The organism is Streptomyces capoamus, assembly GCF_014654935.1.
Lineage (GTDB): Bacteria > Actinomycetota > Actinomycetes > Streptomycetales > Streptomycetaceae > Streptomyces > Streptomyces capoamus.
This window is the reverse complement of record NZ_BNBF01000003.1, coordinates 183,384-234,085: the sequence shown is the minus strand read 5'-3', so window position 1 is coordinate 234,085 and position 50,702 is coordinate 183,384. Positions and strand designations below refer to the sequence as shown.

Genomic DNA, 50,702 nt, shown 5'->3' with positions numbered 1-50,702 from the left:
TCACCGGTCTGACCATCGCCGGCTACACCTACGGCGCCCTGCTCGGCGCGTTCCTGCTGGGCCGGACCGTGCGGCGCGCCAACGAGGCCGACTCCGTCGTGGCCTTCCTGGTGACCGTCGCGGTGATGACGTACGTCGTGCGCGCGGTGCGGATCGACGTCACCACGGCCGGCGCGACCGTCCCGACGGCGATCGCCGCCCAGTGGCTGGTCCCGATCGGGGTGGCCGTCACCCTCGCCGTCGGCGGCCTGTCGAGCCTGCTGCACCGCGCACCCGAGGCGGCCGAGGTCCGCACGGGAGCGAACGGTCCCGACTCCGGGGAGGGCCGGGTCACGGCGGCCACCCGCCCCGACTGACCGCGCCGGCGCCACCCGCCCGACCGGCCGCGCCGACGCCACGGGCCACGACCGACCCCGCCGACGCCACGGGCCACGACGGTCCACGTCGGTAGGACCCGACCCCGAGGAGGCACCATGTCCCGGCCGCAGCCGTCCGCGCCCGCCGAACGGGCGGCGCCATGCGGGTGATCGGCCTCATGTCGGGCACGTCCCACGACGCGATCGAATCGGCAGCCGCGGATCTGGTCCTGGACGGCGATGCCCTGCTCCTGCGGCCCCTCGGACACCTGGCCGTGCCCTACCCTGACGAGCTGCGCGCCCGCGTGGCCGCCTGCTTGCCGCCCGCGGTCACGACCACGCAGGCGGTCTGTGCACTGGACAGCGGTATCGGGCAGGCCTTCGCCGGTGCGGCCGCGCGCGCCCTGCGGGAGCTGTGCGGGGGCGTCGCGGACCTGGTGGTCTCGCACGGGCAGACGGTCCACCACTGGGTGGAGGACGGCATCGTCCGTGGCACGCTGCAGCTCGGGCAGCCGGCCTGGATCGCCGAGGCCACCGGGCTGCCGGTCGTCTCCGACCTGCGCAGCCGGGACGTAGCGGCCGGCGGTCAGGGTGCCCCGCTCGTCGGGATGACCGACACCCTGCTGCTGCGCGGTCTGCCCGGCACCCCCGCGGCCCTGAACCTCGGCGGCATCGCCAACGTCACCGTCCTGGCGCCCGGCGCCGATCCGCTGGCCTTCGACACCGGTCCGGCCAATGCCCTGCTCGACGCGGCCGTCCACCATTTCACCGGGGGCGCAGCGGCCTACGACGCGGACGGGCGGCGGGCCGCCGCCGGCCGGGTGCGCCCCGAGCTGCTCCGTGTCCTCCTGGACGACCCGTACTACCGCAGGGCCGCCCCGAAGACCACCGGCAAGGAACACTTCCACCTGCCCTACCTGGAGCGGGCCCTCGACGCCGTACCCACGCCCACGCCCGCGCCCGACGACGTGCTGGCCACGCTCACCCGGCTGACCGCCGTCACGGTGGCCGACGCCTGCCGTACCCATGGGGTCACCCGTCTCGTCGCCTCCGGCGGCGGCACCCGCAACCCCGTGCTCATGCGCATGATCACCGAGGAACTGCCCGGGGTACCGGTGCGCCCCAGTGACGAGTTGGGCCTGCCCTCCGACGCCAAGGAGGCCCTCGCGTTCGCCGTCCTGGGTTTCCTGACGGTGCACGGTCTGCCCGGCACCCACCCCAGCGCCACCGGCGCCCGCCGAGCCACCCTGCTCGGCAGCATCACCCCCGGCCTGGAGCCCTTGCGCCTGCCCGAGCCCGTGACACAGCCGCCGCGCCGGCTGCGGATCGTCCACTGACCGCAGCAAGTCGTTCCCGACATCGAAACATTCGGAAATTCAGATCCCTCTCCATGGGCCTCACTCGATGAGCTCGGCGGAAGCCTCAGGACTTCGGCTTCGCGTAGAAGTGCCCTGAGCAGCTAGACCTGGCACGTGGCCGACGAGTGGGCTGCGGCTAATGTTTCGGAATTCCTGTCGAAATCGTTGACAGTCCATCAGGGCCGTCCAACACTGTCGCCGACAAGGGGGGCCACCGTGCGAGGAGGAGGAAGCATGAAGGACGCGCTCTTACGCCCGGCGCGCCGACGGGCCGGCCGGCCAGGCGTGTTCGGCCGTTTCAGGCTGTTCGTCAGCAGCGCCTGCACCATGCTGCTGGTCGGCGTGGCCGCGCTGACGCTGCCCGGCACCGCCCAGGCCGACACGGTCATCACCAGCAACCAGACCGGGACGAACAACGGCTACTACTACTCGTTCTGGACGGACTCCCCGGGAACGGTCTCGATGAACCTGGGCTCCGGGGGCAACTACAGCACGTCCTGGCGGAACACCGGCAACTTCGTCGCCGGCAAGGGCTGGAGCAACGGCGGCCGCAGGGCGGTGACCTACTCGGGCACCTTCAACCCGTCCGGCAACGCCTACCTCTCGCTCTACGGATGGACCTCGAACCCACTGGTGGAGTACTACATCGTCGACAACTGGGGCACCTACCGGCCGACCGGCACCTACAAGGGCACGGTCACCAGTGACGGCGGCACGTACGACATCTACCAGACGACCCGCTACAACGCGCCCTCCGTGGAAGGCAACAAGACCTTCAACCAGTACTGGAGCGTCCGGCAGACCAGGCGGACCGGCGGCACCATCACCACCGGCAACCACTTCGACGCCTGGGCCCGCGCCGGCATGCCCCTGGGCAGCTTCAACTACTACATGATCCTCGCCACCGAGGGGTACCAGAGCAGCGGCAGCTCCAACATCACGGTGGACGGCGCCGGTTCGGGCGGTGGCGGAGGCGGTGGCAGCGGCTGCTCCGCGACGCTGTCGGCCGGCCAGCAGTGGGGCGACCGGTACAACCTCAACGTCGCCGTCTCCGGCTCCAGCAACTGGACGGTGACGATGAACGTGCCGTCCCCGGCCAAGGTCCTCTCCACCTGGAACGTCAGCGCCGGCTATCCCAGCAGCCAGGTACTGGTCGCCAAACCCAACGGCAACGGCGACAACTGGGGCGTCACCATTCAGCCCAACGGCAACTGGACCTGGCCCACGGTCTCCTGCAGCACCGGCTGACAGGCGGCCCGGATCGCCAGTGGCGGGGAGGCCGTCCAGGAGGTGCGGGGGCCGCGGCCGCGCTGCCGCAGGTGCCGGTACCGGCCGACAGGGCGACCTCCTCGCGGCACGGCCCGGCGCCCGGTGGCGAGGGGAGGGAGGAATGCCTCCCCGGGACGTTTCGCTCCCCGGATGGATTCCTCCGCTTTTCGGGCAGGCGCCGCGGTGTGAGGCTCGACCGTGAGCAGCCGTCCGTGACCCGGGGCTGCGGCACGAGACCCTCGTACCGAAGGAAGACCCACCATGCGCGGAGCAGTCATCCACGCGCCCGGCGACGTGCGCTTCGAGAACCTGGACGACCCGAGGATCAGCCGGCCGACCGATGCGATCATCCGCACGGTGGCCACCTGCGTGTGCGGCTCGGACCTGTGGCCGTACCGCGGCGCGGAGCCCATCGGCGACCCCCACCCGATGGGTCACGAGTACGTCGGCATCGTCGAGGAGGTCGGCAGCGAGGTCACTCACGTCACGCCGGGGCAGTTCGTGGTCGGCTCCTTCGCCACCTCGGACAACACCTGCGCGAACTGCCGCAACGGCTGGCAGTCCAGCTGTCTGAACCGCGAGTTCATGAGCACCTGCCAGGCCGACTACGTCCGCATCCCCAACGCCCACGGCACCCTGGTCGCCACGGACGAGCACCCGGCCGGCGACCTCGTGCCCAGCCTGCTCGCCGTCTCGGACGTGATGGGCACCGGCTGGTACGCCGCCCTGGCCGCCGAGGTGAGGCCCGGCTCCACGGCCGTCGTGGTCGGCGACGGAGCGGTCGGCCTGTGCGGGGTCATCGCCGCCAGGGAACAGGGCGCCGAGCGGATCATCGCCATGAGCCGGCACGAGTCCCGGCAGAGGCTCGCCCGCGAGTTCGGGGCCACCGACGTCATCAGCGAACGCGGCGATGAAGGCGTCGCCCGCGTCAAGGACCTCACGGACGGCATCGGCGCCGATTCGGTGCTGGAATGCGTGGGCACGCCCGAGGCCATGCGGCAGGCCCTGCACTCCGCGCGGCCCGGCGGCAACGTCGGCTTCGTCGGCGTCCCGCACGAGGTGGCCGTGGACGGCCAGGAGCTGTTCTTCTCCCAGGTCGGGCTGCGCGGCGGTCCCGCACCCGTCCGCCGCTACCTGCCCGACCTGATCGACCGCGTCCTGTCCGGCCGGATCGACCCGGGCAAGGTCTTCGACCTGACCCTCCCCCTGGACCAGGTCGCCGAGGGGTACAAGGCGATGGACGAGCGCCGGGCCATCAAGACCCTGCTCAAGCCCTGACCACCGCTCGGGCGTGACACGGCGCACGCGCCGGCCGACGGCGGCCACGGCGTGATCGTCCACGTCCGCGACCGCTGCCGTCTCACGGGCGCCGACGCCACCGACCGGTGGAAGGAGGTCGTCCCCGCCGTCAGGGGGCCTGGAGGACGAGGACGGCGTTCTGGCCGCCGAAGCCGAACGAGGTGCTCAGGACCGCGTCGACCCGGCAGGCACGAGCGGCCTTGGTGACGACGTCGAGGTCGATGCCGGGTTCGGGCGTGCCGAGGTTGGCGGTCGGGTGGATGGTCTGGTGGTGCAGGGTCAGCACGCACACCGCGGCCTCGACGGCGCCCGCGGCCCCCAGGGAGTGTCCCAGGACGCTCTTGGTGGCGGTGACGGGCGGCGGCCGGCGGAAGACCCGGCGCAGGACCGCGGCCTCCACGCGGTCGTTCAACGGCGTCGACGTGGCATGCGCGTTGACGTGGTCGATGTCGCCGGGCGCCAGGCCGGCCTCGGCCAACGCTGCCCGCACCGCGCGTTCGGCGCCCCCGCCCTCGGGGGGCGGGCTGGTCGGGTGGTGGGCGTCGCTGGTGGCGCCGAACCCGGACAGGACGGCTTTCCCCGGGGCGCCGCGGGCACGTGCGTGTTCCGCACGCTCCAGCACGAGTACGGCGGCCCCCTCGCCGAGGACGAAGCCGTCCCGCTCGGCATCGAAGGGCCGCGAGGCACCCTGCGGGTCGTGGCAGCGGGTGGACAGTGCGCCCAGCCGCCAGAACCCCACGCTGGACAGCGGCCCGCAGGCGCTCTCCGCCCCGCCGACCAGCGCGATGTCGCACATGCCGGCGGCCAGCAGCTGCCGGCCGATGCCGATGGCGGTGGCGCCGGACGCGCAGGCGGTACTGACGCCGAAACCGGCTCCTCTCGCGCCCAGGTCGGCGGCGACCTCACCGGCGGCCATGTTGGGCAGGGCCCGCGGCACCGTGGTCGGTGAGATCTTCTGGTACGCGCCGGACGTCAGGCAGCGCAGGACGTGCACGTCGGTGTCGTGGCTACTGCTGCCCACCCCGATGACCACGGCGACCCGGTCGGCGTCCCACTCCCCCGGTCGCAGACCGGCGTCCCGGACGGCTTCGCGCGCCGCGACGAGGGCCAGGTGGATGAAACGGTCGGTGCGCCAGCGCAGCCCGCGTCCGAGCGCGGCGGCGAGTTCCCCGTCGTCGACCCGGCAGCCGAAGTCCACGGGCAGGCCGGCGAGTCCGGGGTCGGTGGACGCCGTCGGTGCCCCCGCACACAGCCGCCGCCAGGTCGGGCCGGCGCCGACCCCTGCCGGGGTGACCAGACCGACGCCCGTGACGACGGCCTGGGACCTGTTCATGCGTCCACGTCCGCCGGCGCGGCGGCCAGGGCGTGCAGAACGGCGCGGGTGGAGTCGTCGGCGAACCGGGCCACGTAGTCGGCCACCGCACCGAGGGTGACCTCGGGCCCCGCCGGCATGGCCTCGTCGGTGAGGGGGACGTCGATGCCGGTCTCCTCCTCCACCACGACGAGCAGTTCCGCCAGGGCGATCGAGTCGAGCCCGAGGTGTTGCAGGTTGCTGTCGGCACTCAATTGCGCCGGGTCCATTTCGAAGTGCGAGACGATGAGACGGACAAGCGTGTCGACGATCAGCTGGTCGGCCAAGAATTCTCCCCGGGAAGAAAAGTTCGAATAGGCGGACCGCCAGCAAAGCGCACCCGGGACGGGCCCGCCGGGTAAGCGGCGGCGCGTGTCGGAGAACAATGACCGGAGTGGTCTACGCGGCACCACTGCGCGCCGCGCGCCTGTCCGGGGGAGGCCCAGCGGGGACCGCGGGGAGGCGGGGCAGCCCCCGCCAGACGGCCGCCGCACCGGCCACGGCGACCAGCGCCGCCACCCCCGCGCTGCGGCTGAGGCCGGCGACGAACGCGTCCGTCGCGGCGGACAGCAGCTGGTGCCGCACGGCGGGCGCGGCCTGCCGGCCCGCCCGCACGGCCGTGACGACGCTGTCCCGGCCGGCGGGCGCCAGGCCACCCAGCCCCGCACGGGCGAGCGCGTCGCCGACCCGGTCCCGGTAGACGGTGGCCAGGACGGACCCCTGGACGGCGACGCCGAGGGTGGCGCCGACCTGGCGGCCGGCGTCGTTGACGGCGGAGCCGACACCGGCGTACGACTCCCCCACGCTCTCCATCACCGCGGCGGTGCCGGCCGCGGCCGTCAGCCCCGCCCCGAGGCCCGCGAGGACCTGTACGACGGCCAGGTGCGGGTAACCGGACTCCGTCGTCGTCCGGGACAGCAGCACGAAGGAACCGGCGGTCACCAGGAGGCCGCCCGCCATGACGGACCGGTGGGTCAGCCGCATTGTGAGCAGCGCGGCCAGCCCCGCACCGACGATCAGGGACCCCGGCAACGGCAGCGTGCGCACCCCGGCCTCCCACGGTGTGCACCCGAGCACGCCCTGGAGGTAGAGGGAGATGACGAACAGGGCACCGAACATCGCGAACGACATCATGGCCAGGGCAGCGGCCGGGACGGTGACCTCCCGGCGCATCACGTGCCGCGGCAGCATGGCTGCCGGCGCCCGCCGCAGCCACACCCCGAAGGCCGCCAGCAGCCCGGCGCCCAACGCGGACACGGCGAGGACCGGCGCACTCGTCCACCCCCGGGCGGGCCCTTCGATGATCGCCCAGACCAGTGCCAGCAGCCCGGTCGCGGACAGGACGGTTCCCGGCAGGTCGACGGGCTCGCTGCGGGCGGGCGGCAGTGCCGGGACCACGAGGAGCGTGAGGGCGACGACGGCCGCGGCACAGGGGACGTTCAGCCAGAAGACCGCACGCCAGGAGTGGTGACTGACCAGCCAGCCCCCGATCACCGGCCCGAGGGCACCGCCCACCCCGCCCACGGCGGCCCACAGGGCGATGGCCCGGCGCCGCGGCTCCCGCTCCGGGAAGAAGGCGGTGAGCAGCGAAAGCGTCGCGGGCATGATCAGTGACGCGCCCGCGCCCATGGCACCACGGGCGAGGACCAGCTGCCACGGCACGGCGGCCAGCGCACCGGCCACGGAGGCGAACCCGCAGGTGACCAGGCCGGTGAGAAAGGCTCGTCGGCGCCCGATCCGGTCGGTGACGCCCCCTGCCGTCAGCACCAGGCCGCCCAGCACGAGCGCGTAGGCGTCGACGATCCACTGGGTCTGCCCCGTGGACGAACCGAAGGCGGTCTGCAGTTCGGGGATCGCCACGTTGAGGACGGTGAGATCCATACCCAGCAGAAAGAGCCCCGAGCAGACCACTCCGGCGCTCACCCGACGTCTTCGCGTACTTGGTGTCGTCCGCCTTCTCGGCGTTCTTCGGGTTCTTCGCGTTCTTCGCGCAGCCGCGTGAAAAGCCGCGTCATCCGTTCCGCGTTCTGCCGTCATGTGCACTCTTTATCAGAATGCGTGGGCCGGAATGCGTGCCCGCCGCTACGGCAAGGGGACCGGGGCCGAATGGAAGCATCCGATACGTTCATCGACTGTCTGGCCGGGCAATTGCCCTTCGATATCGGCACGGAGGAATTCGTGCGGGATCCGTACCGCTTCTACGAAGAGGTACGCCGTTCCAGTGGTCCGGTGCACCGCGCGGACTCGGGTGCCGTCGTCGTACTGGGTCACGCCGAGGCGAAGGCCGTCCTGGGCGACCCGCGCTTCGGCCACGGCGCCCAGACGGCCCAGGACCGGACCGGCTACGGCGTGCCGGCCCGCACCTTCCTGCTGACCGACCCCCCGGGCCACACCCGGCAGCGCGAACGCGTACGGCGCGCCTTCACCGCGCGCGAGATCCTCGTCCTGCGCCGTGAGGTCGACGAGAGGGCGGCGCGTCTCGTCGGGGAGGCGGCACGGTCCGGTACGACGGACGTCGTCGCGGACGTCGCACGGCCCCTGTCCGCGGGGGTGGTCGCGGATCTCATCGGCGTGCCGGAGGACCTGCGCCCGCGGTTCACGCAGGCGGCCGAGCTGCTGGTGCGCGGCATGGATCCGCCCGGTCTGATCGACCCCGGCACACGGGAGCGGATCGCGCGGGCGCGGGTCCGGCTGGCGGGGGACATCGGCGCGGCCCTGCGCCGGCCGTCCGGCTCGGGAATCCTGCGCACCCTCGCCCAGGACGCCGACGGCCGGCCGGCCCGGGCGGAGACCGTGGCCACGTGCGCGCAGCTCGTCGCGGCCGGCTACGAGACGACCGTGGGCCTGATCGCCAACGGTACGTACGCCCTGCTCCGGCATCCCGACCAGCTGGCGTGGCTCGCGGCCGCCGGCCACTCGGAGCAGGCGTGCGCCGTGGCCGTGGAGGAACTGCTGCGCTTCGACCCGCCGATCCAGCTGGCACCCCGCTGTGCCCTGTCCGACGCCGAGATCGCGGGGACGTCCGTACCGCGCGGCACGCTGGTCCTCGTCCTGCTCGGCGCGGCCAATCGTGATCCGCGTGTCTTCCCCGACCCGCACCGGCTGCGGCTCGACCGGCAGCCACGGCACCTGGCCTTCGGGCTGGGCGGTCACTACTGCCTCGGTGCCGCACTGGCCCGTCTGGAGGCGACCGCGGTACTCAGGCACCTGCTCCCCCGCCGGCCCCGCCGGACCGGCCACCCGGTGTCGTACAGCCCCGCCCGGGTCGCCCGCAGCGTGCAGAGCCTGCGTGTCCGGCTCGACCCGGACGGGCGCGGTCCGGACGCGGCCCGGCTGGCGGGGATGACATCACCGGCCTGACCATGGGTACCCCCCGCACAGGAGGTTGTGATGTTCGAAGCATCCGATATCCGCGAATGGCGAGAGCACGACGTCGTCGACGCGGACGGACACAAGATCGGCACGCTGGAGGCCGTCTATGTGGACACCAGCACCGACCAGCCCTTCTTCGCCACCGTGACCGTGGGTCTGCCGACCCGCCGCCGGCTGGCGTTCGTGCCCCTCACCGGTGCGACCGTCGGTCCGGGCTATCTGAAGGTCGCCCACGGCAAGGACCGGGTCAAGAAAGCCCCGTCGATCGACATCGACGGGGAGCTTCCCGCCGCCGACGAACCGGCGGTGTTCGCCCACTACGAGCTGACCTACACGCCGGGCGCCGACGGCGAGCGACGCCTGGGCCGCCGTTGACCTGCTGAATCCGACGGGAGATCCGATGAGCCTGTTCCTGTTGCTGATCCTCGTGGCCGTCGCCCTGGGCATCATCGGCGTCGCCGTCCACGGCCTGTTCTACCTGCTGGTCATCGGCGTCGTCGTGCTCGTTCTCGATCTCGTCTACGTGGCCGTGCGCTTCCGCCGAGGGGGCAGGAGGCACCGCGTGGTCCGCTGACGGCGGCCCGCCCCGCGCTCTCGCGGGACAGATGGGGTTCCGGTGGTGGAACCGCCGAACGGATGTGCTCCCGGGCGGGCCGCCGCCCCGGCGCATGGCGGGCCGCCAGCCGGTGAGACATCGCATATGGACGAATCGACATCCCCCGGCGCGGTGCCGCATCCGCGTGTCCCTCCCCCTGAGCCCGGCGTGGTGTTCACGGCGGACTTCGCCTCCGAGACCCAGTGGGTCGCGGGACGCTCGTGGGCCTACCCGGGCGGCGGGCCGGTCAACCCGGGTGACAACAAACTCGACTACCTGGTGTCCGACGCCGCCTACAGCCGCTCGGGCGTGTTCCGGGCCACCCGGCGGCCGGACGGGCTGTGGAACACGGGACTGCTGACCACCGAGGGCAGCCCGGACGGGTTCATGGTGCGGTCGGGGGACGTACTGGAGGCGCGCGTACGACTGCCCGAGCAGACCGGTGCCTGGCCGGCCATCTGGACCTGGCGGGACGGCGACCAGGAGGTCGACGTCTTCGAGTACCACCCGGACAACCCGGACCTGCTGGAGTTCACCAACCACGTCCGCGGCGGCAGCCTCTACCTGACCGACGACGCAGTCGCCCCCGGGGCCTGGGTGGACCTGCGCACCGATTTCGGGGCGCGGTCGGTGGTCTGGTGGCTGAACGGCGCGCGGGTCTTCGCGGACGGGCGGGGCGTGGGGCGCTCCTGGCGGGCCTACCTGATCGTGAACCTCTCGGTCAGCGCCGGCCGCTACCACCCGTCACCCGACCCGGGGGCGACCGAGATGTCGTTCGAGGTGGCCAGCCTGGTGGTACGGCGTCCGTCCGCGACCCGTGCGCCGCGCGGCGGCACGGGCGGCACAGGCGGTAGGGCAACGGCATCCGCGGCCGGGCATGGAGAGCCGTCCGAGGCGCCGTCCGAGGCGGGGGGCGCAGAGTCGTCTTCCTGAACCGTCCACGCGTCCACGCGTCCGGCCGGTGACTACCCGCCGGAGCCCGTGTCCTCGCCGCCTCGCCGCCCTTCATCCTCCTGGTCCTCCATGCCCACGCCGCGCAGCGGCTCGCCGGCCACGGTGCCGGCCTCGGGCTGGTAGCCCTCTTTGGCGCTCGCCGTGCCCGGAACCGTCCGTTCGCGGGCCTGGCTCTCGCTGCCCGAATGTGCTCCGGGCTCCTCCTCGTCACGGGCCCGCGCGTACCGGTCGGCGGGTTCCCCGGTGTGTTCCGTCATGGCCGTCCTCCGCTCCGCTCGGTCGCCCCGTCCGGGTTCCCGGGGGCCGTGCACGGAAACGGCCGGCACCATGTGTGCCCGCGCCGGGCGGGGGGAACTTGGTTCGACCGGGTGACGGGGGTCCGGCGAGAGGAGTCCACGTGGCAGCGTCGGCAGCGGACGGCCGGGACCCAGGTGCCCCGGAGGCCGGGCACACGCCCGATCCGCAGCGGTGGCGCGCCCTGTGGGTCACGCTGGTCGCCGGTTTCATGAGTCTGCTCGACGTGACCATCGTGGCGGTCGCGCTGCCCACCATCCAGCGCTCCCTGCACGCCTCCGCCGCCCAGGTGCAGTGGGTCGTCTCCGGGTACGCCCTGACGTTCGCGCTCGCCCTGGTCACCGCCGGCCGTCTCGGTGACGCCCTGGACCGGCGCCGTATCTTCCTGCTGGCGCTGAGCGGCTTCGTGCTCTGCAGCGCGGCCTGCGGAGCGGCCCCCGGCATCACGCTGCTGGTGGTGGCCCGGCTCGCCCAGGGCCTGGCGGCGGGCTTCATGGCGCCCCAGAATTCCGCGCTGATCCAGCAGATGTTCCGCGGGGCCGAGCGCGGTCGGGCCTTCGGCTTCTTCGGCGCCACCGTCGGCATCTCCTCCGCCGCCGGCCCGATCACGGGCGGTGCCCTCCTCGCCCTCGCCTCCGGCCCGCAGGGCTGGCGGTGGATCTTCTACGTGAACGTCCCCATCGGCATCCTGGCCGTCCTGCTCGGCCGCCGGCTGCTGCCCCGGACCCGGCGCTCCGAGCGTGGCCGGGTCGACGCGACCGGTGTGCTGCTGCTCGGCCTGGGTGTCCTGGCCCTCATGTATCCGCTGGTCCAGGCGGACTCCGGCGGGCTCGACCAACTGTGGTGGCTGTTCCCGGTGGGGGCGGCGATCCTCGCCGTGTTCACCTGGTGGCAGCACCGCCTCGTCGCCCGGGGTACGCAGCCCTTGCTCGACCCGCGGCTGTTCAGCACCGTGCGCGGCTACGCCGTCGGCGCCGGCATCGGCACGCTGTACTTCGTCGGCTTCAGCGGCGTCTGGCTGGTCTTCGCCCTCTTCTACCAGCGCGGTCTCGGTTTCTCCCCGCTGTGGTCCGGCCTGGCCGTCACCCCCTTCGCGCTGGGCTCTGCGAGCGCGGCCGTGGTCTCCGGTCGGCTGGTGGAGCGGTTCGGGCGCCTGCTCACCGTGTGCGGTCTCGCGGGGGTGATCGCCGGTCTGGGCGGCACCGCGCTGCTGCTCCGGTTCGCGCCGCTGCACACGGCGCCCTGGCTCGCCGCCCCGGTCCTCTTCCTCGGCGGTGTCGGCAGCGGTTTGGTGGTCTCCCCCAACATCACCATGACCCTGCGGGACGTACCCGTGCGCATGGCGGGCGCGGCGGGCGGTGCGCTGCAGACCGGGCAGCGGCTGGGCGCCGCGCTGGGGACCGCGGCCCTGCCCGGCCTCTTCTACCTGGTGCTCGGCAGGAGCCACGACTATCGCGGCGCTCTCGTCACCGCGCTGGGCGCCGCCCTGGTGGGCATGGCGGCGTCCCTCGCGCTCGCGACGGCCGACTGGCGGCGCGACCGGCACACGCACCGGCCCCGCCGCACGTGCCCTGAGGAGGTGGCCAACGACCCGGTGCACGCCCGGCACACCTGACGGCGGACCCGTGCGCGCCGCGCTGCCTCCCCAGGTCCATCAGGGTGGTCGGGTGCCGTGTCGGACCGCGGACGCGGGCGCCGTTGGCCATGCTGGGCCGGGAGCGGCACCGCGAGCGGCGACAAGGAGCACTGCATGCCGAAGGATTCCCTCGAGCGATTCCTGGCGGCGCTGGACCCCGGTCACCGGGAGGCCGTCGGCGCGAAGCCGCGTGAGGAACAGGAGCAGCTCGCCGCGGCCTGGGAGCGGGAACTGGAAGCGGACGACGAACTCGACACCCTCGACGAGTTGTCCCCGCAGGCGGCGGAGGCGGAGGCGGCCCGCCGGGTCCTGGACCGCGAGGCCGGCTGACACGGCGTCCGGACGGTGATCGGGGTTAAAGTCGACCCCGTGACACTCTCCTTACATGAACGCGAGCAGTTCCTGGCGGAGCCTCACATAGGCGCCCTGTCGGTCGTCGAACGACCGGACCGCGCGCCGCTGACGGTTCCCATCTGGTACCAGTACACGCCGGGCGGTGAGGTGTGGGTGCGGACCGGGCGCGATTCACGCAAGGCCCGGGCGATCCTCTCCGCGGGGCGCTTCAGTCTGATGGCGCAGCGCACGCAGCCCTCCGTGCGCTACGTGTGGGGGAGATGGCCGCGCGCTACCTCCCGGAGGACAAGGTCGCCGCCTTCGTGGAGTACGACCGGGCGAACCTCGGCGAGCACTTCCTCATCTACATGCGGCCCGAGCACTGGGTCGCGGCGGACCTGGGCGCGTTCTGAGGTTCGCCGGCCCTCCTCCCGGTGCCGGCCCAGGCCGGCCCGGGGGGCGGGTGCCGTCGCCGAGTCGCCGGTACGGCTGGGGGATCCCGTAGGCGGCGAGATCGTGGGCCAGGTGCAGCGGGTGCGCCGAAGCCGTCCATGGCCTGCCCGCCCGGACGGGCGGACGGACGGACAGGCCACCGGGGTCGGCCGGAGCCGCGTTACAGCGCGCGTTCCAGACGGTCCGCCATCAGCTTGACGAACCGGGCCGGTTCCTTCGGCTGGCCGCCCTCCGCGAGCACGGCCAGGCCGTGCAGGAGTTCGGCGGTCTCGGCCAGCTCCGAGCGGTCCTCGCGCTCCTTGTACGCCTGGTTGAGACCCTTCACCAGCTGGTGGTGCGGGTTCAGCTCCAGGATCCGCTTGGCGCGCGGCACCTCCTGGCCCATGGCGCGGTACATGTTCTCCAGGGCCGGGGTCAGGTCGTGCGCGTCGGAGACGACGCAGGCCGGGGACACGGTGAGGCGGGAGGACAGGCGCACCTCCTTGATGTCCTCATCCAGCTGCTCCTTCATCCAGCCGAGCAGCCCGGCGTACTCCTCGGTCTGCTTCTCCCGCTCGGCGTCCGGGGTGTCCTCGTCCTTGGCGTCGAGGTCGATCTGTCCCTTGGCGACGGACCGCAGCTTCTTGCCCTCGTACTCGCCGACGGCGTCCGCCCACACCTCGTCGACCGGGTCGGTAAGCAGCAGCACCTCGATGCCCCGCTCCCGGAAGGCCTCCATGTGCGGGGAGTTCTCGATGCTCTGCCGGGACTCTCCGGTCAGGTAGTAGATGTCCTCCTGGCCGTCCTGCATCCGCTCCGCGTAGCTCTTGAGCGTGGTCGGTTCGGACTCGTGGTGCGTGCTGGCGAACGACGCGACGGCGAGGATGGCGTCGCGGTTCTCCGTGTCGGTGACCAGCCCTTCCTTCAGGACCGTGCCGAACTCCCGCCAGAACGTGTCGTAGCGCTCACGGTCCTTGGTCATCATCTCCTTGACCGTGGACAGGACCTTCTTCGTCAGCCGTCGCCGCATCATCTCGATGTGGCGGTCCTGCTGGAGGATCTCGCGGGACACGTTGAGCGAGAGGTCGGCCGCGTCGACGACGCCCTTGACGAAGCGCAGGTACGGCGGCAGCAGCGCCTCGCAGTCGTCCATGATGAACACGCGCTTGACGTAGAGCTGCACGCCGCGCCTGAAGTCGCGCGTGAACAGGTCGTGGGGCGCGTGCGCGGGGAGGAAGAGGAGGGCCTGGTACTCGAAGGTGCCCTCCGCCTGGAGCCTGATCGTCTCCAGCGGGTCCCGCCAGTCGTGGCCGATGTGCTTGTACAGCTCGTGGTACTCGTCGTCGGAGACCTCGTCGCGGGACCGCGCCCACAGGGCCTTCATGGAGTTGAGGGTCTCGGGTGCGGGCGCCTCGTCGCTCCCGTCGGCGGGGCCCTCGGGCACCATGCGGATGGGCCAGGTGATGAAGTCCGAGTACCGCTTGATGATCTCCTTGATCTTCCACGGCGAGGTGTAGTCGTGCAGCTGGTTCTCGGGGTCGGCCGGTTTGAGGTGGAGCGTGACCGAGGTGCCCTGCGGCGCGTCGTCGACCGTCTCCAGCGTGTACGTGCCCTCACCGCGCGACGACCAGCGGGTGCCCTGGCTCTCCCCGGCGCGCCGGGTCAGCAGGGTCATCTCGTCGGCCACCATGAAGCCGGAGTAGAAACCGACGCCGAACTGGCCGATGAGTCCCTCCTCACCGGCCTTGTCCTGGGCCTCCCGCAGCTCCCGCAGGAACTTCGCGGTGCCCGAGTTGGCGATGGTGCCGATCAGCTGCCCGACCTCGTCGTACGACATCCCGATGCCGTTGTCCCGCACGGTGAGCGTGCGGGCGTCCTTGTCGATGTCGATCTGGATGTGCAGGTCGGACACGTCGGCGTCGAGCGAGTCGTCCCACAGCTTCTCCAGACGCAGCTTGTCCAGCGCGTCCGACGCGTTGGACACGAGCTCCCGCAGGAAGACGTCCTTGTTCGAGTAGACCGAGTGGATCATCAGCTGGAGCAGCTGACGAGCCTCTACCTGAAACTCGAAGGTCTCAGTCGGCATGTTCGCGAATACCTCACAGGTCCTGTCGCCGGGACTGGTGCTGCCACTGTAAAACACCACGTCAGCGCGGTGGGCGGAATGGGGGCAACGACGGGGCGGAGCGGGCCGCGCAGCGGCCGATGCGAACCGTGTACGCCCCCTCACGCTTCTCGTTCCGGTTTCGGTGCCCATGACCTCCGCTTCCCCGGGTACTCGGCCGGTGCAGCCAAGGAGTGACAACGGAGGTACGGAGATGAGCACGGTCCGGGAAGCGGTCGAGGTAGAGGTTCCGCTCCACACCGCCTACAACCAGTGGACGCAGTTCGAGGAGTTCCCGAACTTCATGGAGGGCGTCGAGGAGGTCAGGCAGCTGGACGACCGGCACAATCACTGGACCACGAAGATCGGCGGGGTACGGCGGGAGTTCGACACGGAGATCGTCGACCAGCTGCCCGACGAGCGCATCACCTGGCGCACCACCAGCGGCGACACCAGCCAGCGGGGCTCGGTACGCTTCGAACGTGTGGACGAGAGCCACACCCGGGTGGAGCTGGTGATGGACGTGGAGCCCAGCGGAGCCGCGGAGAAGGTCGCGGACCTGATCGGCACCATCGACCGCCGCGTCAAGGGTGACATGAAGCGGTTCAAGGAGTACATCGAGGAGCGCGGCGGCGAGACCGGCGCGTGGCGAGGCCGGGTCCGCCCCGGTGACACGGGTCCGTCGGCGCTCTGACGTCCCCCACAGGTCTCATACGACACAGGGCCCGGGCTCCCAGCCCGGGCCCTGTGTCGTGTGCCCTCGCACGCCGACGTGGGCCCCGGCCAGGCGGGTACCGGTCTCGTTTCCGGACTCGTGCCGCTCGGCCGGGCGTTGTCAGTGGTGTCCGGCACCATCGGGGGCATGACGGACATCGACTACTGGCGGACGTTCCTGACGCGCTGGAGCCACGAGTGGGCGGACGCGCAGGATCCCGACGCGCCCGAGGACGAGCGGCTCGCGGGACACGAGGAGGTGCTGCGCACGCGGTGGCTGGGCTTACCGCCCGCCCCGGAGGAGCGGATCCTCGCTCTGGAGGGCCGGCTCGGACACCGGCTGCCTCCCTCGTACCGGTCGTTCCTGAGGGTGAGTGACGGGTGGCGGCACGCGGGCGGCTTCGTGTGGCTGCTCGCCGGTACCGCGCAGGTGCGGTGGCACCAGGACGCGGCGGGACTGTCCGAGTGGTATCCCGGGGAGCCGGACGACGAGCCCGGTGCCGAGCACGCGGTGCCGGCCGGGATGTGGGACCGGGCCCTGCAACTGGACGTGGAGTCGGACGCCGTCCACCTGCTGATGGATCCCGGGGACGTGGACGCCGGCGGCGAGTGGGCCGTGTACTCCTGGGCGTCCTGGCGAGCGAGCCCGCCGGAACGGTACGCATCCTTCCGCGCGTTCATGGAGGACATGTACCGGGAGTTCCACACCCTCGAGGCGGACCGGGCGGGCAGGACCGGGCGTGCGTTCGTCAACGACACGACGCGGGCGCTGGACGCGTCCGTGGAGGAGGCCCGGCTGACGGCGCTGCGGGGGCGGTACGCGCAGGCCGAGGCGACCCTGGCGGAGGCGCTCGCGTACGGGCGGCCGCGTGCGGCGGGGCTGCGCGACCAGATCCGCCGCCTGCTCGGGCACACGTACACCGTGTCGTTCCACGGGCTCACGACCGATCCGTTGTACGCGCCCGAGGTGCTGCCCGTCCTGGCGGCCGAGCACGTGACCGCGCACCGGCACGACTCCTCGTGGGCCTACCACCTGGGCGGCAACCCCGCACTGGCCGGGACGGCGGACGCGATCCTGCGGGACGTACGGGAAGGCACCTACCGCTACACCCCTGACGGCCCCTTCGGGCGTGCCGTGGCTCAGGCCCGGGAACAGGCGCGGTGGGGTGACACGGACGGGGCGTGGCACACCCTGTGCGCCGCGCTGCCCGAGTGGCGGCCCGTGGGGCCGGAGCACATCGCGCCGGTCGGTCTGTGCGCCGACCCGCTCCTCGGCCCGCTGCTGACCCCGGAGCGGGGCCGGGAACTGCTGGCCGTCCCCCGGGCCGGGCAGCGGGGCGCGCGTCCCGCTCCGGTGGCCGGGGCGGACCCGCCGGGGCTGGCGTGGCTGACCGAGCTGGATCCCGGCCATGTGCTGTCGTCGTCGTATCGCTTCGTCCTGGTGGAGGGGGTGGAGCCGGCCGAACTGCCCGGCCGTGTCGGCGCGGACGGCGCCGGCGTGCTGACCGGGCCGACGACGTTGTGGGAGTCCCGGATGCACCCGCGCGGCGGCGCGAAGGCGGCCGAGTGGGAGGACAGGGCCCGCGCCGCCGTCGGCCGGGCGGGCGACGGCTGGAGCTTCGCGCTGGAAGCCTGCCCCGGCACGGGCTTCGCCGAGAAGTGGTTCGTCTCCCCCGGCGTCGCCGCTTCGCACGGGACCCGCGCGGTGACGGTGTGGAGCGAGCCGTCCGACGGGCACCGTCCCGGCGTCTTCCACCTGTCCGTCGCGGAACGCGGGGAGGAGCGGTACGCGTTCACGGTGCGGGGGACGGCGGTCGGCGTACGGGGGTCCGTGCCGGCCGCGCTGGATCCGGAGCGGCTGTTCCGGCCGGAGGATCCGCCCGCCGGGCGGCTGGGTGAACGCCGGGCCCTGGAAGCGCTCGCCGCCGAGTACGGCGTACGGTTGCCGCGGTTCGCCCTCACTCTCGGGCGGCTGCACACGTTCCTGACGGGCCCCTGGAACCGGCCGCCGGGCCCGGGCGAGGGCTACGCGACGCTGCGCTTCGTCCGCACCAGGCCGTAGGTCCGGCCGGCACCAGGTCAGTTCGGGTTGTCGCCGTGGGTGAGCGTCTCCCAGGCGACGAACAGGTTGTTGCTGCCCGCCGGGCGGTTCCGGTCGGTCAGGGTCTGGGTGTTGGTCATGGCGATGCCCCGGCGGTTGTGCAGGGCGTTGAAGCCGACCTCGGTGACCGGGCCCAGTCCCCGCTTGACCGACCCGCCGCACAGCCAGCTCGGGACGGCCGCGCCCAGTTCGTACGTGGACTGGAAGCCGAGCGCCTGCCGCAGCCGCTCGCCCACGTCGGTGCCGTACAGGTCCTGGCCCTGGATGCGGCTGGTCTCGGCGACGTGCGAGATGGCGGAGATGCCGTAGCCGGTGTGGGTGAAGTCGCGGCACGTCTCCTGGGTGAGGCCGGTGACGAAGGTGGACTGGCCCTGCCAGTAGGAGACGATCTTGTCGCGGGTGTTCAGGTTCTGGCCCGGTACCGTCTTCGGCAGGTCGCCGTCGGAGGCGAGGTACACGTACGCGGCCGTGCGGGTGCGGAACTTCGCCTTGGCCGTGTCGTACGACGCCTTGTCCTCCAGGAAGACGGAGATGCCGACGGCCGCCTCCATCATCGACAGCTCCCAGTTGCCGTTGGAGTTCGAGCCGTTGATGATCTCCGGCAGATAGACGTTGCGCAGCATGGACGCGAAACGGCCGGAGTTGGCCCAGGTGCCGGGGTACGTGTACTTGATGATCTCGGCGGCCTTCGGCCAGGAGGACCCCGCCCAGCCGGTCTGCAGCGGCGCGTTGCTGTCGGTGTGGTCCGTGAGCACGGCCGACCAGGCGTCCATCAGCTCGATCGCCTTCTTGGCGTAGCGCTCGTCACGGGTGATGTACCAGGCGAGCGCGTCGGTGTAGGCCGCGAGGGCGTCCTCGCGTTCGTCCGTGCAACCGTGGTCGGGGTTGGAGTAGGAGCCGCACTCCACCACGGCGCGGGGCTTGGCGGTGCGGCTGAGGCTCGCGTACTTGCTCGCCGTCATCTGGTCGTACGCGCTCTTCCAGGGCTGGGCGCCGGCGAGCACCTTGCCCCGGGCGAAGTCGAGTTGCGCGCGGGAAACGGTGACGCCGGGGTGGACGAAGGTCGCGGGAGCGGCCGCGGCGTGCCCGGTGCCGGGCCAGGCGAGCAGGCCGGTGGTGAGCAGGGTGGCCGCCGCCGTGAGGGCCAGAGCGGAACGCGGGGACTTACGGCGGCGGGGAGCGGGTATGTCCTGCATCTGGTCCGTCCTCATATGTGAACGCGGGGCAGCTTCTTGAACGTGCGAGCTGAACCGAGACCATAGGTACGGACCACATGGCCGTCAAGAGACCACGCAGCAGCGGGCTTTCCACGGCGCGGTGGACGCCGAGCCGCGCCGGCGGCTCTCCGCCACCGGCATCAACAGATGAACACCCACCGACGCGCGGCCGGTCCGGCACCCTGGCTTGAATTCATGTGCGCCGGGCTGTAACTCCCCCCATAAGCACGCCCTGTTCGACTCTTGACGGTACTGGTTCAGACCACCTACCTTCCCGGATGCCGGGTGGGCCCTCCGCGCGCAGCGCTCGGCTCGGTGAGGCCTGCCCCGTCCTTCATCGACCGCGAAAGGCTGTGATCTGCTCCCGTGGCCGCTCAACCCCCCACGCGCTCGACCCTGTTCCGCACCGTGCTCGCCGCCGCCGTCGCCGTATCGGCCGCCGCACTGTCCGCGTCCCCCGCCCAGGCCGCCGCCGGCTCCCCCACCGGACTCGCCGGCCCGAAGCCGACGGCCCCTGCGGCCCGGGCCGGCGAGCGGTGCTGGGCCACCCACTACGGCCCCCAGCCGCCCGGTGCGCTGACGGCGAGCGGCGAAGTGTTCGACAACAACGCCGACACGGCCGCGACCTCGCTCAGCCGTCGGCCCCAACTGCCGTTCGGCACCCGAATCCAGGTGACCAACGTCGCCAACGGCCGGACCCTGGTGGTCCGCGTCAACGACCGGGGCACGTTCGTGCAGACCCCGCAGGAGCCCAAGTGCCTGGACGTGACCGACGGGGCGTTCAGCCGGCTCGGCGGCAGTCTCGACCCGGACGCCGGGCACATCGTCGTCACACAGACCGTCCTCGGCTGATCCCGGCGGCCCCCCTCGTGCCCATCCCCCGGAACACCGCCGGCCCCGTGAACTGGAGCGACCTCTTCATGCCTCACCACCCCCACCCCCGACCGGCCCCGCTGCGCCGCCCGCGACGCGGGCGCCTGCTGACCGCCGTCGCCGCCGCGTCCCTCACCGTGCTGTCCGCCGTCACACCGGCGCGGGCCGCCGACGGGCAGATCACCGGCCTGGCCGGCAAGTGCGTCGACGTGGCGGGCGCGAGCAGCGCCAACGGCACCGCCGTACAGCTCTACGACTGCAACGGCACCGCGGCCCAGCGGTGGTCCAACCCGGGCGACGGCACCCTGCGGGCGCTCGGCAAGTGCCTGGACGTCGTCGACCGCGGCACGGCCGACGGAGCCGCCGTGCAACTGTGGGACTGTTCCGGCGGGACCAACCAGCAGTGGGTGGTCACCTCGGCGCACGACATCGTCAACCCGGCCGCGAACAAATGCCTGGACGTACGGGACAACAACCCCGCCAGCGGCACCCGGCTGCAGATCTGGAGCTGCTCCGGCGGCGCCAACCAGAAGTGGAACGCGCCGGCGAGCGGCGGGGGCGGCACCACACCGTCCGGGTTCGTCGTCTCCGAGGCGCAGTTCAACCAGATGTTCCCGAACCGCGCCCCGTTCTACACCTACGGCGGTCTGACCGCCGCCCTCGGGGCCTACCCGGCCTTCGCGAACACCGGCAGCGACACCGTGAGGAAGCAGGAGGCCGCGGCCTTCCTGGCCAACGTAAGCCACGAGACCGGCGGCCTGGTGTACGTCGTCGAGCAGAACACCGCCAACTATCCGCACTACTGCGACGGGAGCCGGCCGTACGGCTGCCCGGCGGGGCAGGCCGCGTACTACGGGCGCGGGCCCCTCCAGCTGTCCTGGAACTTCAACTACAAGGCCGCCGGCGACGCCCTCGGCATCGACCTGCTGGGCAATCCCTGGCTGGTGCAGAACGACTCCGCCGTGGCCTGGAAGACCGGCCTGTGGTACTGGAACACCCAGACCGGACCCGGCACCACGACTCCGCACAACGCCATGGTGGGCGGCGCCGGCTTCGGCCAGACCATACGCAGCATCAACGGCTCCCTGGAGTGCGACGGCAAGAACCCCGCACAGGTGCAGAGCCGCGTCGACGCCTACCAGCGCTTCGCCCGCATCCTCGGCGTCGACCCGGGCGGCAACCTGTACTGCTGACGGGCGACGCGGCCGGCGTCACCGCGCCCACCCGGCTCGGCGGCTCCGGTACGGCGGCGGCGCGCCGGAAGTCCCGGCAGGGACGGTCGCGGGGGTGCGCCGGTGCGGGCCGGTCATCCGGCCACCGGGGCCGGCCGTGGCGCCAGGTGGCCGGCCCGGTGCAGCCGTGCCACCAGGAGGGCGCAGCCGAGCCCGGTCGCGGCCAGCGCGGTCCACGGCAGCCAGCGCACCCCGGTGTCGAACAGCGCCCCGACGGCCAGGTTGCCCAGGGAGACGGCGATGCCGGAGGCGGTGCTGTAGGCGCCGTAGTAGGTGGCGACGAGCCGGTCGCCCGCGAGCCGGACGACGGTGTCCATCTCGAAGGGGTAGAGCAGCGCCCCGCCGCACGCGAGCAGCACCGCGCACAGCGTCAGGGAGGCCGCCCCGGCGAGTGCGCCCTGCGGCCGGGGCAGCAGCGGCAGGAAGGCCGCGCCCATGACCGCCAGTCCGCGGGCGACGGCCTGCGGCCCGGTCAGGGTGCGCTGGGCCCATGCCGTCAGCTTCAGCTGGCCCGCGAGCGCAGCCAGCGCCGAGGCGGCGAACACGGCGCCGGTGACCGCGCCGGTCCGCTGGCCGAACAGGGCGCGGGCGTGCAACGGCAGGGCGAGATAGACCTGGAAGGCCAGGACGTAGGAACCGCTCATGGCGGCGGCGAAGAGGAGGAAGGGACGGTTGCCGGCGACGGTGCGCCAGTCGGCGGCGACCGCGCGCCAGGCGGGTCCGCCACCACGGCCCGCGGGAGGCCGGGCGGGCAGCGCGCGGGACTGCAGCACGGCCAGGGCGGCGAAGACGGCCGCCGCGACCGTGCAGACCGCGCTGAAGTCCCAGGCGAGCAGGGCGAGTCCGGCGAGCGGGCCGACGAGGACGCCCGCCTGGTAGAAGACGTTGAACGCGGCGAACGCCGCCACCCGGCGCTCCTCCCCGGCGTCCGCCGCGAGGTACGCCCGTACGGCCGGGTTGAACAGCGCGCCCGCCAGACCGGTCAGCGCGGACGCGGCCACCAGAGCGGGGAGGGAACCGACCACCGCCAGCAGCGCGAAGGCGACCGCACGCAGGACGCATCCGGTGAGGATCAGCGGCTTGCAGCCGTAGCGGTCGGCGAGGGTGCCGCCGAACAGGAACATGCCCTGCTGGGAGAAGTTGCGCACGCCCAGCACCAGGCCCACCGCCCAGGCGGCGAGACCCAGGCCGTGGGCCAGGTGGTCGGCCAGGTAGGGCATGAGCATGTAGAAGCCCAGGTTGATGGCGAACTGGTTCACCATCAGCAGCCGGGCCGGGCGGCCGAAGGAGCCCGCGCGGGCCCACAGCCGCTTCACCGGGCACCCGCCTTCGCCCGGTCGCGCGCGAGGGGATCGCGGACCCTTGCGCACCGGGTCCACCGGGTCACCGCGCGGGCGTCGGGCTCGGCGATGTCGTCGGGCCCGGGCGGCGGCGTCCGCCCCAGCAGGCCGTGCTCACGGCACCAGCCGTCGTCGTAGACCGTCGTCAGGTAGCGGTGCGGGCCGTCGGGGAAGACCGCGGCGATCCTGGTGCCGGCGGGGTACGTCCGCGCCGCCCACCCGGCCACCAACGCCACCGCCCCCACGCTCCAGCCGCCGGAGACGTAGTGCCGGCGGGCGAGTTGGCGGCAGGCCCACACCGCCTCGGCCGGGGCCACCCAGTGGACCTCGGCGAAGGCCGCGTAGTCGACGTTGTCCGGATGGACACTGGAGCCCAGGCCGCGCATCAGCCGGGGCGCCGCCGGCTGGCCGAAGATCGCCGAGCCGACCGAGTCCACCCCGATGAGCGTCAGCCGCGGGAAGGCCGCCCGCAGCACCGCGGAGAGACCGGCGGAGTGCCCGCCCGTGCCGACCGCCGCCACCAGCACGTCGATCCGGCCGAGCTGGGCGATCAGCTCGGCCGCGAGGGGTTGGTAGGCAGCGGCGTTGTCGGGGTTGCGGTACTGGTCCGGGCAGTACGCGCCCGGCGTGCGCGCCAGCAGTTCGGCGACCCGCGCGCGGCGCGCCTCCTGCCAGCCGCCCTCCGGGTGCGGCGCGGTCACCTGGAGCACCCGTGCGCCCCGCGCGGTGAGCAGGCGTGCCACGGCCGGCTCCATGCCCGGGTCCGACACGACGGTCACCGGGTGGCCGTACGTCAGCCCGGCCAGCGCGAGCCCCAGCCCGAGGGTGCCGCTGGAGGACTCGACGACCGGTGCGCCCGGCGCGAGGTCACCGCGCCGACGGGCCTCGCGGACCATGTGCAGGGCGGGCCGGTCCTTGAGGCCGCCCGGGTTGGCGCCTTCCAGCTTGGCGTGGAAGCCGCGGCCGGGCGGGGCGAACGGGGTGTCCACCCACAGGACGGGTGTGTCACCGACGAGGTGGGAGGGGCGCCGGGCGGTCAGCAGCCGGGACGTACGCGTCCCGGAGGGTTCGGGCAGGTGGGCGGACGGGGAGGGATGCATGGCGGAAGGACTCCTCCGCGCCCGGCGGTGGTGCGGCGGGCGCTGTGCGTGCGGGCGGGGCGCGGCGGGCACGCCCGGGCCACGAAGGGGCCGGGGCGTACGGGGCGGGCCTACTGCCGCAGCACGCGGCCGAGCACGACCGGGGAGCCGTTGGCACCTGGGCGGGGGGCGCCGGGCGGCCGGTGCCGGCGGGTGCCCGGGAGGCGGCCGCGGAATCCGGCGGCGGGCAGGGGCGGGTGCGTCTCGTCACCGAGCCCGGTGTCGTCCAGCCCGGCACGCGGCCGGTCCGCCGAGTGGTCACCGTGCCCGTCGGCGGTGTGCCGGTGGCGGGGGAACGGGCCGGCCGGGGCCGCGTCGTCGCCGTCGGCCGCAGCGGCACGGCGGTGGGAAGGGGGCGCGGTGGAGCCCGTGCCACGGGCTCCGTCCGTCACGTACCGGCCCTGGGGAGGCCGCACGGTGGGGCCCTTTTCGCCGGCCTCCTCCGTCACGTACCGGTGCCGGTACCGGGGAGGCCGCGCGGCCGGATCCGTGCCGTCGGTTCCGCCCGCGACGGGCCGGGGGTCGTACGCCGCCGCGGCACTCGGGCCCGGGCCGGCGAAGGCGCAGGCGTGCACCGCGCCGGTGAGATGCGCGGCGATGACCAGGGCGAGTCCGATGAGAAGGGCGGCGCCACGGGAACGCCCCGTGCCCCCGCTCCCGTTGCTCCACGACCTGATCACATGCCCACGGTAACGGGTCAGTGACGGTGTGTCATATCGTCGTGGGCCGGCTGCGCCACTCGGGCGATGCCCGCGCCGCGAGCGGCCGGTGCCGGCGAGACCGCGCGGAGGCTGTACGGGGGACGCGTCCCGCGCGGTCGTTCGTGGCCGGTCAGCTCGTCGCGCGGACCGCTTCGCGGATCAGGTCGGCGACGGCCTTCGGCTGGGAGACGGCCACGGCGTGCGAGGCGCCCTCGACCTCCGTGATCGTCGCTCCGGCGCGCTGCGCGCCGAAGCGCTCCACGTCCGGGTTGATCGCGTTGTCGGCGGCGGCCACGAGCGCCCAGGACGGCTTGGTCCGCCACGCGGCGGCGGCGGCCTTCTCCTCGAACGCCGCAGTGGCGAGCGGGCGTTGCGCCGCGGCGAGAACCTGGGTGACCTCCGCGGGCAGGTCGGCGGCGAAGACCGACGGGAAGGCGTCCTCGGCGATGGTGACCTCTACGGCGGGCTCACCGTCGGCGACGGGGTACGCCCACTCCTTGAGGCTGCTCACCAGGGGCGACAGCGGGAAGCGGCCCTGCAGTTCACCGAGGCTCTCGCCCTCGTCGAGGACGTACGCGGCGACGTAGACCAGGCCGACGACGTTCTCCGTGGTGCCGGCCACGGTGATGAGGGCGCCGCCGTACGAGTGCCCGACCAGGATGACGGGACCGTCGATCTGGGCGGCGACCGAGGCGACGTACGCGGCGTCGGCGGTCAGGCCGCGCAGCGGGTTCGGCGGCGCGATCACGGGGATGCCGTCGGCCTGGAGTTCCGCGATGACCCCGGACCAGGCGGCGGCGTCGGCGAAGGCGCCGTGGACGAGGACGACGGTGGGGGTGGAGGCGGTCATGTCCGTGTTTCTCCTCGGTGTCAGGCGGTGTGCAGGGCGGTGTGCAGGGTGCGGACGGCGAGGTCGATGGCGGCCTGGGCGGCGTGGGTGCCGCGCAGGGCGTCGAGCATCACGAAGTCGTGGATGATGCCCTGGAAACGGACCGCGGTGACCGGGACTCCGGCGGCGCGGAGCTTGTTGGCGTAGGCCTCGCCCTCGTCGCGCAGTACGTCGGCCTCGCCGGTGACGACCAGCGCCGGGGGCAGGCCGGTGAGCTGCTCGGTGGTGGCGCGCAGCGGGGAGGCGGTGATCTCGGCGCGTTGGGCGGCGTCGGTGGTGTACTGGTCCCAGAACCACTGCATGCCGTCGCGGCGCAGGAAGTAGCCGGTGGCGAACTGGTGGTAGGACGGGGTGTCGAAGCCGGCGTCGGTGACGGGGTAGAACAGCACCTGCTGCGCCAGTGCGGGTCCGCCGCGTTCCTTGGCCATCAGGGTGAGGGCGGCGGTCATGTTGCCGCCGACGGAGTCGCCGGCCACGGCCAGTCGGGAGCCGTCCAGGCCCTTGTCCGCGCCCTGTTCCACCACCCACGTGGCGACCGTGTAGTTCTGCTCGATGGCGACGGGGTAACGGGCCTCGGGAGACAGGGCGTACTCGGGGAAGACGACCGCGGCGCGGGCTCCGACGGCGAGTTCGCGGACCAGGCGGTCGTGGGTGTGGGCGTTGCCGAAGACCCAGCCGGCGCCGTGGATGTAGAGGATGACGGGGAGGGTTCCGGTGGTGCCGGCGGGCTTGACGATCCGGGCGCGGACGCTGCCGGTGGGGCCGCCGGGGACGGTGATCCATTCCTCGTCGACGGCCGGCTTGTCGGTCTCGCCGGACTGCACCTCGTCGACCGCCTTGCGGCCCTCCGCCGGGGGCAGGTCGAACAGGTAGGGCGGGTTCGCGGTCGCCGCCGCGAACGCGGCCGCCGCGGGTTCCAGCACCGGCTCCGCCGGCGACAGGGCATCGGACATGTGCATCTCCTGGGCATTACGTAGGGGGACGCCGGGCGGTGCGGTCACGACCCGGATCGCGGGGCTGGGCTTTCCGGCGCCGCTGACCGTCACCGTAGGACCGCTGTCCGGACCCTGGTTGTCCGTCAGCGCACGCCCGACGTCCCCACAGCGCACGGTGGCTTTCCGTACGGCGGCCACTGCGTTGCCGGTCCCCCGGTCCCGACGACACCGAGCCTTCGGTGGTCCGGACAGGGGCGGGCCCGTCTCCGCGGCCGGTGCCACAACTCGCCCGGTCCGAGCGGTCGTTCATCCGTGACGGCCGGGCGCCTGCCATGATCGGTGTCATGGGGACACACATCGCACCGGCCACGGTTGCCGACTTCCACCAGGTCCTGGCCGATCACTCCCGTTACTGGGGCGAACGCGACCTTCGATCGCTGCACCTCCTGGCCCTGGTGCAGGAGTTCGGTTCCACCTGCCTGGTCGCTCGGGCCGAGGACGGGATCCGCGGCTACGTCTTCGGGTTCGTCACCCCGGACGGCACCGGGTACGTCCATCTGATCGCCACGCGGGACGATGCCCGGAGTACCGGTCTCGGGCGTCGTCTGTACACGGCGTTCGCCGAAGCGGCGGAACGTCACGGCGCACGCAGGCTGAAGGCGATCACGTCGGTCGGGAACACCGGCTCGGTCACCTTCCACCGCAGCCTGGGCTTCGACGCGAAGATCGTCGACGATTACAACGGTCCCGGCCAGGCCATGGCCGTGTTCCACCGGGATCTGCCGCTCGACGTCCCGCGGGCCTGACCGACCGAGGGCGCGGACTCGCGAAAGGCGGGCAGCAGGGGGGAATCCGCCGGATCTGGGAACCCGGCGGGGGTGAGCAAGACTGCACTGCTGGTCATCGACATGATCACCACCTACGACCACAAGGACGCCGACCTGCTGCTCCCCTCGGCCGAGGCGGTGGTGCCGGTCGTGGCGGACCTCCTGGAACGCGCGCGCGAACAGTCGGTACCGGTGATCTATGTGAACGACAACTTCGGCGAGTGGCGATCACACCACGGCGAGTTGCTGGACCAGGCCCTGAGCGGACCGCACGCCCGTCTGGTGGAGCCCCTGAAGCCCGACCGGGACTCCCTCTTCGTGGTGAAGGCCCGCCACTCCGTGTTCTTCGAGACCCCTTTGGAGTACCTCCTGCGGCAACAGGACATCGACCGGCTGGTACTCACCGGGCAGGTGACCGAGCAGTGCGTGCTCTACTCGGCTCTGGACGCCCACATCCGTCACTTCGAGGTGACCGTTCCCGAGGATGCCGTGGCGCACATGCACGAAGATCTCGCCCGGGCCGCCCTGCGGATGATGGAGCGGAACATGGGCGCTCACGTCTGCACCAGTCGGGACGTGTGGAAGTGACCGGCTCCCGGCCGGGCGTCCTCGGGTCAGCCCAGTCGGGAGTCCAGCCACCGCAGGACGTCGGGCGTCACGGCGTCGACCAGGTCGGCGAACTCCTCGTGCCGCTGGAGGAACTTGGCCACGTACGGGCAGACGGGCACGATCCGCTTCCCTGAGTCGCGTACGTCCGTGAGCGCCTCCTGCACCAGCCGGGAGGCGAGGCCCTGCCCGGCGAAGGCGTCGTCGATCTCGGTGTGGTAGAAGACGCGCTGCTCACCGCGGTCGCGGTAGGCGGTCAGTCCGGCGCGCTCGCCGTCGACCAGTATCTCGTAGCGGTTCCTGGCGTCCACGCGCTCGACGACGGGAACGGGGGAAGACTGGCTCATCGGGTGCCTTTCGGGAGGCGTCAGCGACGCGGTGGGTTCCTGCGGGGCGTCATGGTCGCGTTCGGCAGGACGGGCGCGGGAAGACGGTCTCCGGGATAGCCCTCGACCGCGCCGAAGCGGTCGGAAGCGTTCTGCCAGTCCTCGCGGGCCCTGACGATGTCCTCGTGGCCGCGGCCGATGAAATTCCACCACATGACGATCTCCTCCTCGAAGGGCGTGCCGCCGAGGAGCACCACTCGCGCGGTGTCGTCCGACTCGTTGGTGAGGGACAGCGTGCCGGGGCCGGGGTGGACGTAGCCCAGCTCGGCGGGTTTCAGGTGGACGTCCGCGAGGCGGACGGCGCCCCGGTCGACGAGCAGGCCGTGCTCGAAGCCGGGGTCGACGGCGAGGGTGAGGGCCGCGTGCGGCTGGAGGACGATCTCGGCCCCGAGCAGGGGCGTGAAGGTCGGCACCGGGGAGGCGGTCCCGGCGAGCGACCCGAGGAACACCCGGATCTCGGCGCCCTCGGCCCGCACCGGCTCGGGCACGTGGTGCTGGAAGTCCCGCGGCGCGGCCCGGTGCTCCTCCGGCAGGGCCACCCACAGCTGGACGCCGTGCAGGACGGTGGTCCGCGGGGTGGAGACCTCGGAGTGGCTGATGCCGTACCCGCCGGTCATGAGGTTCAGTTCGCCGGGCCGTACGAAGGCGTGGCTGCCGAGGCTGTCGCGGTGCTCGATCTCGCCGCTGAAGAGCCAGCTCACGGTCTGCAGCCCGGTGTGCGGGTGCGGGGCGACGTCCATGCCGCCGGTCGCGGCGACGTCGTCGGGTCCGTAGTGGTCGGCGAAGCACCAGGCGCCGATCAGGGTCCGGGCGCGCTGGGGCAGCGTGCGGCGCACGGTCATCGCCCGGGGGCCGCCGAGGGGCACGTCGCGCGGGGTCAGCACCTCGACCCGGGGCGGGGCGGTCGCCGGCTGCTGCGCCGCCTCCGTGCCGCAGCGTACTTCGACGGGCTCCGGCTCGGCGTTGCTCATCGTGGACCACCTCTCGATCCGCTCGTTGTTCTACATTCAACCATCATGCGGCCGAAGGGCCCGGGCGCCATGCCGGTGCGCTCTCGGGCTACGACCTGTGCACGCACCGGCAAGCCGCGGAATCCGATCGTATGCAGGACGAACGTCCGCGTCACCGTGGGCCGGCGATGCACCCCGTGCGTGCGCGCCGCCGAGCCGGGTGACGACGGCACCGACGCCCTGTCGGTCTCGGAGTCCGTCCGGCCGGAGTCCGTCCGGCCGAAGTCCGTCCGGCCGGAGTCCGCACGGTCGGAGTCCGCACGGTCGGAGCCCGTCCCGCTCAGCCGAGTCCGCGGGTCGACGCCACCGCCCGGTCGGCCCGGGCGAGGAGGCGCTCGCGTCGGCGGGGCCACCACACGAGGTCGGCCAGACAGAGGGCGACCACCAGCCAGGAGGAGGTCATCTCGCCGCCGGTCCCGGCCAGGGTGTCGTATCCGGCGAGGGCGATCGCGCACAGGGTGACCAGCAGCACGACCCAGCGGCGCAGCCGGTCCTCCTCCGCCGCCCGCCGCAGCGCGGCGGCGTACGCCACGACCGAGGGGGCCAGGGCGGGATCGGCGACGGGCTCGCCGCGCCGGGTGGCGCGGACCACCGCCGCCCGGTCGGCCCGGCCCAGCTCCCCGGCCTCGGGCCAGAGCCGGTGCATGCGCCGCGCCACGCGGATCCCGTAGAGCAGGCTCAGCACCACGAATGCGGCCAGGGCGCCCGCCCATGCCCCGGATTCCAGGAGGACGAACGCACCGGAGAAGACACCGGCGGCGAGACCGGCGGCCACACCCCGGCCGACCGCCCCCCGCTGCCACAGTCCGCCCGGAACGAGAATCACCCGTCCACGGTGGCCAGCGCGCCGCGCGGACGCAATCACCGCACCGGCACGTCGGTCCCGGCACACGCACACGGCCGCACCACGGCGGACGGCGCGCACACGCGGGTGTCCCTCATGCCGGCGCCTCGGCGCACATGTCACTTCCCCCGGGGTGTCACTCGGGCCGACGGCCGCCGGCCGGGCGGGTCCACCGGGTACGGGTCGCGCCGAAGCCCGTCTCGTGGTCCCAGACGTGGGTGCAGGAGGGGCACTGCAGGTGGAGCAGGCTGCCGGTGTGGGAGAGCAGGTAGCGCCAGTGGTCCGTGCATCTGCGGCCCTCCCGGCAGGTGGCGCACGCGAGGTGGTCCTCACAGTTCGGGCAGGTCACCCAGGCGCGGCGCCCGATGTCCGCCTGCGGGTCAAGCGGCAGCACGGCCGCTCCCGCGCCGCGGCAGGACCCCCGCCTCGACGAGGGTGTCGTACAGCCGCTGCTGCTCCGCGTCGAGGCCGGAGTACAGCATGTCGTACGCCTCCTCCTCGCCACGGAGCGCCTCGACGGGGTCCCAGTCGCTGCCGAGCGCGGCCATGACGTGGGTGCGCCGGGTCATCTCGTGGCCGGTGAGGTCCAGGGAGAAGTCGACCGGCTCGGGGGGAAGTGGGGTGTCTTGGGTGGACATGTGTCCGAACTTAGGCAGCGTTCCCGGCCACGCCAAGGGTCCGTGGGACACCTCACACCCGGCCCTGGCGCCCTCTCCCCCGTACCCCTGGTCTCACGCATTCACGTGATGTGCCGGCCGTGCCGCGCTGGCAGGGTCGGTCCGGCAAGCGCACGTGCGGAAGGGCGGAGATCATGGCGCCGCAGGCCACGAAGACGGATCCCGGGACCCCGGGCACCCTGTACACCACCGAGACGGTCCCCGCCCCACGGCGCCGGGCGTACTGGCGCGAGGCCCTGTCCCGGACGTTCGGCGCCGTGGACATGGGCGTGCCCGACGAGGTCGAGCGCGGCACGCTCCGTACGTCGCCGCTGGGCCAGGTGCAGGCCGTCGTCGTGGACGGCGACCCGATGCGGGCCGTGCGCACCCGGCGGCTCGCCGCGGGCAGCGACGACGACTACGTGGTGGTGAAGCTGTTGAGCCGGGGGGCGGCCCGGATCGAGCAGGACGGCCGTGAGGCCTGCCTCCGGCCCGGGCAGCTCTTCGTCTACGACATGTCCCGGCCGGTCCGGCTGACGCTCCCCGAGCGCTTCCTCACCAAGTCCCTGGTGCTGCCGCGCCGGGTGCTGGGCCTGAGCGAAGCGGACCTGCAGCGGATCACGGCGTCCCCCCTGGGCGCCGACTCGGCGCTCGGCGGATTGCTGACGCCACTGCTGTCCCGGCTCGTGGACACCGCGGAAACGTATCCGCAGCGGACCGGCGAGCTGGTCGCCCGCACCGTGGTCGACCTGGTGCAGACGCTGGCCGAGGAGCGGCTCGGCAGGGCGGGCGGGGACACGGCGGACGCGGCCCGGCTGTCGCTGGTGCGGATCCGGGCGTACATCGACCGGCACCTCGCGCACCCCGAGCTGACACCGCAGTCCATAGCCCGGGCCCACCACATCTCGGTGCGCTACCTGCACAAGCTGTTCGAGCTGGAGGACATCACCGTCAGCCGGTGGATCCAGCAGCGCCGGCTGGAGCGGTGCCGGGACGACCTGGCCCGCCGGGAGGTGGCGCACCTGACCATCGCCGCGGTGGCGCACCGCTGGGGCTTCACCAGCGCCTCCCACTTCAGCCGGGTGTTCCGGGCGGCCTACGGCGTCTCGCCCGCCGAGTGGCGCGGCTCCGCCCGGCGCCGCGCGGCTTGAGCCGGGTTCGCCGCACCCTCCGTTTGGGCGCTGAGCTGCGATTCTTGCGATAGTGGGCCCCGGGGCGCCGGTACGGTCGGCGCCGGGGAACAGGGAGGGCCCGAGTGGCGGGGGCAGGCGGACCGCTGTCCCGCAGCGGTCTGCGCGGCCGGGAGACCGAGCTGGCGGAGCTGCGGGCCGTGATCGGCTCGGTGGCGCGCACGGGGAGCGGCGCCCTGGTCCTGGTCCGCGGCGAAGCGGGCATCGGCAAGACGACACTCGTGACGGAAGCAGTCGCCGGCGCCGCGGCGGAGGGATTCTCCGTCGGTCTCGGCAAGGCCGACGAGCTGCACCACCTGGTGCCGCTGTCCTCGCTGGCGACCTGCATGCTGCACGGCGACCGGCCGCTGCTGTCCGGCGACGCCCTGGTCGATCTGGCGCGCCGGCACGATCAGCGCATCCGGCTGGTGGAACGCCTGGCGGAGGTGATCGAGGAGCGGGCCGGCGGCACGCCGGTGCTGCTCGCCCTGGACGACGTGCAGTGGGCCGACCCGCTCAGCCGGTTCGCGCTCAAGCAGCTGCCGAGGCGGCTGCGGACCTCCCCGGTGCTGTGGCTGCTGTCCGAGCGGCGCGGCACCGACGGGCCGGCGGCGCGGATCGTCGCGGCGGCGCTGGACGAACTCCCCGTGCACACCCTGTCGTTGGGCCCGCTGTCCGGCGCCGCCATCGGCCGGCTGGCCGGTGACGTCCTGGGCGGCTGCGTCGACGCACGGGTACGCGGTCTGCTCGAAGGGGCCGGCGGGAACCCGTTCCTGGCCGTGGAGATGCTCGCCGGGCTGCGGTCCGCCGAGGGCTCGGGTGAGCCGGTGCCCAAGGGGCTGGTGGTGGGGGTGCGCGGCCGGCTGAACTCACTGCACCCCGACACGCTTCGCTTCCTGCAGAGGGGGGCGGTGCTGGGGCGCGGCTTCGCCTTCCAGGACGCCGCCGCGCTCTGCGGCCGGCCGCCGGTCGAGCTGATCCCGGCGCTCGAGGAGGCGGTGCGCGCGGGGCTGCTGGACGACGACGGCGACCAGTTGGTCTTCCGGCACGACCTGCTGCGCCAGGCGGTGTACGTGGATGTCCCGCCGTCGGCCCGCAAGGCGCTGCACCGGGAGGCCGCGGCCCGGCTCGTCGCCGGGGGCCACCGGCCGATCGACGTGGTGTCCCACGTCCTGCGGGGTGCCCGGCCCGGGGACGAGGAGGCGGTGGCGCTGCTGCGGCGGGCCGCTGACGACGTGCTGCCGGTCACCCCGGGGCTCGCGGCCGACCTGGTGACCCGCGCGTTGGAGCTGGTGCCGGCCGCGCGGCCGTCGTGGTTCGCCGCGGGCGAGCACGCGATCGTCTGTCTGACCCGGGCCGGCCGCGGCCGGGAGGCGTTGTCGACCGGTGACCGGCTGCTGGCCTGCCGGCCGCCCGTGGAGGTCTCCGGCCGGCTGCACGCCGCCCTCGGCGGCGCGCTGTGGAACCTCGTCCTCGCCGACGAGCTGCGCCGCCGGACCGAGGCGGCCCTCGCGGTCGGGGGCGCCGCGCCGGAGGTGGGCGCGCGGCTGGCCGCGCTGCGCGCCCTGGCCATGTCCCGGGCGCACGACCTGGGCCCGGCGCGGGCGGCCGGCGAGGAGGCGCTGCGGGCGGCCGTGGCGATCGGTGACCGGGAGGCCCGGGTGCAGGCGTTGTTCGCGCTCGGTGAGACCGCGCTGAACGCGGGCGAGAACACCCTCGCGCGGGAGCGGTTCTCCGCCCTCTGCGCCGTGGACCCGGCCTACGTCCCCGAGGAGATCGTCGCCCACCAGCACGTGGACGACTTCGAGACCGGTGAACGGCTGCTGTCGAAGGCGGCCGAGGCCGGCGGGATGCGGGAGGCGATGCTGCTGTGGGCGCAGGGCCGGCAGCATCTGGAGCTGGGCAGGCTGGACGACGCCGAGGCCGACTTCGTGACGATGGAGCGCCTGGAGGACGCCGTGCAGGCGCACGTGCAGCAGGTGAACGGCCGGGTGATCCGTTCCCGGATCGCCCTGCTGCGCGGTGACCGGGAGGCGGCGCGGGAACACCTGGCCGAGGCGCGCGGAAGGCTCGCGGCCAAGCCGAACCCGGGCAACACGGCCGCGGTGCGGTTCCTGGAGGCGGTCCACGCCGAGGCCGACGGGGACGTGCGGCTCGCCGTCGACCGGATCCGCCGGGTGCAGGAAGAAGGTCCCTTCCTGCGCTGGCGGCTGCTGCGCACCTGGGTGGGCTCCGCGGTCCGGATGGCCCTGCGGGGCGCCGACCGGGAACTCGCCGAGGACCTGGCCGCGCAGGCGGAGGCCCATGCCGAGCGCAATCCGTCGGTGCCCACGGCCACGGGCCTGGCGGTGCGTGCCCGTGGGCTGGTGCTCGACGACCCGGCCCTGCTGGAACGCTCCGTCGCCCTGCTCCGGCGAAGCCCGCGCCCGCTGGTGCGGGCCGCGGCCCGGGCCGACCTCGGGCGGGCGCTGCTGGCGGCGGGACGGAGGCCCGAGGCGGTGGCCGCCCTGACCCGGGCCCGGGCGGCGTTCGCCGCGTCGGGCGCGCACGCCGTGGCCGCGCGCCTGCAGCGCGAGTTGCGGGGCGCGGGCGCCGGGAGTCAGCGGGCGGCGAGCGGGCGCCCCGTGCAGGGCTGGGAAGCGCTGACGGCCTCGGAGAAGAAGGTGGCGCGCCTGGTCGCCGAGGGCCACAGCAACCGTACGGCCGCGGAGGTGCTCGTCGTGTCCCCGCACACCGTCAACACGCATCTGACCTCCGCTTTCCGCAAGTTGTCGGTCAACTCCCGGGTGCAGCTGGCCAATCTGGTCAGGGCGCTGCCCGGGGACTGAGCGCGGGATCGTGCGGTCCGCGACGGCGGTGCTCCCCCGGGCGCGGCGCCGGGACCGACGGCTCGGGCCGCCGATGCCCCGCCCCGCGGCCGTGGCGGCGATGACCGGCAGGGCCGCGGAAGTGGCTGTCCGACTGGATGATCATCTGGTCGGCCGGGTGCGGTAGCATCCCTGGCCGGACCGGATCGTGCCGGTATGGACCACCTCACCCGCACCTTCGCTGCGGCACCGGATCTTGCTCGGAAGGCACCCCATGCGCTCAGCGGCCGTACCGGCGGCGCGGCGGCTCACCGCCCTGGCCGGCTCCGTCGCCCTGGTCCTGGCCGCCGCCGGGTGCGGCGGCGGAACGGGCTCGGCGTCCGGCCGGGTCACGTCCATCACGGCCCTCGACTACTACACCGATGCCGCCGAGCACGCCCAGTGGGGCGAACGGCTCACCGCCTGCGGCAAGTCCGCCGGCGTCACCGTCGAGCACCAAAGCGTGCCGGGCGCCTCGCTCGTCCCGCGCGTGCTGCGCCAGGCGTCCTCGCGGACCCTGCCCGACCTGCTGATGCTCGACAACCCGGACCTGCAGCAGGTCGCGCAGACCGGCGCGCTGACCCCGCTGGACCGGTACGGCGTCGACTCCGGCGGCTACGCCGCGGGCATCCTGTCCGCGGGCACCTACCAGGGGAAGGTGTACGGACTCGCGCCCACGGTGAGCACGGTCGCGCTGTTCTACAACAAGGACATGCTCGCGCGGGCCGGTGTCGCCGTACCCAGGACCTGGGACCAGCTGAAGACGGCCGCGGCCGAGCTGACCCGTCCGGGGCGCTACGGCATGGCGGTGGACGCGAACGCCACCTTCGAGGGCACCTGGCAGTTCCTGCCCTTCCTGTGGTCCAACGGCGGCGACGAGACACGGCTGGACACCCCACGGGCCGCGCAGGCCCTCCAGCTCTGGGCCGACCTGGTCGAGAGCGGCTCCATGTCGAGGTCGGTGCTGAACTGGACGCAGGCCGACGTGCACGACCGGTTCGCGGCCGGCCAGGCGGCGATGATGGTCAACGGCCCCTGGCGGATCTCCGAGCTGAACAAGGTCCGGGACCTGCACTGGGGCGTGGCCCCGCTGCCCGTGCGCGTGCCCGGGCAGACCCTCGTCACCCCGCTCGGCGGCGAGGTGTGGACCGTCCCGCAGAACATGTCCGGGGCCCGGCAGCGCAAGGCGGCCCAGGTCCTCGCCTGCCTGAACGAGCCGGGGAACATGCTGCGCCTGGCCGAGCAGTTCCACACCGTGCCGTCCCGCTCGGCGGTGGCCTCCCGGTACGCCCGCGAGGTCCCGTCGATGGCCCCCTTCGTCAGGAGCGTGGCCCGGGCCCGGGCCCGTACCGGCCGGCTCGGTGTCCGGTGGCCCCGGGCGGCGACCGCGATCCACACCGCGGTGCAGGCCGCGCTGTCGGGTGAGCGCACACCACGGGAAGCACTCGGGGAAGCGCAGCGGACCGCGACGGAGCCCTGACCGGGCTGCGCCGGCGCCTCACCCGGCGGCCGTACCGCCGGTCTCCTCGGCCGGGGCCCGGGGCCGTACCTCGAATCCGCCCCGGCCGTCGAACCCGACCTCGTACACCGCGTCGAACCCGTCCGCCGCCGTCGGTGCGCGCAGCCGCTTGAGGGTGGCCAGCACACCCACGTCGGGAACCCGGTCGCGGCCCGCACGCCGGGCGTTGCGCCGGAGGGAGCCCGCCGCGTCGGGCGGGAACCAGTAGGCCGTCGCGGTCGCGCCCCGGGCGTGGGCAGCCTCCACCAGCGGCTCCCACTCCCGCGGCGACGGGTTGGTGTTGTCCACGGCCACGGACCGGCCGGCCGCCAGGTGCTCCGCCAGCAACCGCATCTGCCGGCGCTGCTTGTTGCGGGCACCACGCGGGAACAGGTCCTTGCCGACCGGCTCGTAGCGGTCGGACAGGCACTGCGTGAAGAAAGAGGTCTTCCCGGAGGCCTGCAGCCCGACCAGTACCGCCACGTCCGGTCGCGTCGCCATACCCGCCACGATGTCACGGCCCGGCGGCCCGGCGCCCACCGCCGGGTGCTCAGCGTGCCCGCGCCACGGACGCCGTACCGGGGGCCCGGGTCCGCGGCGCGCGCCCCGCCGTACGGGCCACGAGGAGGACGACGAGTCCGCAGCCGGCCACCAGGAGCCAGCCGGGCCGGGAGGCGCGGGCGAGCCCGGCCGGATCCGTGTCCGCGACCAGGCCGCCGGCGAGGGCGATCCCGAGGGCGGCGCCCACCTGGCGCGCGGTGGAGGTGATCGCGCCCGCGACGCCGGCCCGGGCCGGCGGCAGCCCGCCGACCGCGGTGTGGGTGATCGGCGCGTTGGCGAAGCCGAACCCCGCCCCGATGAGCAGGTAGGCGAACAGCAGCACCCAGAGGCCGGTGTCCCGGTCGAGCCCGGCCAGGCACAGCCCGCCCGCGGTGAGGAGACCGCCCGCCAGGCACAGCGGCAGCCGGGGGCCCGTACGGCCGACCAGGCGGCCGGACCACGGGGCGCAGGCGGTCGCACCGACCGCCATCGGCAGGGTCGCCGTCCCGGCGGCCAGGGGGCTGAAGCCCCGGGTGTGCTGCAGGTAGAGGGTGTTGAGCAGCAGTGCCGCGTTCAGGGCGACGAACACGGCCACGGCACCCAGCACCGCACCGGTGAACACCGGGCCGCGGAAGAGCCGGGGGTCCACCAGCGGTTCGTCCCGGCGCAGCTCCAGCCGGACGAACCCGGCCGTGGCCGCGACGGCGACCGCGCAGGCGGCCAGTGCCGCCGGTGACGTCCAGCCGACGCGCGGCCCTTCGATGAGGACGCCGACCCACACCCCGATCGTCACGGTCAGCAGCAGCTGCCCCGGAACGTCGAGCCGCCGTACCTGCCCGGCCCGGGACTCGGGCACGAACAGCGCGCTCAGCACGAGGGCGGCCACGATGACCGGGGCGTTGATCCAGAACAGCGACCGCCAGCCGAGGCCCGCGACGAGGGCGCCGCCGGTGACCGGGCCCACCGCCATGCTGAGCCCGAACACCGAGGCCCACACGCCGATCGCCCGCGCCCGCTCCCGCGGGTCCGGCATCACGTTCACCACGATCGCGAGGGCGACGGGGCTGAGCATGGAGGCGCCGATGCCCTGCACGGCGCGGGCCGCGACCAGCGCCCCCGCCGACGGTGCCAGCGCGCAGGCCAGCGAGGCGGCTCCGAAGACGGTCAGTCCCCACTGGAACACCCGCCGCCGCCCGAAGCGGTCCGCCAGCGCGCCGGAGGAGACCAACAGGCCCGCCAGGACGATGGTGTAGGCGTCCACCGTCCATTCGAGGCCGCGGGTCCCCACGTCCAGGCCGCGCCCGACGGCGGGCAGGCCGACGTTCACGATGGTGGTGTCCAGGCCGACCAGGAACATGCTGAGACAGCAGACGGCCAGCACCGTCCAGCGTCTGCGTCTGCTCGGCGCGGGGGGTCGGTCAAGGGGCGTGGTCGGCACGGATGGTCCGCCTCTCCGGTACGCGGTCGTGTACCGGGCCAGGCTCGGACAGGACGGCCGCGGCCGGCCAGCGTCTTTGCCGGGACGGCAAACGCCGGCGGGCCGGCCGCCCCGTCACTCCGCGCCGCGGTCCTCCAGCAGGCCGGTGACCTGTGTCCGGACGATGTCCCATGCGGCGGAGGGCAGTTCACGCAGGGCCGTGCCGCGCAGCGCGGCGAGGGTCGCGTCGGTGCCGGGCTCGCACGTGGTGCCGCGCAGGACGTCGTAACCGTCCCGTACGGCGACGCGCAGTCGGCCGGGCGTCCCCCGCCCGGCGTGCAGGGCCGAGGCCACGACGAGGGGCGGGGCTCCGCCCGCCTCGCCGGGCAGCTTGCGGTACGCGGAGGCGATCGGCGGGTTCCAGCGCAGGCTGAGCAGGACGGGGCGCTTGGCGACCACCTCGGCCAGGTCCGCCTCGCGGACGCCGTCGGGTTCCAGGACCGTCGCCCGGGCGTCCAGGACGAGCGCGGCGGGCAGCAGGCAGCGCAGGGTGCTGCCGACGATGTTGCCGCCGACGGTCGCCGTCCGCCGTACTGCGCCGGTGCCGACGGTGGCGGCGGCCAGCCGCAGGACGTCCGGCACGCCGGCGCCGATCCGGTGCAGCAGCACGGCCCCGCCCACGGTGTGCGGGCCCAGGACGTTGGCCTCCGGCACTTCCCGCAGGGAAAGCGCCAGTTCGGGGAATCCGTCCCGTTGCCAGGTGGCCCACACCAGCGTCGCACCGCCGACCGGCACGGCCCCCTCGGCCAGGTATTCCCGGGCTTCCGTCACGGACGTGGGCAGACGCAACAGCACGGTGGGCCACCTGCCTTCCTCGGTGTGGGCGCGGGCGGACGGTGGCGGCCGCCGCCCGCCGACAGCGGAGTCTTGTCGCGGGGCAGGGGGCGCGTACAGGGCTCACACGAGCATGCGCCGCGCGCTCGGCGGATGCCCGGGGCGGGCGGGCGGTCCGGTAGCCCTTAGGGTGGGTGCCGTGACCGGTGAGACTGATCTGCGCAAGCTGTTGAGCGGTATGCGGCCGGAGTTGAACCCGGGCCGCTATGTCTTCACGGTGGCCGAGGACGGCGTGCCCGCCGGGGTCACGCCGGTGGTCACGGTCGCCGAGCAGGAGGGCCTGACCCTCGTGGTGCCACAGGCGGACGCGGACGCGGCCGGGATGGCGTACGACTACGTGGCCGGGTGGATCACCCTGCGCGTCCACTCCGCGCTGGACGCGGTCGGTCTGACGGCCGCCGTCGCCCGGGCCCTCGCCGACGCGGGCCTGAGCTGCAATGTCGTCGCGGGCTTCCACCACGACCACCTCTTCGTGCCGTACGAGCAGGCCGGGCGGGCGGTGGAGGTGCTGCGCCGGCTGGCGGACGCCGGCCGCTGAGCCGTACGGGCACCCGGTCGCGGGCACGAGAACCACGAGAACACAGACACGAAAAAGGTCCTGCCGGGCCGTGGGGCCCGGCAGGACCTTCCGTCGTCCCGCGTGCCGCTAGCCGCGGCGCCCGGCGGGATCGTGGGCGGTGCTGTCCCGCTCCTCGTCACCCCGGACGGGGCCGGACCCCGCGGTGCCGGCAGCCGGCACCCGCGCCCGGTCCCCGTGGCCCGGCCACCAGGCCGCGTGACCGATCAGGGCCGTGAGGCTCGGCGTGAAGAACATCGCCATGACGAACGCGGCCACCGTGATGCCGAACGAGACCGCGAAGCCCATCTCCGAGAGCAGCGAGTTGCCCGCCAGCATCATCGTGGCGAAGGTCGCCGCGAGGATGAAGCCGGCCGCGGCCACGGTCGGTCCGGCGTGCCGGAGCGCCATGCCGGCCGCCTCACGCGGCTCCCGGCCCTCGCGGGCCTCCTCCCGCAGCCGGGCGATCATGAGGATGTTGTAGTCGGTTCCGATCGCGACCACGAACAGATACATGATCACCGGCAGCATGAACATCAGGCCCGAATGGCCCTGCCCCTCCTGGAAGACCCACACGGTGGCACCGAGGGTGGCACCGAAACCGAGGCCCACGGAGGCGATGAGGTACCAGGGGGCGACCACACTGCGCAGCAGCAGGCCCAGGATCACCATGATGAGGAGGGCGGCGACGGGGAAGACCGTCCGGTAGTCGTGATTGACCGCGGCGTCGATGTCCTTGAAGATCGAGGACATGCCGCCGACCAGGGCCTCCGTGCCGCCCGGCGCCTCGTTGTGCGCGACGTCGCGGACCCGGCCCACGGCGTCGATCGCCTTGTCCGTCGACGCCTCGTACTTGAGCGTGACGGTGAAGTCCGCGGTGGTACCGGCCTTGTTCACCTGGCTCATACGGGCGTTCGCCACGCCGTCCACGGCGCCGAGCTTGCGCGCGTACGCGTCGAAGGCGGACCGGTCCAGCGGCTTGCCGTCGGTGCTGGACAGGTAGACGTCGGTGGGTGCCGCGGCGCCCGCCGAGTACGCCTTCTGCATCCGGTCCTGCACGACCATCGACTCCTTGGTCTTGGGCATGGAGCCCGAGGCCAGGTCGAAGGAGGCCTTGTAGCCGACGATGCCGGTCGACAGGGCGAGCAGGATGAGCCCGGACGCGACGGCGGTCAGTGCCGGGCGACGCTGGACACTCCGGCCGAGGGCGGCGAAGCGGGCGTTCTGCGGTTCCTGCTGCCAGGACTTCGAGGGCCAGAAGACCTTCGGTCCGATGAGCGAGACCACGGCGGGGATCAGGGTCAGGCCGGCGACGAGAGTGGCGCCGACCGCGATGGCGAGCGCCGGACCCATCTGCTTCAGGAAGCCCAGCGTGGACAGCACCAGGGCGAGGAAGGCGATGATGACCGCCCCCGCCGCCGAGGCGATGGCCTCGCCGACCCGTCCCACCGCGTTGATCATGGCCAGTTTGGGCTCGTCACCGGCGCGCAGGCTCTCGCGATAACGGAATATCAGGAACAGGAAGTAGTCGGTGCCCACACCGAAGAGCACGACGATGAGGATGGAGGAGATCGAGCTGTTGGCCTGGAGGTCGAACAGTTTCGTGGCGTAGGCGATCAGACCGTTGGCGACGGCGGAGACCAGGCCGATCAGCACCAGGGGCAGTATCGCGAGGAGCGGCGCCCGGAAGATGATCAGCAGCGTCACCAGGATGATGGCGAAGGTACCGATACCGATGATGGCCTCGCCGCGCTTGGACGAGTCCTCCTGGTCGAGTGCCTCCACGGCGGAGCCGCCGAGTTTGACGTCGAGGTCGGTGCCCTTGGCCAATTTCTTGGCCTCGTCACGCAGCTCCTTCGCCGCGTCGTTCTGAATGGGCTGACCGGCGTTCTTGCTGTCCATCTGCACCAGGGTCAGGGTGTACCTGCCGTCCTTGGACGGCTGGCCGGGGACGACCTTCTGCACCTGGTCGATGTGCTTCTTGCCCAGTTCGGTGGTGATCCGGGCGACGTCCTTCTGGTCGTCGGCGGTGAGCTTGCCGCCGTCGGTGCGCTGGTAGAGGGCGATCGCGGACGGGGTGAAGGCGCTGGGGAACGCCCTCTGCTGGAGATCCGCCGCTTTGATGGATTCGTAACTCTTGGGCAGGAAACTGCTCTCGTCACTGTTCGAGGGCAGACTCGGTGCGGTGGCGACAATCGCCACCGCGGCGATCAGCCACGCCACAATCGTCCAAATGGGATGACGGACGACGACGTTGCCTATTCGTCGGAACATGCGGAGGGTCCTCCTGGAAGGAAGATCACCGCAGCCCGGGGAGCGGTCCCTGGCATCGGCGACCCGACCGGCCCCGATTCGACGGGGCGGTCGCATGGTTGTCTTGGCCCCACATCCTAGTGACCGTGAGCAGGTGTTCCGGCACGAAAAACGCGTGGTCCGGGCCAGGCGGCCAAACCGGCCAATTTTCCGGACAAAGACGAGGCCAGGCGATGCGCGGACGCGAAAAGGCTGCTCTAGCAGGGAAGTTCGGCGGGCAGGCGCGTCGGGGAGCCGCCGCCGTCACGGGAACGCCCCCGGGGGCGCCACACCGGTGGCCCGGGGGGTGTCCTCGCGCGCGTCGCCTTTCCGCCGAGACACGGAAGGGCGTGTTCCGCAGGTCGTCGGGCGAGGCAGCCCAGGACCGCCGCGCGACTCACTGCAACCCTCAGCCGGCCCGGCCCAGGTCGGCGGCCACTTCCCGGGCGGCCCGTGCTCCCGAGGCGAGCGCGCCCTGCACCGAGCCCGTCGCCCGGTGGTCGCCGCACACGTAGCGTCCCGGCCCCACCCGGGCGCGACGGCTGAGCGTCAGGGGCGGCCGCATGGCCGGCAGGGCACCCGCGACCGTCCGGGCGGTGAGCAGGTGCCAGTCCGCCGTGTCGGTGCCGTAGCACTCGGCCAGGGCCGTCCGCAGCGCGCTCTCCCGCGCCGCACCGCCCTCACCCCGGACGGACGTGGCCACCAGGGCGTACCCGCGCGGCGCGTAGGAGCGATGGAGTTCGCTCAGGACCACGCTGTTGGTGAACCGCAGCCGTACGTCCGTGACCAGGGTCGGCTCGCGCAACGGCGAGCCCGGCGCGAGGTGGTGGTAGGTCGTCACCGTGCGGTACGGCGGCACGTCGAGGCCGGGCAGCAGCCGGGCCGCCGTCTCGGCGTCCGCCGCGACCACCACCGCCCGCGCGGCCACCGTGCGCTCCCCGCCGACCACGGCACCGTCCTCCGTGAGCTCCGTCACCGGGGATTCCAGGGCGACCGTCCCGGGCGGCAGCGCCGAGGCCAGCAACTCGGGCACGGCGGCGACGCCGGCGGCGGGCAGGCAGAGCGTGCCGCGCACCATGCTGCGCCACACCAGGTGGAAGAACCGGCTCGACGTGGCGAGGTCGTCCTCCAGGAACACACCGCTCAGGAACGGGCGGAAGAACCGCTCCACGAACCCCTCGCCGAAGCCGGCCGCCGCCAGCAGGCGCCGCGTGGAGGTCTCCGGAGCACGCCGGACGAGTGCCGCCGGGGCCAGCGCGTCGAAGCCGGTCAGCGCGGCCAGCGCCGCCAGGTCACGCGGTCCGGCGAGTCCGCCGGTGAGCCCGTCGAACGCCTGCCTGGGCGCCCGTGTCGGGTCGGCGAACCGCAGCCGCCGCTCCCCGTCGTGGACCAGGAAACCCGGTGTGAAGGGCCGCAGCCGCAGGCGCCCCAGGGGGAGGCGCCGGCGCACCTGCGGATAGGCGGTGTTGAACACCTGGAATCCGCGGTCCACCACACAGCCCTCCACGTGGTCGGTCCGCATCCGGCCGCCCACCCCGTCCCCGGCCTCCAGCACGCGGACCCGCAGGCCCAGCGCGTGCAGGTCGCGGGCACAGGCCAGGCCCGCCAGTCCGGCCCCCACCACCACCGCGTCGCACTCGGCGCCCACGTCTCCTCCTCACGGCCCGCCCGCCGCACGGCGGGCATCCCGTGCAGCTTCCCCGCGCAGCAGGGCCGCGGATGCGCCACCGTCCGTCCGGCCCGCACGCTTCAGCCGTCCGGCCGCGAGCACACGTGGCCGGTGAGGGCGGCGACCCGTTCCGCCCGCTCGGGACGGGGGCGGTACGGGAACCAGCCACGTGACCGTCCGGGTCCGGGCCGCAGGAATCGCGTGTGCACTGCCTCGTAGGTGACCTCACCGTCCCAGGCGGCCGCGGGGAGCGCGGCGCGGGTGAACTCGGCGATCGCGTCGACCCTCGTCCCGGTGATGTGCTGCCGTGCGCCCGTTTTCCGGCGGCGGTGCTCCGGCGCACGCCTCGGTGGGGGCTCGGGAGCCGTTGCGCGGGCCGGCTCGACCAGGACCTGCCGCCGGGCAGGCGGGAGCCGCCGTCTCGGCCCGGGCGGGTGCGGCGACCGGTTTGCCCGGCGGACACAAACCGGCTCGGCGGTTTGGTACGCGCCGTCACGCGCACCGTGCGGGGGACGGGGCGCGGCTCAGCCGGGGACGCCCGCCAGGGCCGCCGACCGCCGGTGGACCTCGGCGATCACACGGGCGCCCCGGTCCGGAGCGGTGTCCAGGCGGACGAGAACGGCCGGGGCGGCGATCGCGGGCAGCAGGTGGCCGTAGAGCGCCGACATCCGCTCGTCCAGGTCGGCCCAGCCGGCCACGGCCTGGGAGACGAACTGCACGCCTATCCACGCCTCGAGGAACACCTGGGCGGTCTCCTCGGGCACGACGTGCGGGAGCACCTCGCCGCGTTCCTTGGCCTCCGTCAGGACGCACGAGGTCAGCCGGGCCCAGGCCGGCCAGGCGCTGCCGAGGACGTCGTGGCCCTGGAGGTCGGCCGACAGCCTGACCCCGGCGAGCAGGACGGGTTCCCGGGGCAACCGTTTGGCCAGGGTCATGCCCGCGTCGACCCACTCCTGGAGCTTGAGTTCACGGGGGACGTGGTACTCGGTCCGCATCTGCTCCTGGAGCACACCGCGGGCGAGGGCCGCCTTGGAGGCGAAGTGGAAGTACAGGGCGCCCTTGGTGACGCCGGCCCGGTTGAGGATCTCGGCGATGGTGGCGGCCGCGTAGCCGCGCTCGGCGAAGACGGCCGCGGCGGCCTCGAGAACAGCGCGTCGGGTCCGGACAGCTCGCTCCTGCTGAGCCATGGACCCTCCCTCAAGCTGAAAATTAAACCAACTCGCTCGTACCATACCGCACGGATGTCAACTGAAAGGCGCACCGGGGCGGTTGGCGCACAGGTGGCACATGCGCCCGGCATACGGGAGGCGCGGGCACAAAACGGCCGCGGCACGGCCGGACGCGAACGGCGACAGCCACCCGGGCCGTACCCGGCCGGGCCGACTCGGCGAGCAGGTGTCGGACCGCGATGCGGGGGCATCGGCGGTATATGAACGCACGCTCATGGGCACTTCAGGGACGGTTCGGGGCGCGCCGGGCGGCGGACAGCACGGCCATGGCCGCAGCGGCCCGGGCCGGGTTCGCGGCACGCGGACTGATCTACGTACTCGTGGCGGTCATCGCGCTGCAGATCGCCTTCGGCGGTGACAGCGGCGGGAAGCAGGCCGACCGCGGCGGCGCCCTCGGGGAGCTGGCCGGCCGGCCGTTCGGGTCGGTGATGCTGTGGATCGTCGGCATCGGCCTGGCCGGGATGGCGCTGTGGCGGCTGTCGGAGGCGGCGTTCGGCGGGCCGGGCCCCGACGGATCCAAGCTCTCCCACCGCGCGGCGGACCTCTTGCGCTCCGTCTTCTACGCTTTCGTGTCCTACTCGGTGCTCGCCTACGCGGCCGGGGACCGGGGCAGCGGCAGCGGGTCCTCCGACCGGAACACCGATGACGTCACCGCCAAGGTGCTGGAGTGGCCCGGCGGCCAGTGGATCCTCGGCATCGCGGGTGTCGGCGTGGTGATCGCGGGGCTGTGGATCGCGGTACGGGCCGTGCAGCGGACGTTCCGCAAGCACCTGCGGACCCATGAGATGTCCGCCAGGACCCGCAAGGTCGTGGAGGCCGTCGGGGTGACCGGTGGTTCCGCCCGCGGTGTCGTGTTCGCCGCGGCCGGCGTCTTCGCCGTCGTGGCGGCCGTCCAGCACCAGCCGGGCAAGGCCCGGGGCATGGACGACACGCTGCGCGGTTTCCGCGACCTGCCGGCCGGGCCGTGGCTGCTCGCCGCGGTCGCGCTCGGCCTGGCCGCGTTCGGCGTCTTCTCCTGGTGCAACGCGCGCTGGCGCAAGGTCTGATCCGGCGGGTCCCCGGGGGTGCCGCTCAGGTGTCGGAGTCGGGCCTGTCCCGTGCCGCCGCGTAGGCCTGGGCCGGGGTCATGGCGACGCCGTCGACACTCACCGTCCTGTAGGGGCTGACCTTGGCGCAGGTCTTCGCCTGGTCGGCGGTGGAGGCGTGGGCGCCGCCCACGGCGGCCTTGGCGTCGGCGGACGCGGACGCGGAGCCGCCGCCCGGGTAGCCGGTGCCGCTGGGCCAGTCGCCGCCGATCACCAGGGTCAGTCCCGTGCCGGTCCCCTGCTCCAGGTGCGAGGAGGGCAGGCCGAGTGCCTTGGCCACGGTCTGCGCCTCCGCCTTGCGGCCGGCTCCGTAGGTGAGGGTGGTGGTCGTCGCGGGACTGGGGGCGTTGGCCGTGGTGGTGCCCGGGCTGAAGCCCTTGTCGGCGAGGGCGGCGGCGACGGCCGAGGCGCGGCCGGTGACCGCGGTGCCGTTCTCCACCGTCACCGTGATCTGCGCGGGGGGCACGGCGGAGGCGGTGGCCGGCGCCTTTCCGGTCGCCGAGCCCGCCGCCGGCTTCCGTCCGGAACCCGTGGTCAGGGGACGGTCGTCGGCGATCGCGGAGAACAGGGACCGGGCGCCGGCGCCCACCACGACCCGGTCGCCGTCGGCCGGGTCGGGGGCCGTCTGCATGGTGGTGAAGGTGATCCGCCGGGCCGGGACCTTGTTCACGTCGTCCGCGAGCGAGATCAGCTTCTTCACACTGCCCAGGCCGTCGTCGACGGTCAGGGCCTTGGTGGCGGCGTCGGCGAGCCGGTAGACCGCGGCGGGATCGGTGAGCGTGCCCGCGCTCTTGAACTTGCGGATCATCGCGCTCAGGAAGATGTGCTGCGAGATCGTACGGCCGAGGTCGCTGCCGTCGCCGAACCCGTGCCGGGACCGTACGAACTCCAGGGCCGCGACGCCCTTGAGGGTGTGGGTGCCCTTGGACAGTTTCAGGTGCGAGTAGGTGTCGTAGACGTCGTCGCTGACGCACACGGAGACGCCGCCGACCGCGTCGGACATCTTCACGACACCGGAGAAGTCGAGCTTGACGAAGTGGTCGACGGGTATGCCGGTGAGCCGGTGGACCGTGGCCACCTGGCAGGCGGGGCCGTACTGGAGCGCGCTGTTGATCTGCCCGTAGTAGTCGGCGGTGGAGCGGCCGGTCTCGCTGTCCTTGCAGGCCGGCACCCTGGTCATGGTGTCGCGCGGGATGCTCATCACGGTGGCGTCGGAGCGGTCGGCGGATATGTGCAGCACCATCTCCACGTCCGCGTTGCTCCCGGTCTGCACTCCCGTCCTGGCGCAGCCGCCGCCCAGCTTGCAGTCCGTGGCGCTGGTACGGCCGTCCGAGCCCATGACCAGGATGTTGATGGGGGTGCGCCCGAAGGCGTCGACCTTCTCCGTGCCGCCCTTGCCGTCCAGCGAGACGCTGTGGATGTTGCCGTTCAGGTGCTGGTAGAACCACCAGCCCGCGCCGGCGGTGAGCACGATGAGGGCCGACAGGCAGATTCCGGTGATCTTCAGGAACCGCCTGCCGCGGCCCGCCGAGCGGCCCCGGCGCCGGGGCCGTGCCCCGCCGCGCGCACGGGCGGCGGCCCGGGCCGCCGCCCGGCTGCGCGTGACCTGGCCGGCCGGACCGTCCCACGGGTCGCTCATGTCCCACTCCCCTGAACGGTCGCACCAGCGCTCGATTGCGTAGTTGCGCAATCTAGCAAACAGGCCTTCCCAACAGCACGGACAGCACCAGTGCGCGCCGGTCGTGCTCTTCGGACTCGGGGATTCGGCTCCTGCCCTGCCGTACTGCCTGCCGACGAGCGCGATGACGATCGCCGCGCCTGCGTTTCCGGGCGACGGCACGATGGGCTGCAACGCGGTGCTCGTGGCCCCCGCCCTGTGCGGGGCGTTCCTGGCGCCGACCCCTGCCGCGTTCCTGTAGGCGCTGCTCGGCGCGGCCACGCCCCATGGAGCGCGGCGCGGCCCGGGGTGCGCCGGGCCGTCGGCTCCCGGCCGGGCGGCCGGGAGCCGGCGGTCACTTCCCGGCGCTCCGGCGGCGTACGGCCACGAGTACGAGCCCGCCGAGGGCGGTCACCCCCACCGCGCCGGCGGCCAGGAGCGGCATGCCGTCGCTGCCGGTGCTCGCGAGGGTGCCGCCGGCCGCGGTGCCGGCACCGGAGGTGGTGGAGCCGGTGGCCGTGGACGCCGCGGTGCCGGTGGTACCGGAGGTGTCACCGGACGTACCCGTCGTGCCGGTCGCACCGCTCGTGCCGCCGGTACCCGTCGTGCCGGTCGCACCGCTCGTGCCGGAACCGCCCGTCGACTGGCCGTGCGGGTCGCCGCTGCCCGCCGTGCCGGAACCGCCGGTGTCGCCGCCGGTCGTCGTTCCGCCGGCGGTGCTGGTGCCCGGGTCCCCGCCGCCGGTGACGTCCACGGCGAGGTACGCGGTGTCGTTGGCCGGGTTCTTGTCGAACGCGGGGTGGATGCCGTACACCGAGCTGGCCGTGACCTGGCCCTTGGTGTTCCGTGCCGTCTTCCCGATCTGCAGGACGAAGGTGTAGTCGAGGGACTGGTCGACGTCGAGGGTGTGGTCGGCGGGCCAGCAGACGTAGCGCGCGTGGCCCGGCTCCGAGGGCCCGGTCGGTCCGTCGGTGCCGAACGGCTCACAGTCCCCGGGCACCTCCTTGGCGACGGTTCCCACCGGGATGCGCACCATCAGGGCCGGCTGGTCGTCGCTCTCCTCGTCGCGGACCCAGCCGGGACCGTTGTTGCGCAGCGTCGCGGTGACGGTGACCCGGCTGCCGGGCGCGCCCTCCACCAGGTCTCCCTCCGCCGCCAGGTCGGCGGTGCTGTCCGCGGTCAGGGCCAGCCGCCGGTAGCTGTCCCCGAAGCCGTCGCCGGGCGTCTCCCCGGTGCGGCCCGTGCCGTACTCGACGGCCTCCATCAGCGCCTGCGGCAGGGCCTTGAACCGTACGGGCACGGTGATCGACGCGCCGGGTTCGACGACCGTGTCCAGCTCGCACAGCGCCTGGCGGACGTGGTCGGCGAGGGTGGCGTAGGTGCAGCCCTTGACCTGGTCGGGGAAGTCCAGGCCGCGGGTCAGCCGGATCCGGAAGCTGACGTGGGCCGCCGGCCCCGTGCCCTTGTTGGTGACGGTGACGGCGTGGTCGTAGAGCTCGCCCGGCTTGGGGGAGGCGGTCGGGAGCGTGGAGATCACCAGGTCGGGGGCGAGTTCCTCGGCGTGCGCCACGGGGACGGCGAGGGCGGGGACGCCGATGCCGATCGCCGCGGCGGCCGCGGCCGCCGCCGTGGAACGGAGGGGTGAGCGCACGGTGAATCTCCTCTTCGGTATGCAGTCATGTACTGGACACACGAGAGGCCTGAGAGGTTGCAGGGATTCTCACCGGTTGCCGTGAGCACGGCAGGACCCACCGGCATCCTCCGCGGGATCCTGGGCAGCCTCCCGGAGAGGAAAGCTCAGGGCAAGGATCGGGCGACGAGCGTGGACGAGGATCTCGTGGCAGACACGGCAGACGCGACAGGCACGAACGAACAGGCCGGGCCGGACGGGCTGTCGGTCACCCGGTCGGTCGTCGACGGCGTCACTGTCGTCACGGTCACCGGCGAGGTCGACCACCACACCTCCGGCGCCCTGCGCCGGGCCCTCACCCCCGCGGAACCCGACGGGGCGCGCACCGTGGCGGACCTCAGCGGCGTGCCGTTCATGGACTCCAGCGGCATCAACGTGCTCATCGCCGGGCACCAGGCCCACGGGTCCGCGGGCTGGCTGCGGCTGGCAGGGGTGCGCAGGCCCGTCCTGCGCACCTTGGAGATCGTCGGTCTCACCCCGCTCCTGCCCTGCTACCCCAGCGTCAGCGACGCCCTGGAGGACTGAGCCCCCCCTTCACCCTTCAGGGGTGGGGATCAGCACTGCGGGCGCCGCCCGTGGTTGGCCGCGTGCTTGCGCCGCCCCTTCTTCTTGCGACGTCGCTTCGAGGACATGGGTACCTCCTGCGGACAGTGGGCGGAGCAGTCGGCTCCGCCCGGGGACAACAGCACGGTAACCCCGCCTCCCCCGCCGCTCCAGGCGAGGCCGCGTGGACGCTTGGTCCACGACGGCACGGCGTCACCTCGCACGCCGGCGACCGCCGGCGCCGGGACGGCGGCTCGGGCGATCCGCCGCGCGCGGCCCAGTCCGCGGGACGAGGACGGTCGCCCGGCCGGGCACCGTGCTCCGGCCGTCGGAGCGATGGCCGGATGTGACAGAACCCAGTCATTGCGGACGTGGGCAGGGCGGCGGAAGGATCGGGGCATGCCCGAACCACGCACCGTCGTCATCGCCGCGTTCCCCGGGGTCGAGTTGCTGGAGGTGACCGGCCCGGCGGAGGTCTTCTCCGTCGTCTCCCGTCTGGTGGCCGGGAACGCACCCGCCTACCGGGTCGAGATCGCCGCCGCGCAGGCCGGCCCGCTGCCCACCGCCGCCGGGATCAGCCTGGTCGCCACGCGGTCGCTGACCGATGTGCGCCCGGGCGTCGACACCCTCCTCGTGGCCGGCGCCATGGACACCGACGACGGCCGCTACCAGGCCGTCGTCGACCGGGACGTCGTCGCATGGCTCGCCGCTGCGGCTCCGACCGCACGGCGCGTGGGCGGGGTGTGCGCCGGCGTCCACCTGCTCGCCGCCGCCGGACTCCTCACCGGCTTGCC

The 50,702-nt window shown here is 73.4% G+C and carries 47 protein-coding genes and 2 pseudogenes; 24 read left to right on the top strand and 25 right to left on the bottom strand.

Features of this window, described 5'->3' with window-relative positions; genetic code table 11:
- From IE312_RS39125 to IE312_RS06960, 4 genes and pseudogenes are all read left to right on the top strand, one after another.
- Positions 1 to 356: pseudogene (locus IE312_RS39125) on the top strand (sodium:solute symporter); the annotation flags it as partial.
- A 161-nt stretch (positions 357 to 517) separates the two neighbouring features.
- Positions 518 to 1,693, top strand: coding sequence for an anhydro-N-acetylmuramic acid kinase (locus tag IE312_RS06970; RefSeq protein ID WP_189979334.1), 1,176 nt, complete (start codon positions 518 to 520; stop codon positions 1,691 to 1,693).
- A gap of 255 nt (positions 1,694 to 1,948) precedes the next feature.
- The gene (gene xynA / locus IE312_RS06965; protein WP_370467523.1) at positions 1,949 to 2,962 is read left to right on the top strand and encodes an endo-1,4-beta-xylanase XynA; all 1,014 of its coding nucleotides are present in this window, start codon (positions 1,949 to 1,951) and stop codon (positions 2,960 to 2,962) included.
- A 282-nt stretch (positions 2,963 to 3,244) separates the two neighbouring features.
- Positions 3,245 to 4,261, top strand: a complete 1,017-nt coding sequence (locus IE312_RS06960) for a zinc-dependent alcohol dehydrogenase family protein (protein WP_189979332.1) — start codon at positions 3,245 to 3,247, stop codon at positions 4,259 to 4,261.
- A 130-nt stretch (positions 4,262 to 4,391) separates the two neighbouring features.
- Here the strand turns inward: IE312_RS06960 and IE312_RS06955 are convergent, their stop codons facing one another.
- The 3 genes from IE312_RS06955 to IE312_RS06945 all read right to left on the bottom strand — a co-directional run bounded on the left by IE312_RS06955 (position 4,392) and on the right by IE312_RS06945 (position 7,544).
- Positions 4,392 to 5,615, bottom strand: coding sequence for a beta-ketoacyl-[acyl-carrier-protein] synthase family protein (locus IE312_RS06955; RefSeq protein ID WP_189979320.1), 1,224 nt, complete (start codon positions 5,613 to 5,615; stop codon positions 4,392 to 4,394).
- Entirely contained in the window at positions 5,612 to 5,920 is a 309-nt protein-coding gene (locus IE312_RS06950) for an acyl carrier protein (RefSeq protein WP_189979319.1), read from the bottom strand. Before IE312_RS06950 ends, IE312_RS06955 begins: the two co-directional genes overlap by 4 nt.
- A gap of 112 nt (positions 5,921 to 6,032) precedes the next feature.
- The gene (locus IE312_RS06945; protein WP_189979765.1) at positions 6,033 to 7,544 is read right to left on the bottom strand and encodes an MFS transporter; all 1,512 of its coding nucleotides are present in this window, start codon (positions 7,542 to 7,544) and stop codon (positions 6,033 to 6,035) included.
- Positions 7,545 to 7,739: 195 nt separating this feature from the next.
- On the opposite strand from IE312_RS06945, the gene IE312_RS06940 reads away from it, so the two are divergent.
- The 4 genes from IE312_RS06940 (at position 7,740) to IE312_RS06925 (ending at position 10,533) form a co-directional block, all read left to right on the top strand.
- Complete coding sequence (locus tag IE312_RS06940) at positions 7,740 to 8,993, top strand: cytochrome P450 (protein ID WP_189979318.1); 1,254 nt, start codon at positions 7,740 to 7,742, stop codon at positions 8,991 to 8,993.
- Between the two features lie 30 nt (positions 8,994 to 9,023).
- Positions 9,024 to 9,380, top strand: a complete 357-nt coding sequence (locus tag IE312_RS06935; RefSeq protein ID WP_189979317.1) for a PRC-barrel domain-containing protein — start codon at positions 9,024 to 9,026, stop codon at positions 9,378 to 9,380.
- A 25-nt stretch (positions 9,381 to 9,405) separates the two neighbouring features.
- Positions 9,406 to 9,579 (top strand): hypothetical protein, encoded by a 174-nt coding sequence (locus IE312_RS06930; protein WP_189979316.1) that lies wholly within the window; start codon positions 9,406 to 9,408, stop codon positions 9,577 to 9,579.
- 126 nt (positions 9,580 to 9,705) lie between these two features.
- On the top strand, positions 9,706 to 10,533 hold the full coding sequence (locus IE312_RS06925) for a LamG domain-containing protein (protein ID WP_189979315.1): 828 nt from the start codon (positions 9,706 to 9,708) through the stop codon (positions 10,531 to 10,533).
- 32 nt (positions 10,534 to 10,565) lie between these two features.
- Here the strand turns inward: IE312_RS06925 and IE312_RS06920 are convergent, their stop codons facing one another.
- Positions 10,566 to 10,811 (bottom strand): hypothetical protein, encoded by a 246-nt coding sequence (locus IE312_RS06920; RefSeq protein WP_189979314.1) that lies wholly within the window; start codon positions 10,809 to 10,811, stop codon positions 10,566 to 10,568.
- Positions 10,812 to 10,951: 140 nt separating this feature from the next.
- On the opposite strand from IE312_RS06920, the gene IE312_RS06915 reads away from it, so the two are divergent.
- The 3 genes and pseudogenes from IE312_RS06915 to IE312_RS06905 all read left to right on the top strand — a co-directional run bounded on the left by IE312_RS06915 (position 10,952) and on the right by IE312_RS06905 (position 13,230).
- Positions 10,952 to 12,463, top strand: coding sequence for an MFS transporter (locus IE312_RS06915; RefSeq protein WP_189979313.1), 1,512 nt, complete (start codon positions 10,952 to 10,954; stop codon positions 12,461 to 12,463).
- Between the two features lie 135 nt (positions 12,464 to 12,598).
- Positions 12,599 to 12,814, top strand: coding sequence for a hypothetical protein (locus IE312_RS06910; protein ID WP_189979311.1), 216 nt, complete (start codon positions 12,599 to 12,601; stop codon positions 12,812 to 12,814).
- A gap of 39 nt (positions 12,815 to 12,853) precedes the next feature.
- Positions 12,854 to 13,230: pseudogene (locus IE312_RS06905) on the top strand (pyridoxamine 5'-phosphate oxidase family protein).
- 200 nt (positions 13,231 to 13,430) lie between these two features.
- Here the strand turns inward: IE312_RS06905 and htpG are convergent.
- Positions 13,431 to 15,335 carry a molecular chaperone HtpG gene (htpG, locus tag IE312_RS06900; protein WP_189979310.1) on the bottom strand — a complete coding sequence of 635 codons (1,905 nt, stop codon included), beginning with the start codon at positions 15,333 to 15,335 and terminating at the stop codon, positions 13,431 to 13,433.
- 232 nt (positions 15,336 to 15,567) lie between these two features.
- Between htpG and IE312_RS06895 the strand changes: the two genes are divergently transcribed.
- Complete coding sequence (locus tag IE312_RS06895; protein WP_189979309.1) at positions 15,568 to 16,047, top strand: SRPBCC family protein; 480 nt, start codon at positions 15,568 to 15,570, stop codon at positions 16,045 to 16,047.
- 168 nt (positions 16,048 to 16,215) lie between these two features.
- Entirely contained in the window at positions 16,216 to 18,129 is a 1,914-nt protein-coding gene (locus IE312_RS06890) for an SMI1/KNR4 family protein (RefSeq protein WP_189979308.1), read from the top strand.
- Positions 18,130 to 18,146: 17 nt separating this feature from the next.
- Here IE312_RS06890 and IE312_RS06885 read toward each other — a convergent pair whose 3' ends face one another.
- The gene (locus IE312_RS06885; RefSeq protein WP_189979307.1) at positions 18,147 to 19,364 is read right to left on the bottom strand and encodes an alginate lyase family protein; all 1,218 of its coding nucleotides are present in this window, start codon (positions 19,362 to 19,364) and stop codon (positions 18,147 to 18,149) included.
- 387 nt (positions 19,365 to 19,751) lie between these two features.
- Between IE312_RS06885 and IE312_RS06880 the strand changes: the two genes are divergently transcribed.
- Both IE312_RS06880 and IE312_RS06875 read left to right on the top strand, forming a co-directional pair.
- Entirely contained in the window at positions 19,752 to 20,237 is a 486-nt protein-coding gene (locus IE312_RS06880) for a septal ring lytic transglycosylase RlpA family protein (protein WP_189979306.1), read from the top strand.
- 68 nt (positions 20,238 to 20,305) lie between these two features.
- The gene (locus tag IE312_RS06875) at positions 20,306 to 21,451 is read left to right on the top strand and encodes a chitinase (protein WP_189979763.1); all 1,146 of its coding nucleotides are present in this window, start codon (positions 20,306 to 20,308) and stop codon (positions 21,449 to 21,451) included.
- A 113-nt stretch (positions 21,452 to 21,564) separates the two neighbouring features.
- Here the strand turns inward: IE312_RS06875 and IE312_RS06870 are convergent, their stop codons facing one another.
- The 5 genes from IE312_RS06870 to IE312_RS06850 all read right to left on the bottom strand — a co-directional run bounded on the left by IE312_RS06870 (position 21,565) and on the right by IE312_RS06850 (position 26,512).
- Positions 21,565 to 22,806 (bottom strand): MFS transporter, encoded by a 1,242-nt coding sequence (locus tag IE312_RS06870; RefSeq protein WP_229899212.1) that lies wholly within the window; start codon positions 22,804 to 22,806, stop codon positions 21,565 to 21,567.
- The gene (locus IE312_RS06865; protein ID WP_189979305.1) at positions 22,803 to 23,930 is read right to left on the bottom strand and encodes a PLP-dependent cysteine synthase family protein; all 1,128 of its coding nucleotides are present in this window, start codon (positions 23,928 to 23,930) and stop codon (positions 22,803 to 22,805) included. Before IE312_RS06865 ends, IE312_RS06870 begins: the two co-directional genes overlap by 4 nt.
- A 110-nt stretch (positions 23,931 to 24,040) precedes the next feature.
- Complete coding sequence (locus IE312_RS06860; RefSeq protein ID WP_189979304.1) at positions 24,041 to 24,649, bottom strand: hypothetical protein; 609 nt, start codon at positions 24,647 to 24,649, stop codon at positions 24,041 to 24,043.
- A gap of 151 nt (positions 24,650 to 24,800) precedes the next feature.
- Positions 24,801 to 25,520, bottom strand: coding sequence for an alpha/beta fold hydrolase (locus IE312_RS06855; RefSeq protein ID WP_189979302.1), 720 nt, complete (start codon positions 25,518 to 25,520; stop codon positions 24,801 to 24,803).
- A gap of 20 nt (positions 25,521 to 25,540) precedes the next feature.
- Positions 25,541 to 26,512, bottom strand: coding sequence for an alpha/beta hydrolase (locus IE312_RS06850; protein ID WP_189979300.1), 972 nt, complete (start codon positions 26,510 to 26,512; stop codon positions 25,541 to 25,543).
- Between the two features lie 314 nt (positions 26,513 to 26,826).
- Between IE312_RS06850 and IE312_RS06845 the strand changes: the two genes are divergently transcribed.
- Together IE312_RS06845 and IE312_RS06840 are read left to right on the top strand one after the other, a co-directional pair.
- Positions 26,827 to 27,300 (top strand): GNAT family N-acetyltransferase, encoded by a 474-nt coding sequence (locus IE312_RS06845; protein WP_189979298.1) that lies wholly within the window; start codon positions 26,827 to 26,829, stop codon positions 27,298 to 27,300.
- Between the two features lie 72 nt (positions 27,301 to 27,372).
- Positions 27,373 to 27,909, top strand: a complete 537-nt coding sequence (locus tag IE312_RS06840) for a cysteine hydrolase family protein (protein WP_189979296.1) — start codon at positions 27,373 to 27,375, stop codon at positions 27,907 to 27,909.
- Between the two features lie 26 nt (positions 27,910 to 27,935).
- Here the strand turns inward: IE312_RS06840 and IE312_RS06835 are convergent, their stop codons facing one another.
- From IE312_RS06835 to IE312_RS06815, 5 genes are all read right to left on the bottom strand, one after another.
- On the bottom strand, positions 27,936 to 28,274 hold the full coding sequence (locus tag IE312_RS06835; protein WP_189979294.1) for a GNAT family N-acetyltransferase: 339 nt from the start codon (positions 28,272 to 28,274) through the stop codon (positions 27,936 to 27,938).
- 20 nt (positions 28,275 to 28,294) lie between these two features.
- The gene (locus tag IE312_RS06830; RefSeq protein WP_189979292.1) at positions 28,295 to 29,284 is read right to left on the bottom strand and encodes a pirin family protein; all 990 of its coding nucleotides are present in this window, start codon (positions 29,282 to 29,284) and stop codon (positions 28,295 to 28,297) included.
- A gap of 319 nt (positions 29,285 to 29,603) precedes the next feature.
- Positions 29,604 to 30,149 carry a hypothetical protein gene (locus IE312_RS06825; RefSeq protein ID WP_189979291.1) on the bottom strand — a complete coding sequence of 182 codons (546 nt, stop codon included), beginning with the start codon at positions 30,147 to 30,149 and terminating at the stop codon, positions 29,604 to 29,606.
- Between the two features lie 154 nt (positions 30,150 to 30,303).
- On the bottom strand, positions 30,304 to 30,561 hold the full coding sequence (locus IE312_RS06820; RefSeq protein ID WP_189979290.1) for a hypothetical protein: 258 nt from the start codon (positions 30,559 to 30,561) through the stop codon (positions 30,304 to 30,306).
- Complete coding sequence (locus IE312_RS06815; RefSeq protein WP_189979289.1) at positions 30,548 to 30,805, bottom strand: DUF6400 family protein; 258 nt, start codon at positions 30,803 to 30,805, stop codon at positions 30,548 to 30,550. The genes IE312_RS06820 and IE312_RS06815 overlap by 14 nt, the downstream gene beginning before the upstream one ends.
- A gap of 173 nt (positions 30,806 to 30,978) precedes the next feature.
- Between IE312_RS06815 and IE312_RS06810 the strand changes: the two genes are divergently transcribed.
- The 3 genes from IE312_RS06810 (at position 30,979) to IE312_RS06800 (ending at position 36,318) form a co-directional block, all read left to right on the top strand.
- Positions 30,979 to 31,974: an AraC-like ligand-binding domain-containing protein gene (locus IE312_RS06810; protein ID WP_189979288.1), complete on the top strand. Its 996-nt coding sequence runs from the start codon at positions 30,979 to 30,981 to the stop codon at positions 31,972 to 31,974.
- Between the two features lie 104 nt (positions 31,975 to 32,078).
- Positions 32,079 to 34,820, top strand: coding sequence for an ATP-binding protein (locus tag IE312_RS06805; protein ID WP_189979286.1), 2,742 nt, complete (start codon positions 32,079 to 32,081; stop codon positions 34,818 to 34,820).
- 253 nt (positions 34,821 to 35,073) lie between these two features.
- Complete coding sequence (locus IE312_RS06800; RefSeq protein ID WP_189979283.1) at positions 35,074 to 36,318, top strand: extracellular solute-binding protein; 1,245 nt, start codon at positions 35,074 to 35,076, stop codon at positions 36,316 to 36,318.
- A gap of 18 nt (positions 36,319 to 36,336) precedes the next feature.
- Here IE312_RS06800 and IE312_RS06795 read toward each other — a convergent pair whose 3' ends face one another.
- The 3 genes from IE312_RS06795 to IE312_RS06785 all read right to left on the bottom strand — a co-directional run bounded on the left by IE312_RS06795 (position 36,337) and on the right by IE312_RS06785 (position 39,148).
- Positions 36,337 to 36,837, bottom strand: coding sequence for an AAA family ATPase (locus IE312_RS06795; protein WP_189979281.1), 501 nt, complete (start codon positions 36,835 to 36,837; stop codon positions 36,337 to 36,339).
- A 49-nt stretch (positions 36,838 to 36,886) separates the two neighbouring features.
- The gene (locus IE312_RS06790) at positions 36,887 to 38,314 is read right to left on the bottom strand and encodes an MFS transporter (protein WP_189979279.1); all 1,428 of its coding nucleotides are present in this window, start codon (positions 38,312 to 38,314) and stop codon (positions 36,887 to 36,889) included.
- A gap of 114 nt (positions 38,315 to 38,428) precedes the next feature.
- Positions 38,429 to 39,148: an FAD binding domain-containing protein gene (locus tag IE312_RS06785; protein WP_189979277.1), complete on the bottom strand. Its 720-nt coding sequence runs from the start codon at positions 39,146 to 39,148 to the stop codon at positions 38,429 to 38,431.
- Positions 39,149 to 39,326: 178 nt separating this feature from the next.
- Here IE312_RS06785 and IE312_RS06780 point away from each other — a divergent pair, with 178 nt between their 5' ends.
- Entirely contained in the window at positions 39,327 to 39,725 is a 399-nt protein-coding gene (locus IE312_RS06780; protein WP_189979275.1) for an ACT domain-containing protein, read from the top strand.
- A gap of 108 nt (positions 39,726 to 39,833) precedes the next feature.
- Here the strand turns inward: IE312_RS06780 and IE312_RS06775 are convergent, their stop codons facing one another.
- The 3 genes from IE312_RS06775 to IE312_RS06765 form a co-directional block, all read right to left on the bottom strand.
- Positions 39,834 to 42,017, bottom strand: a complete 2,184-nt coding sequence (locus IE312_RS06775) for an MMPL family transporter (protein WP_189979273.1) — start codon at positions 42,015 to 42,017, stop codon at positions 39,834 to 39,836.
- 427 nt (positions 42,018 to 42,444) lie between these two features.
- Complete coding sequence (locus tag IE312_RS06770; RefSeq protein WP_189979271.1) at positions 42,445 to 43,683, bottom strand: FAD-dependent oxidoreductase; 1,239 nt, start codon at positions 43,681 to 43,683, stop codon at positions 42,445 to 42,447.
- Between the two features lie 545 nt (positions 43,684 to 44,228).
- Positions 44,229 to 44,891 carry a ScbR family autoregulator-binding transcription factor gene (locus IE312_RS06765; protein ID WP_189979269.1) on the bottom strand — a complete coding sequence of 221 codons (663 nt, stop codon included), beginning with the start codon at positions 44,889 to 44,891 and terminating at the stop codon, positions 44,229 to 44,231.
- A gap of 308 nt (positions 44,892 to 45,199) precedes the next feature.
- Between IE312_RS06765 and IE312_RS06760 the strand changes: the two genes are divergently transcribed.
- Positions 45,200 to 45,979 (top strand): DUF1206 domain-containing protein, encoded by a 780-nt coding sequence (locus IE312_RS06760; protein WP_370467522.1) that lies wholly within the window; start codon positions 45,200 to 45,202, stop codon positions 45,977 to 45,979.
- Between the two features lie 25 nt (positions 45,980 to 46,004).
- Here IE312_RS06760 and IE312_RS06755 read toward each other — a convergent pair whose 3' ends face one another.
- Positions 46,005 to 47,657 carry an LCP family protein gene (locus IE312_RS06755; RefSeq protein ID WP_189979266.1) on the bottom strand — a complete coding sequence of 551 codons (1,653 nt, stop codon included), beginning with the start codon at positions 47,655 to 47,657 and terminating at the stop codon, positions 46,005 to 46,007.
- A gap of 373 nt (positions 47,658 to 48,030) precedes the next feature.
- Positions 48,031 to 49,326, bottom strand: coding sequence for a COG1361 family protein (locus IE312_RS06750; protein WP_189979264.1), 1,296 nt, complete (start codon positions 49,324 to 49,326; stop codon positions 48,031 to 48,033).
- A gap of 186 nt (positions 49,327 to 49,512) precedes the next feature.
- Between IE312_RS06750 and IE312_RS06745 the strand changes: the two genes are divergently transcribed.
- Positions 49,513 to 49,890 (top strand): STAS domain-containing protein, encoded by a 378-nt coding sequence (locus IE312_RS06745; RefSeq protein WP_229899208.1) that lies wholly within the window; start codon positions 49,513 to 49,515, stop codon positions 49,888 to 49,890.
- Between the two features lie 29 nt (positions 49,891 to 49,919).
- Here IE312_RS06745 and IE312_RS44715 read toward each other — a convergent pair whose 3' ends face one another.
- Positions 49,920 to 49,997: a 50S ribosomal protein bL37 gene (locus IE312_RS44715; RefSeq protein ID WP_465560540.1), complete on the bottom strand. Its 78-nt coding sequence runs from the start codon at positions 49,995 to 49,997 to the stop codon at positions 49,920 to 49,922.
- Positions 49,998 to 50,307: 310 nt separating this feature from the next.
- Between IE312_RS44715 and IE312_RS39115 the strand changes: the two genes are divergently transcribed.
- Positions 50,308 to 50,702 (top strand): DJ-1/PfpI family protein (locus IE312_RS39115; protein WP_229899206.1); only part of this gene is annotated, 395 nt, incomplete at its 3' end.

What these genes read in the sequence shown, in the direction of transcription:
- IE312_RS06755 (WP_189979266.1), bottom strand. Translation starts at nt 47,657, where the DNA reads ATGAGCGACCCGTGGGACGGTCCGGCCGGCCAGGTCACGCGCAGCCGG.
- IE312_RS06920 (WP_189979314.1), bottom strand. Translation starts at nt 10,811, where the DNA reads ATGACGGAACACACCGGGGAACCCGCCGACCGGTACGCGCGGGCCCGT.
- IE312_RS06885 (WP_189979307.1), bottom strand. Translation starts at nt 19,364, where the DNA reads ATGCAGGACATACCCGCTCCCCGCCGCCGTAAGTCCCCGCGTTCCGCT.
- IE312_RS06940 (WP_189979318.1), top strand. Translation starts at nt 7,740, where the DNA reads ATGGAAGCATCCGATACGTTCATCGACTGTCTGGCCGGGCAATTGCCC.
- IE312_RS06970 (WP_189979334.1), top strand. Translation starts at nt 518, where the DNA reads ATGCGGGTGATCGGCCTCATGTCGGGCACGTCCCACGACGCGATCGAA.
- IE312_RS06910 (WP_189979311.1), top strand. Translation starts at nt 12,599, where the DNA reads ATGCCGAAGGATTCCCTCGAGCGATTCCTGGCGGCGCTGGACCCCGGT.
- IE312_RS06810 (WP_189979288.1), top strand. Translation starts at nt 30,979, where the DNA reads ATGGCGCCGCAGGCCACGAAGACGGATCCCGGGACCCCGGGCACCCTG.
- IE312_RS06930 (WP_189979316.1), top strand. Translation starts at nt 9,406, where the DNA reads ATGAGCCTGTTCCTGTTGCTGATCCTCGTGGCCGTCGCCCTGGGCATC.
- IE312_RS06865 (WP_189979305.1), bottom strand. Translation starts at nt 23,930, where the DNA reads ATGCATCCCTCCCCGTCCGCCCACCTGCCCGAACCCTCCGGGACGCGT.
- IE312_RS06765 (WP_189979269.1), bottom strand. Translation starts at nt 44,891, where the DNA reads ATGGCTCAGCAGGAGCGAGCTGTCCGGACCCGACGCGCTGTTCTCGAG.
- IE312_RS44715 (WP_465560540.1), bottom strand. Translation starts at nt 49,997, where the DNA reads ATGTCCTCGAAGCGACGTCGCAAGAAGAAGGGGCGGCGCAAGCACGCG.
- IE312_RS06835 (WP_189979294.1), bottom strand. Translation starts at nt 28,274, where the DNA reads ATGAGCCAGTCTTCCCCCGTTCCCGTCGTCGAGCGCGTGGACGCCAGG.
- IE312_RS06845 (WP_189979298.1), top strand. Translation starts at nt 26,827, where the DNA reads ATGATCGGTGTCATGGGGACACACATCGCACCGGCCACGGTTGCCGAC.
- IE312_RS06925 (WP_189979315.1), top strand. Translation starts at nt 9,706, where the DNA reads ATGGACGAATCGACATCCCCCGGCGCGGTGCCGCATCCGCGTGTCCCT.
- IE312_RS06895 (WP_189979309.1), top strand. Translation starts at nt 15,568, where the DNA reads ATGAGCACGGTCCGGGAAGCGGTCGAGGTAGAGGTTCCGCTCCACACC.
- IE312_RS06875 (WP_189979763.1), top strand. Translation starts at nt 20,306, where the DNA reads ATGCCTCACCACCCCCACCCCCGACCGGCCCCGCTGCGCCGCCCGCGA.
- IE312_RS06855 (WP_189979302.1), bottom strand. Translation starts at nt 25,520, where the DNA reads ATGACCGCCTCCACCCCCACCGTCGTCCTCGTCCACGGCGCCTTCGCC.
- IE312_RS06775 (WP_189979273.1), bottom strand. Translation starts at nt 42,017, where the DNA reads ATGTTCCGACGAATAGGCAACGTCGTCGTCCGTCATCCCATTTGGACG.
- IE312_RS06800 (WP_189979283.1), top strand. Translation starts at nt 35,074, where the DNA reads ATGCGCTCAGCGGCCGTACCGGCGGCGCGGCGGCTCACCGCCCTGGCC.
- IE312_RS06955 (WP_189979320.1), bottom strand. Translation starts at nt 5,615, where the DNA reads ATGAACAGGTCCCAGGCCGTCGTCACGGGCGTCGGTCTGGTCACCCCG.
- IE312_RS06760 (WP_370467522.1), top strand. Translation starts at nt 45,200, where the DNA reads ATGGCCGCAGCGGCCCGGGCCGGGTTCGCGGCACGCGGACTGATCTAC.
- htpG (WP_189979310.1), bottom strand. Translation starts at nt 15,335, where the DNA reads ATGCCGACTGAGACCTTCGAGTTTCAGGTAGAGGCTCGTCAGCTGCTC.
- IE312_RS06935 (WP_189979317.1), top strand. Translation starts at nt 9,024, where the DNA reads ATGTTCGAAGCATCCGATATCCGCGAATGGCGAGAGCACGACGTCGTC.
- IE312_RS06850 (WP_189979300.1), bottom strand. Translation starts at nt 26,512, where the DNA reads ATGTCCGATGCCCTGTCGCCGGCGGAGCCGGTGCTGGAACCCGCGGCG.
- IE312_RS06815 (WP_189979289.1), bottom strand. Translation starts at nt 30,805, where the DNA reads ATGTCCACCCAAGACACCCCACTTCCCCCCGAGCCGGTCGACTTCTCC.
- IE312_RS06830 (WP_189979292.1), bottom strand. Translation starts at nt 29,284, where the DNA reads ATGAGCAACGCCGAGCCGGAGCCCGTCGAAGTACGCTGCGGCACGGAG.
- IE312_RS06960 (WP_189979332.1), top strand. Translation starts at nt 3,245, where the DNA reads ATGCGCGGAGCAGTCATCCACGCGCCCGGCGACGTGCGCTTCGAGAAC.
- IE312_RS06795 (WP_189979281.1), bottom strand. Translation starts at nt 36,837, where the DNA reads ATGGCGACGCGACCGGACGTGGCGGTACTGGTCGGGCTGCAGGCCTCC.
- IE312_RS06890 (WP_189979308.1), top strand. Translation starts at nt 16,216, where the DNA reads ATGACGGACATCGACTACTGGCGGACGTTCCTGACGCGCTGGAGCCAC.
- xynA (WP_370467523.1), top strand. Translation starts at nt 1,949, where the DNA reads ATGAAGGACGCGCTCTTACGCCCGGCGCGCCGACGGGCCGGCCGGCCA.